Source organism: Patescibacteria group bacterium (genome assembly GCA_040390045.1).
Taxonomy (GTDB): domain Bacteria; phylum Patescibacteriota; class Minisyncoccia; order Phycocordibacterales; family SIBU01; genus SIBU01.
This window is the reverse complement of sequence record JAZJZC010000004.1, coordinates 1-57,224: the sequence shown is the minus strand read 5'-3', so window position 1 is coordinate 57,224 and position 57,224 is coordinate 1. Positions and strand designations below refer to the sequence as shown.

The window sequence follows — 57,224 nt, the reverse complement described above, 5'->3', positions numbered from 1 at the left end:
AGATTTTATCAAAAGATCTCGTGCCACAGAACGCTGGCTTACATCCCCCCTTTCCAATATTAATTGCACAAAATACTGATATCGATCAAAATTCTCTGGGCCCATTACTTTTTTTTCTATACTTTCCATATGATCCATCAATCCAGCAATTGCCATATATGGCTGATTATCATGACCATGTTCAGCTACATGAGAGTAAGAAATTAAAACTCTCAGTTCGTCAATATCATGTCGTTTCAATGCCATCTCAATCTGCGGTCGAAGCTGCTCAAATAGCTCCAAACCAAGAGTTACAAAACCGCTCATATCCTGTTCATCTGAAGCATTCTCTTCTGCGCTTAGAAATCGATCTATAATAGACATTGCCCGAGGTGCATTTAGGCCTGGCAGCGCATCGACGATTAGGGATTTTTCACTTCGTAATTTTTCTAACCGCACGGCTAGCTCCTCATTACTAAGTCCATTGTTGGAAGAGGTTGCCTCGACCAGTGATTTATAAAAATTGAAGAATTGATCCGATCTTTCAACAGAAGGTTGATATTCATAGGGGTTCGGTGACATTGTAATTTACTAAAGAGAGTTAAAATACGCCTGCGCCTGCTCTGCCGTTCTCGCGCAAAAATTGCCGATAATTTCACTGTGTGCATACACCTTCATCAAAACAAGAGAAAAACCGAACCCAACCGCAAAACTAATGATTGCCACTGAAACCGCCTTTTCATTTTTTTTTAAAAAATCTTTCATCATATTTCATTACATAGTCACGGGACACAGGAAATTACTCTCATCTTGGGCTTCCTTAATCGAAGCCTCACTCAAGCCAGCAGACAAAAGCGCTTCTCGTCCATCTCGAACATTTCTGCACAGGACAATCCCCTTCTCCATCAAACTTTTTTTCTGTCCGCTTGAAAGCGTCGTCAAACAAGTGATCGGATGCAAGCCGTGATCCTCAATCATATCGTGTAGATTTCCAGCGGTAGGATAATTCCAACCGATCAACTTAACTCCAGCACACTCACAATATTGAATCGCCTTTTCGGTAAAATTAGTATTGGTTATCAAAATGCCTTCGTCGAGTTGACGTTTTTTGCCATACAAAAACTCCATACCCTTCAAATCCTCATATCGAGCCTTAACATACAGCGCCACTTTTAGATCCGATTTCAACCCAATTTCATTATGAAATTTGGCTTCGGCCATAATTAATTTATTTTCATTCCACGCTACCACATCAACCTCATGACTGACACAATGTCCATCCACCATTTGATCGGTGAGCGTTTCGAAGCCCTGCGCCTTGTAGACTTCAGAAATAAATTTTTCAAATGGAAAACCAGATGGGCCGAGTTCGGCAATTGCTCTCTTTAATGAGTAACGCGCAACGACGGGACGCTCTAATTTGTGGAGTAATTCAAAAGCATGCTGATAAATAGCCGAGGTGCTCATGCCATCTTCAATTTCTTTGGAAATGTGATGAACAATTTTATCGGTAACCTCAGTTGACGCGCCAGCCTTTCGAAGCGAAGCTTCGAGTTTGGAATTTTGAAAAGGTTCCTTACTACCGTTGGTTTTTACGATGAAAATTTGTTCGGGACTCATGGCAAAGATTATATCACACGGACCACAGACCACGGAACATGCCCGCCCGAACGCACCTGAATCCGTTCGGGCGGGCGGGGAACATGTAGCACGTAACATAAAACGCGAAGCAAAAGAAAACCGCGAGCTGGTGCATGCGGTCGAACGTAAAAAACAAAAGAAAGAGTTGGTCGCCGTGCAGGGCTTGCTCCCAAACGAGGAGAATTGGGAGAGCTCTCCCGCACGGCGTTCGCGCAAAGGAAATAAAGAGTAACCTTCGGCGAAAGATGTACAAAGAACAAAGTGATTAGCACCGTGCAGGTTTGAACCCACATGCGTAGGCCAGGTGTGACCTGCACGGTGCTGGGTGCGACTCACATGAGTCCTCACCCAAAACGAGGTGGGCGCAATTGTTTTCCTCGAAAAAATTTGTGATTGGGCGTCGTGCGAGGTTATTTTTACCACCGCAGTTTGGAGGCTCGCCTCGCACGACGCCGGTTGCCCAGGCAACCATCACCCACTCCATGCGGGGGAATCACCTACCCCGCGAAATCAAAAAACTTAAAGGCATAGCGCCGCTCAGGGAAACACCCAGAAAGACATAAGGGATGGGCCTGAGCGGCGCCCCAACACTCGTTGGTCATGCATGCCCGCATGAAATTTAATACTCTCTTATTGTGAGAACTTTTGCAAGTCCAGCAGTGGAAAACCTGGAATACACCTAATTTAGCAAATAACTCCCCCACCGAGGCAAATTTCGCCGTCATATATAACTATAGACTGGCCGGGAGCCCCGCCACTTTGCGAAGACGCAAAGTGAATCATGAATCTTGAATCATGAATCTTGAATCTAACCTCCTGCAATGGTTGACGATAGCGGATTCGTGCTAAATATTTTTTACCGATCGTTGGCGCTTCTCCCAACCAATTTGTATCTCGAATTTCAAATACTTTTTTTGAACCAATAGTCATTTCACTTTTAGGATTGTTCGAAACAATAATCGTATTCTTTTTAATGTCCTTACTCACCACATAATATGGAAGCTTGTTTTCAGCGTTCGTTCCGTCCGCCGCGGCGGATTCCACATTCACCGTGAACCCGTGTCGTTCTCCAAGTGTGAGAAAAACTGCACCAGAGTGTGTCCCGATAATTTCTCCGCTTTCATTTAAGACTTTTCCTTTTTTTTCTGAAATATATCTTTTCAAAAAATCTTTCATATCGATCTTGCCCAGGAAGCAAAGTCCTTGGCTGTCTTTTTTGTCAGCAGTAATTAAACCGAATTTTTTCGCTAATCGACGAACCTCTGGTTTTTCCAATCCACCGACTGGAAATAAAATGTGCGACAACTGCTCCTTGCGAATTTGCCAGAGGAAGTAGGACTGGTCTTTGTTGGCATCACACGCAACATGAAGCATGGAGCCTGGAGCATAAGAGCCGGTCTTTTTCTTCTGTCTTCTATCCCCTGTCTTATGTTCTGTGTTCCATGTTCCATGTTCCATGACCCGCGCATAGTGGCCTGTTGCGACGTAGTCTGCGCCAGAACTTCGCGCGAATTCATAAAACCCCCCAAACTTTACATAGCGATTGCACATCACATCCGGATTCGGTGTGTTGCCTTTTTTATATTCCGCAATCATGTAGTCAACCACTTCTTTTTTGTATTCCTTCTCCAAATTTAATTCAACAAATGGAATGCCGAGCTTGGCACAGACACGCATAGCATCGAGTCGGTCTTCTTTCCAGGTGCATAGAATCCAATCCGGTTGCCAAACACGGATAAAAACTCCGGTCACATCAAACCCATCTTTTTTTAGCAGTGCCGCAGAAACGGACGAATCCACTCCGCCGGAAAGCCCGACGAAAACCCGTCCGAAGGTTTTAGGGTTTAGGGTATAGGGTTTAGAATTTAGAACTTGACTTGTCATGACACCGAATGTAGCATCTTTTTTAGAAACGCTCAAATGTGAATGATGAGTTTGTGAAAAACAAAAAACCAAGGACGCTCGGTGATTTGCAAATGGTCTGCAAACACATTGTTCCGGATGGGGCATATCCGTCACGAATTGACAAGACAACAAAGACTGAAAACTTCGGCTTAACAGTACAGTGTAGGGTTTGGTATTGCCCACACTGTGAGATGCGCATAAAAAGTGATTGGTATGTCGTATAGTAGTCGCCACCATTTATCACCAACCGAGCCTTTCCGCTCGGTTTTTTCTTTTCCTTTTAAAATTAAAATTTGTACGATATATCGTACAAATTTTCCTCATTCATAATTCCTAATTCTTAATTCTAAAGAACGCTAATTTAAAAAACGTTCTTTATTGAGCAAATGCTCCTCGTAGGTTTTTGCGTAATGCATGTTGCCGCGCACATCAGACAAGTAATAAAAGTAAGAAGTTTTTTGCGGCGTCACAGCATCGATAATAGCCTCGAGTCCGGGATTTCCAATCGGACCTGGGGGCAAACCTTTGTATTTGTAGGTATTGTATGGAGAATCGAATTTTAAATCAGCAGTCGTCAATTGAAATGTATTTTTACCAATGATGTATTGGAATGGTGCGTCAACCTGGAGCAGCATACCAAGACTCAATCTTTTCCACAGAATGCCAGAAATAATTTGCCGCGTTTCTTTAGTACGGGCTTCGGCTTCTAAAATCGAGGCCATGATCACCACATCTTTAACTGGCTTCTTAAATTTCTTAATCAAGTCATCTACGGTTTTAATTTTGCTATCAAAATTTTCTTTAAGCACGTCGATAACGTCCAATGGCTTGGCATTCGGTAAAAATAAATAGGTGTCAGGAAAAAGATAGCCTTCCAATGGTTTGCCGAGCCTAATAAATGCTTCGGAATCAAAATCAATAAGCTTGTCAGACAAAATCACGGACATCTGCGAAACGGTGACACCTTCGGGAAATAAAACTTTTACTGGTGTCAATTGATAATCACCTTTCGTTAATCGCGAAATGACCGTAAACAAATTTGCTGGATTCTTAAATAGATAATCTCCCGAGTGAACCCCTTTCTCCCCCGCCTTTGCAATTACTCCTGTGCGAAAGGCAAATGCAGACTTCACAACCTTCTGACTATAGAGAGACTGGGCAATTTCATTGAGGCTAGCATTTTCCTTCACATTCACGATTGCAGGTGTCACGAAATTTGTCGGTGATTGTATATACAAAAAATAAACAGAAGTCACAAAAAGCAGCACGGCCAAAATTGCCAAAAACCAAACGTTGCGATTTTGACGTCTCTGCTCAAGCCTCGTCTCAAGAAGTTGGCGAATATTTTGAAAGTCGAGTTCCATGAAAATTGAAACTGATTAAATCGGCAAGTTGCCAGGCGGTTCGACACGTTTGGAAGCTAGGCGCACAAAACCCGGAGTGCCAGCGACGCTTCCAGGAAAATGAAAAATCGTTGCCAGCTCCTCGGTGTTGAGAATAATCGGCGACTGTTCGAAATGTTTAAACGGCGGCTGGAAAAATGATCGCAATTTAATGGCTTCTAACATTTCATGTTCAGCGCGCGTTCGGCGAATGCGGCGAAAATCTTGCCAGGGAAAATCAAAGTCGGTAAACCAACCTAATTTAAAACCGTTGACATCATCATTTGAACTGTACTGCCGGAAACTACCGATGAGTCCCGTAATGTTGATCGGATTAAACGATTCTTTTTTAGAAATATAAATTCCTCTGATGCAAGCCTCAAACGCGTACTTCGAAACGCTTCGCTCAAGCGCAGCGATTGTATTCTGCTGACCTTTCGTTGGGTTAGGCATTCCGGGAAATTCACTGCCCTTGGTTTTTGTTATTGATTCTTTTCTGATTTTTTCAATTTCGTGCTTGACATGATGTTTCCAATCGGGCTTCGTAAACAGAAGAGCGTCATTTCTGAGATTTTGTTTTCGATGTGCCTGAATAATAATTTGGATCCATGTCTGCTCGCCCTTTCGCAGTGACCCGAGATATTCCAAAACCGAGGTCATGGGGTCAATTTTGAATTCTTCTTTTGGATCTTTATCGAGCCCGTAGTCAACGTAAGTCTTGATTGGATAAATACTTTCCTTGGTAAATTTAAAATAGGTTGCCCACATCGGCAAATTGATATGATCAGGATACGCCCAGGCCATGTAGTCCTCAGCTTCGTGAATTTCGATGGCCGGATATTGCGCGTACAGTTGTGCCTCGATCAAATTACGAAATTTTTTGTGTGACCAAATGAAAAATTTTACCTGACCCTCGATTGACGCAAGCTCAAGCGAAAACCAGGGGCGAACTTTCCCCTTCCAGTACAACTCGGAAAAAGTGGCAGAGCCCGTTTGGTACAGCGAAGTGAAAAAAATCTCCATTGCGAGCGGCGATTTCAAAGTTTCCTTTGGAATTTTAATTTCCAAAAGTATCGAGCCGGAAGCTTTTACAAAATCGGCGCGAATATAGCGCATCCAGTACTTAAAAAAAAGCACACCAAACAAAATCGGCGACCAAAGCGGAGCGTACACGTAGGCCGCATGTAAAACCGGGTAAAAAGGTCGCAGGTCAACCTGCGAAAACATCCTGAAACCCACAAAAAGAGTCACGAGAAGAGCGATTACGCCAAGAGCGAAAAGCCAAATACTATAAAAAAGATCGACGAGCGAGAAAAAAGCGTTCTTAATCATCGCTACATGATACCGTAGTCGAATAAATTATTCTAGGGATAAACTTTTCAACGTTTGTACATTTTAAAATTAAAAATTCGCAAAAAATGCGTCACAACACAACAAAAACTCTTGTGTCAAGCGATGAGACGTACTAGAATTCAATCATCATGATCGAAGAGAACGAAAAAACTTTTGAAAAAGTTCCTGAAAATAAAATTTCTTCTCAATCTTCTCCTGCGCACGAAAATATTTCCGGCAAACCAAAAGAATCTTGGCTCGATGTCGTAAAATTTGCAGTTTTGACCGCGCTCATCATTCTTCCAATTAGATTTTTTGTTGCTCAACCGTTTTTGGTGTCAGGACCCTCGATGGATCCGACCTTTTTGAACAATCAATACTTGATTGCTGATGAGATTAGTTACCATTTTCAGAAACCAAAACGCGGCGAGGTGATTATTTTCAGTCAACCCCAAGAAAAAAAATATTTGATCAAAAGAATTATCGGCTTGCCGGGAGAAACGATCACAATGGAGGGCACGACGATCACGATACAAAACACCGAGCACCCGAACGGCTTCACTTTAGACCAAACTTCGATACTAAACAATAAACCTGAAGTTAAAAAAACCTACGTGCTTGATGACACTCATTATTTTGTACTAGGAGACAACCGACCAGTCAGTTACGACTCACGTGGCTGGGGTCCACTTGATGAGAAAAATATTGTTGGCCGTCCGATTCTCCGACTCTACCCATTCAACATGATTTCAATTTTCCCTGGCGATCTTGCTGACACAATAGAAAGTCATTAGGTACCTTTCTGAGAATAATTTTTACAAATCGTATGGCAACAAAAGAAAAGGTAAAAATGAAAAATAAAAAAGTTGATCCCTGTTTGTTCAAAAACTTGGACTTGCCAGCTGAAGTAGCGCTCTACTATGGCTTTACTATTCTCGATGTCCCTCAAATAAAAAAGGAAGATGTAAAAAAAGCCAAAAGTTTTCAGGACTCTGAATCGAAAAACAAAGACGTCCCCGATGTACCAACCAAAACCAGCCTTCTAGAACGAGTAGCACTTCTGCGACTTTACGGCGAGAAAAATTTTCAAAATTTGCCACAGCCTTTGATGCTCTATTTCGGAAAACCAATTTTGCCAGAAGGCATCAAAAAAAGTAGCGCGAAAGAACGAGTTGTTTCACTTGAAATTATGGGTACAGCAAAAAGTATTGCGGAAGCCATACTCATAAAAACGACGATGGAAATTCTCAAAGAAGAGGGGTACGAAAATTTGTCCATCCAGATCAATAGTATGGGAGAAAAAGATACCGTGGCACGATTTGCGCGAGAACTAACTGCCTACTACCGAAAAAATATTGACGAACTCCCTGCCCACTGTCGCCAGCTGATGAAAAAAGATATCTTTGATCTTCTTTCGTGCAAAAATGAAAAGTGCAGAATCCTAAAAGAAAGTTCTCCAAAGATAATGAACTTCTTGTCCGAGCCGAGCCGCGTACATTTTAAGGAAGTTTTGGAATATTTGGAAATGCTCGACATACCCTACGAGATAAATCACTTTTTGGTTGGTAATCGCTCCTTCGCGTCACAAACTCTTTTTGAAATTCACGATGCGGAAAGTAAAGAAGTTTGTGTACCGCTTGCCGTTGGTGTGCGCTACGCCAGTATCGCCAAGAAAATCGGTATGAAGCGCGATGTCCCAGGCGTTGGCGTTCGACTGACATTTAAAGAGAAAAACGTCCAGAAAAATTTGAAATTCCTGCGACCAAAAATTTATTTTATTCAACTTGGATTTGAAGCCAAATTAAAAAGTCTCAAAATTATCGAAATCCTCCGGCAAGCCAAAATTCCAATGCATCATGGCATTTCGCGTGATAAACTTGTCTCGCAATTGAGTTCCGCCGAAAATATGAGAATTCCCTACACTCTTATTATGGGACAAAAGGAGGCGCTTGAGGACACGGTGATTGTGCGCTGTATGACCGACCGCTCACAGGAGAGCATTAAAATCGAACATCTGCCGAAGTACCTGAAGAAGCTGTAAGCTTACAGCTTTCAGCTGATAGCTTTAGGAAAAAACAAAAAGCGGTCAGTACGGGTTAATTAACCATTGCGTTTTTGAGATTCCTCTGGTAGACTACTGCAATCCTAATTTGGATTTTGTCTACAAACTATCTACTAATTACTAATCTACTATTTCATGGCCACCAACGTTGAAGTCACAAAAACCGGAACAGAAAACAGTATGGGTGTTCTCAGACGCTTTACTAAGCGCGTCCAGGGCTCAGGCGTACTTCCTCGTGTTCGTTCTCTTCGATACAAAAACCGCAATCAATCTGTCGGAACTCGAAAGAAAATGACCTTAAAAAAACTGGTGCGACGTAAAGAGGTTGATCTCCTTATTAAACTCGGAAAAATGCAGGAAAAGACCAGATAGTATGTAGATAGTATGGTAGTGGGTAGATAGGAAAATACCCCTTGAGCCCTAGTGAAAAACCAAGACATTTCAATTACAAACATGACAAGAGGCAAGCTTCCGCGCTTGCCTTTTGCGTCTATGAAAAATACCGTTCTTGGCGAAACATACGATTTAAGTATCGTATTTGTAACCCGAGCTGAAATCCGAAAGTTAAATCGCATCTATCGTTCAATCGATAAAGCCACGGACATCTTGAGCTTCCCTCTTTCAAAAAGTTCAGGAGAAATTTTTATCAATCTCGATGAATCAAAAATTGAAGCCAAAAAATTCGACCGAGAATTCGAAAATTTTCTGGGATTTCTTCTTATCCACGGTTTAGTTCATTTGAAAGGAATGGATCATGGTAGTAGAATGGAAGCATTAGAACGAAAGTACCGCGCCGAGTTTGGTATCTAATCGATACGAAAAAAATTACGAAAATACGAAGAGTTACGAAAACTTTTTTCTAATGTGGGTCTTTTCGTATAATTTCGTATATTCGTTTTCATTCGTATTTTCGTATAATCCTAAATGAGCAGAAACATATCAGTCGGCATAGATATCGGTTCTTACCAAATCAAAGTGGTTGTTGCTGAAACCGTGCATGAAAAAGATTTGGATAAAAAATTACCGAAAATAATCGGTGTTGGATATTCTGAATCTCGCGGACTACGCCAAGGTTATATTTTAAATCAAGAAGAGGCTGTAAAAAGTTTACGTTCCGCCTTAAATCAGGCTGAAAAAGCTTCGGGTGTAAAAATTACTCGCGCCATCATTTCAATTGGTGGCATGGGACTCTCAGGCATCACGACCACAGGGACCGTCATCATTTCAAGAGCCGATAGCGAAATTACGGATTTGGATATTAAAAAATCAATTGAAGTAAGCCAAGCGGAAATTCCTGTGGCTTTTTCTTTGAACCGTAGAATCATTCACACGATTCCAATTCAATTTAAAGTTGATGGAAAACAGGTGTATGGCAAACCGGCCGGCATGAAGGGCACCAAGCTTGAGGCCAAAGTTTTTTTCATTACTTTTTTGGAACATCATTTTAACGATTTGATCGAAACTATCGGTGAAGTTGGAGTCGAGGCGATTGATGTTGTGGCGGCTCCGATTGCGGCATCCCTCGTCACGCTTTCAAAAACTCAAAAAATGGCAGGGTGTGTGCTTGCCAACATTGGCTCTGAAACTGTCTCGATTGCCGTGTTTGAAAATAATTTTCCAATTTCTATTGAAGTCTTCCCGCTCGGCGGCAATGATGTGACCAATGACATTGCACTCGGCCTGCGAATTCCAATCGAGGAAGCGGAGGATATTAAACGCGGAGCGATTGTAGGAGTTTCCTATCCTAAGAAAAAACTTGATGAAATAATTGCAGCGCGACTTTCAGATATTTTTGATTTGATTGAAGCACACTTGAAAAAAATCGGCCGCAACGGACTTTTGCCAGCTGGTATTATTATCACTGGTGGCAGTTCGGGCATTGAAACAATAGAAGACTTAGCAAAAGCGGCGCTTAAGGTACCGTCGCGAATTGCGAGCATCAATCTTGGCGATGGCAATAAAGGCCAAGTCAAAGACTCATCGTGGTCAGTGGCGTTTGGATTGTGCCTCTTAGGATTAAATGAAGGCGACTCTGAACTCAGTGGAATTAAAATTGCGAGAAAAGCTAGGAAGGATATTGTGGGGTGGCTCAAACAATTCCTACCTTAAATTTTTCAAATTTAAGGTAGGAATTGTAGATTCAAGAATCAAGAATCAAGAATGATGTTGGCCCCCAAATTTTGCCGCAAAATTTGGGGGCTTTAATATTAAAAAACTACGACCGATTTGTCGTAGTTTGGAGTAAAAACTTCTTTAGCGAGTAGCTCGATGCCTCCGTGTGACAACTCTCAACGGAGATCGATGCAGAGCCGGCAGCATTGATGGAGTAATCAACACCCAATCACCGCTACTCGTGATGCAGCTTTCCAAAGTCACCTCGTCGGTGCCGATCACAGGCTGAAGCACCACATCATCACCGGTAGCCAATTTCGCTCTTTTCTGGTTGAACGTAAAAATTTTCGTTCCGAATGTGAGCGTGATTGAACCCGTTTTCGATGAGAGCGGCTCGATCACTGATTCCGCGGGAGTAAACGAGTTTCCGTTCGCAAGAACGATTGAGAGATAGCAATTAGAGGTCATCTAGCTTTCTTGTTGATTGTGAAATTGACTCTAAATCAACAATAATACATAAATCTGGAATAGTCAACTTTTGATTTTTGAATCCAAATTTTAGAAACAAAAAACCCACCGTCGCTTGAAGCAACGGTGGGCTAGAAACCTAGCTAAGCTGAGATACAGATTGGGTCTCATGCCATTTTGACGAGCCGCCTACGCTCCTAAGATCATTTAGAATGTCTAGGGCCTCAGCCGGATTCTCTGGAACCAAAACAACCTCAAACATCTCGGATCCGCACTCCCAGGTTGCACGTTGACGTTTGAAACCCCACTTGAAACCGTTAATTTCGTAGCAGAGAACACAATCTTTGTCTTCTGGGATTTCAACCGCCACTTCACAGTAACGGAAGACGACAAAGCGATTGTTCTCGCGGAGACCCCCGGGGACCGCGAGGCTGAGCCTCACCGGCATTTTTCTAATTCCTATCGATGCCATAATTTTCCTTTGGAACTCGCAGAAAATCACTTTTCAGCTTGATTTTGCTTGCTATCTTATAATACACATGCCTTCTATAGTCAATGCTTGTATTTATTTAAACCTTTCTGCTATGATGGAGAAACTAAAAGCTCAAAACGAAAAACTAAAATTTTCTTTGACTTTTTAACAACCTTCCTGTATTTTGAATTTTAAGATTTTAACTTTAATTTTTATCCCATGCCCCAAATTGCACCAGAAGTTGAAACATTCGCTCGAATAAAAGTTTTAGGTATTGGTGGTTCCGGAAAAAATGCCATCAACCACATGATTAACTCCAAAGTTAAAGGAGTTGAATTTATTGCGGTCAACACCGATGCGCAGGATTTGCACAACACCCTCGCCAAGAAAAAAATTCACATTGGTAAAAATCTCACTCGTGGATTGGGTACTGGTATGAACGCCGAACTCGGTAAACGCGCAGTTGAAGAAACCAAGGAGGAAATCCAGGAAGCGATCAAGGGTGCTGACATGGTTTTCATCGCCGGAGGAATGGGAGGAGGCACGTGCACTGGCGCATCCCCTGTCGTAGCTAAAACCGCAAAAGAAATTGGCGCGCTCACTGTCGCTGTTGTTACTAAACCATTTTTCTTTGAGGGTTCACAGAGAATGCGACTTGCCGAACAAGGTCTTGAAGAATTGAAAAAATCAGTCGACGCTATCATCATCATTCCAAACGACCGACTTCTTTCAACCATCAGCAAGGAAACCACTGCCCGCGCCGCGTTTGCGATGTGTGATGAGATTTTGAAACAAGCAGTTGAGGGTATTTCTGACCTCATCACCACTCCTGGAGTTATCAACATCGACTTCGCTGATATTCGATCGATCATGGAAAATGCTGGATCAGCGCTCATGGGCATCGGTACCGCATCTGGAGAAAAACGCGCAGAAGAAGCTGCCAAAAATGCAATCAACTCTCCCCTACTTGAACTTTCAATCCACGGCGCCAAAGGAGTTCTCTTCTCGATTGCAGGAGGTGATGACCTTACCATGTTTGAAATTCAGGATGCTGCTAAGGTTATTACGGAATCAATCGATCCAAACGCAAAGGTTATCTTCGGAACCGTTCGTGATGAAAAAATCAAGAAAGGTGAAATCAAAATTACGGTTATCGCTTCAGGATTTCCAGAGACCGTTGCCAAGCGAAGCCTCTTTGGAACTGACACATCTTCTCCCGCTGAGGAAAAGAAGGGTAAAATTTACAATCCAATGACCGCTCCGATTACTCCAAAAGAAATTGCGCCGAAAGTTGAAGAAAAGAAAGTGGTTGATGACAACGATGATGATTGGGGTGCGGTGCCGGCTTTTCTTCGCAGAGCCAAAAAGTGATTCAAGATTTTGGACCTGCCTGCCGGTAGGCAGGTTCACGATTCAAGAACTGCCCAGTTTCGCTTTGCGAAACTGGGCAGTTTGCTGTTACAATATGTGCCCTGCTATAATTCATTTAAATATTTTATTCTTTAATCTTAAATCATGAATCTTGAATCTACCCAATATGACTTGGCTATCATCGGTGGCGGGCCCGCGGCTGTCGCCGCGGGTGTCTACGCTTCACGCAAACGCCTGAAGACTCTTTTTGTTGCTAAAGAATTTGGCGGCCAAAGCTCTGTCTCAAGTGATATTCAAAACTGGATCGGCACGCCTTCAATCAGTGGTACCAAACTCGCTGAAACCCTCAAGGAACATCTCAAAGCCTACGCGGGGGATGTCGTCGACATTCACGAAGGGAAATTTGTAAATAGCATTGAAAAATCCCCCACCGGTTTTAATATAAAACTCGAAGATGAATCTTTTGAGGCCAAAACTGTTTTGATTTCTACTGGAAGCCGTCGCCGCCAACTCGAAGTTCCAGGCGCGGCCAAATTTGAACACAAGGGTGTTGTCTATTGCGCTTCATGCGACGGTCCCCTTTTTGCTGACATGGATGTCGTGGTGATTGGAGGAGGCAACGCTGGGTTTGAAACGGCCGCCCAACTTTTGGCGTACGCTAAGAGTGTGGTTTTGCTACAACGCTCCAAAGAATACCGAGCTGATCCTGTGACTGTTAAAAAAGTTCTTTCCCATCCAAAAATGCGCGGAGTTGTTGATACGGAAATTCTGGAAGTGAAGGGTGATAAATTTGTTGAAGCGATCGTGTATAAAGAAAGAGAAACAGGAAAAATTGTTGAATTGCCCGCGCAAGGTATTTTCGTTGAAGTGGGTTCTGTGCCATCGACTGATTTGGTTGCAAACCTTGTCGAACGAGATGCAATAGGACAAATCGTGGTTGACCCTAGAAACCAAAGAACCTCTGTCAGTGGTATATGGAGTGCTGGGGATTGTACGAATGGACTCTATCACCAAAACAACATCGCCGCGGGTGATGCCGTCAAAGCTCTTGAGGATATTTACATGTATTTGCACACGCAGTAGAAAGATTCAAGAATCAGAAAATTAACTCTGAACTTGCACAAACCATAAACCCTGTTAGACTAACTTGTAGCAGTACAAGACACTAAAAACGCAGAAATGGCAATGTTTTTTCATTGTCAGGAAAGGAAACTATGGGTAGCACTAAGAGTCCGTTGCACGAGGCAATTGGGGAACTTCAGACCACAAAAAAGGGCGTTCCTTTTGGAAAAGGGGCTATGGTCAGGTTCTTCGCCAAAAACGGCAGCCAGCTGACCGTTCACTCGATCACCACACCCCGCGACCTGCTAGCAAATACCGGCGCGCACCGCGTGCTGGTTCTTTGTCCGCTGCAAAAAAGGGCTGGACGACGGCAACTCGAGATCAACACTAAGCGCTTGAAAAATGTGGCCGGCGCGGTGTTTCTCTCCAACGCCTATAAGTACGGCACTGTCTACCATCGCAACGTGGCGCCGCTCCGGTTGAAATTGGATAGCGACCCCGAGAGCCACTGCACCCGTATTGTCGCCCAAAAATCCGGGCGTTACGTGTGGTTCGCCGAAACCTTGTAATCTCTGTCCCCAACCTCTGCTTAGGCGGAGGTTTTTTATTGTAACTGCGGAGAACACCCGTCCGTCTGTGGCGGGGATGAATCCGCAACGCACGCATGAATCGGCGGAGCCGACACATCTACAACAAAGTTTGCCCCGGTTCCTCGCCTATTACCCGACGAGGTAGTCCGAGACGGGATAGGACGAGGACAAACTTTATTTCTGATTTTGTGGGCGGTAGAAGTAAAGGATTCGCCCGCGACTCAAAGCTCGCCGTCGCTCACTTTGGTCTGGACACCAGCTCACCTGTTTTTTCTGCTGAAAAAACATGGTTCCGCTGTTCGAATCCTCACGGAGGCAAAACAATTTGCCTCCTTACCGCCCACATTTCGTGGACTCAATGTGGGCGGTAGAGGATTCGAACCTCTGACCCTCTCAACGTCAATGAGATGCTCTACCAACTGAGCTAACCGCCCAAAATATTAACGTTACAAAAACCACCCCGCCTCTTATTACTCCAACAATCTACACCAAGTTAGAATCTATATCAAATCAATGACACCTTGGAAAAAATCCCGATCGCGAGCGTGCGTCAATAGTTTTAGAGCTTGAAGCTTTGTAACCCAGCGAGCCTCAGGGTTATGACTATCAACTGGCTGTAATTTTTCTTTAGTTGAAGTAAATAAAAAAATGTGAATTTTCTTTAATTCGTTTTTATCTTCAGTTCCGCCTGGACCATTTTTATATCGTTCATACGTTCCCAAATCGCGAACAAGCGTTGGATCAGTAATCCCCGTCTCTTCATAGATTTCGCGAATGGCCGCCGCCAAATCAGTTTCTCCTTGATCAATTTTACCTTTGGGTAATGACCACGAAACGCCTCGATTACTGACAATAGCAACGTCACCATTTTTATTTACCACAATTCCACCCGCTGTCTCAGTGACTTTCATTGCTGACAATTATAGTACAACGGCAAAGTAGTACAAGGTTAAACGATGTAACCACCACTCACTTGGTTATTGGAATAAAAAAACCGCCGTATGATCAATTGATCACATGGCGGCATGGGGAGTGCACAGAAATTGGGGCAGTCAGGAAATGAACCGAGCTATCGCATTTGCCAATCTGTCCTGGGCCCGATCCCAAAAGACGTACAAAGGCCAGCCCAATGTAATCAGCACCCCGAAAACGAGACTGACGCAGACCGCGACCACTGACCATGTCAGGTGAGCTCGGTCTACCGGCTGATTGAGCTCAAACTGAACTTCAGGCAACGCATTGAGATGGAAGTACGTGGCCCAAAGGATGAAAGAAGAGATCGCCCAGGTAAAGATTTTTATCATAGTAGTCACTGCTTGATATTCTGGTCTGTGACTACAATACAACATTAAATACAGAAGTCAATATTCCCGTAATGATTCGATAGCTTGGATGGACTTTAGAGATGGGGTCTGCCACGATTTCTTCTTTACTTTCACGAACTCGAAACACCAAGGTCTTGCGGATTGAACTGATTGGGTTTGAAGCACGTTTAGATTATACGAGGTTTCTTAGGTTGAGGCTTTGGTTTATGCAAACCTCTCCCTGTCCAATCCACATAGTGAAATCGATCATTACCAAATATTAATTCCGACATTCGGTTATAAATATCTTCGAGTTCCGCTACCTCTATCTTTTCTCGCTTAACGGCTAAATTTAATTTTTCAGTTAAGCCATCTAGTTCTTCGATAATTGGTCTTGTTTTATCATTATACGCGCCAGGAAAACGAGAAGCAGGGTTTTCTTGTGAATATTTTAAAATCTCTAATTCATGAAATTTTTTTGTTGCTTCCTGAGAACTTTCGTCAAAAGAGGCTATACGCATCTCGAGAATGAGAAGATTGTTTGCATAGTCATGAGTTAAGCCAGAACTGGTATTAAACGGGTTGTGAGGTATTTCTGCTGGCTGTTGTTTTTCAAAATCGTTGGGCATTTTTGTGATTAAGTTAAAACTAATTAGAAACCGCTTTTGTGACCTTAACTGGGAGCCGCGAGTACGCTTTCGGTCACAGATAATTTCTTCGCCCTCGCTCAGAAATTTCCGCGACCCCGACTCGCGGTTCGACTCTGCTGAGTCTCATTCCGCTCCGTCCTTCGACTCCCCGCAGTGTCTACAAAAATAAAATCCGTCATTGCTTCGCAACGCCCTCATTATTTTTGTGACTCTACGGGGAGTCGAACCCCGATTCCAGCCTTGAAAAGGCCGTGTCCTAACCATTAGACGATAGAGCCAAGAACATGAACCATAAACATAAAACATGGAACATATTAAAGACGAGGAAATAATAACATTTTTTGTAAAATTAGCAAAAAGTGTTAGCATTATCCACACAATCCACGGAGGAGTGGCAGAGCGGTTGAATGTACCGGTTTCGAAAACCGGCAGGGGCGAAAGCTCCTCGGGAGTTCGAATCTCCCCTCCTCCGCAATGAGCTGTAAGGACTTCTAAACGAAGTCCGAGCAGTTCATCATTGCGAGCAAGGAGGGGGATTCGAAAGCCGGAGCGCGACGGCGCGAGGCGGGGTCGCAAGATTTTCTAGCAAGAAAATACTTGTGACCTAATCTCACCCCCTCCTCCGCCTTTATAAAATGGACTACAAAATTATTATTAGCTTGGTCGCAGTCACGCTTGTCTTTGTCGGATACGCTCCGTATATTCGTGACACTGTAAAAGGAAAAACGGTCCCGCATATTTTCTCCTGGCTCGTGTGGACTCTCGCTGTTACTATTTCTTGGGCTCTGCAAATTAGCGGTGGTGCTGGAGTTGGAGCGTGGACAACTGGTGTCACCGCGACTATTTGTTTTATAGTTCTTCTACTTTCTATACGAAATGGAAATAAAGAGATTACCAAACTAGATTTGGCTTTTCTCTTTCTCGCTCTTACTTCTTTGGCTCTTTGGATTTTTGCAAAACAACCGGTATTGTCCGTTATCCTTATCGTTTCAACCGATGTTTTTGGTTTTTTCCCAACCATACGAAAATCCTGGAAGGAACCTCACTCTGAAACCTTATTTATGTATCAGATAACTACTATTCGCCACGGCTTGAGTATTTTTGCATTGCAGCAATTTAATATTCTCACACTGCTGTATCCAATTACTTGGGTACTTGCCAACCTAGCCTTTAGCGTGATGCTTATGATTCGACGAGCAATGTTGAAAAAAGATGTTGAGAAAAATTGACGCAAGCCTCGCATGATGTTATTGTCCGCCGAGAAAAAGTATTGACCTTGAGGCGTCTCAAGGGTTTGAAACTTAATAGTAAGGAGTCAAAATGGAAGCAATTTGTTCAGTTTGCAACAAGAAGAAAAAAGGTAGCAAAAAAAGAGAAACCGGCAACTTCATCTGTGTTGCTTGCCGTTCGAAAGAATACTATCGTACTCGCGCGCACAAAGAAAACTGCTCAAGATGTGGCAATCTTCGCTTCGTGACTCAACACATTGAAGGTACAGGGCCAATTTGTGCAAGCTGTTACTATAAGGATCCCGTCAATTATGAGACCTGCTCGAAATGCATGCTAGTCAGACGTGTCAATCGACGTACAGAAGATGGTGCCGCGATTTGTGGTACATGCTACCTGAAACATCCACCCAACCCCAGACTCTGCTCCTGTTGCTGTGAGGTTTGGATCTCAAAAGCGGCATCGAGAGGTGATAAACCTATCTGTAATTACTGTAGACGCAAAACACGCACACTTGGTCGTTTACAACCCGAGCTGTGTTCGAATTGCGGCGAAATCAAAATCGCTGTAGCTCGAACGGACGAGGGAAGCCCGATCTGCCGGGATTGCACGGCAATACTTATAATCGGTGAATGTTTTAATTGCGAGGACAAGGCGATCCTTGGAGTAACCGGGGTGTGCAAAACATGCGAAGAAACTGCTACTATTGTAACCACTACTTTTTGCTAGTGGTTTTTTCTTGCAAATAATTGAAAGTGAATTTGAGGCGTGCTACGATTGAAACTTATTTTCAACATCATGTTAAACAACAAACAAATCCAAACATGGTCGAGCTTTCAGTAAAACTGCATTTGTTTTTTACTAACCCCTTCTCCTCCCTATAACCTAACCCCTTCCCCATGCTTCAACTCACCGAACAATCATTCAAAAAAATAATAATCGCACTCACCATCTATCTTACTTCCCTCTTCGCCGCCAATACTTTGGGGCTCAAAATTATGCCATTTCTTTTTGGTTCGCATTTATCGGTAGCTGTATTTTCCTTCCCTGTTGTCTTTCTGATGACCGACGTCATTGGTGAAGTGTACGGAAAGAAAATCGCTAAATTTTTCGTCCTCGCGGGATTTGTGAGCACTGCGCTATTTATTATCTACTCTTTTATTTCTCTCGCCATGCCCTGGTCAAGCGAGGGCTTGTGGGCCAAAGAGGGTTATAACCTGATGTTCGGTCTTTCCGCGAGAATCAGTATCGCGTCACTTGTGGCATTCTTAATCGCTGAATATCAAGACGTCTTGTCATTTTTCTTCTTCCAAGAAAAGTTTGGCGTCAAATCTTTTTGGCTTCGTTCGTTTCTTTCAAATCTCTGGTCACAACTGCTCGACTCAGCTATCTTCATGGTCATCGCCTTCGCGGGAGTCTATTCAACCAAAACACTCATTAGCATCATTCTTTCCTGGTGGTTGTACAAAGTTGCCATGGGAGCTTTGTATTCTCCACTTTCCTACATTGGAATTCGTTTACTGAAAGAAAAAACAATCGACGCAGAAAAACATGATAGTCAAAGCAATTAAAACAAAAGTTTTTAGTGAGGGTGATGACCTCTTCAACTTTGTCACTCAAAATATCAAACATGTTCCGGAAAAATCTGTCATTGTCGTTACTTCAAAAATTGTGGCGTTAGCTGAGCGTCGCACGACGACGCTAAAAAACTCAACGGCGAAAGAAAAATTAATTCGTTCTGAAAGTAGCATTGCGGTCAAAACTAAACATGTTTGGCTGACACTCAAGGATGGAATCCTCATGGCCAACGCGGGAATTGATGAATCAAATGCAAGGGGCAAACTTATTCTTCTACCAAAAAATAGTTTCAAGTCTGCAGATGCGCTCCGTCTGAAATTACGGAAACAATACAAAGTCAAAAATCTTGGTGTTCTAATCACCGATAGTCATACGCAGCCTTTGCGCGCGGGGGTGGTTGGAATTGCCCTCGGGTACGCAGGTTTTCACGGAACTAAAGACTACCGAGGCAAGTCAGACATCTTCGGCCGAAAATTTATTTTTTCTCAAACCAACGTGGCTGACAGTTTAGCTACTGCGGCAGTATTTTTGATGGGTGAAGGCGCAGAGCAACAACCACTTGCAGTCATTACAGGCGCATCAATTGATTTTTGCGAAAAAGTTAATCCAAAAGAACTACAAATTCCACCGAAAGATGATATGTACGGACCGCTGTTTAAAAACTTTCAAAATAGCTAAAAACTGCTATTGTGTGGTCTATGATAATTTTAGGTATTGAAACCTCTTGCGACGACCCTAGTACTAGAGAAATCAGAATTTCTCAGTACGGGGCGAGAAGTGCTGGCATAACGTTTATCGTGCCTAATAAATTTTTATGATTATCCTTGGTATTGAAACCAGCTGTGACGAAACCGCACTGAGCATTATTGATGTTACGGAAAATGAACAAGGCACCCAAATTAAAATTTTGGCTAATGCAGTGCTGTCACAAATTGCCATCCACACTCAGTATGGTGGTGTTTTCCCGATGGTTGCGAAACGAGAGCACGGAAAAAACCTGACTCCGTTACTAAAAAAAGTTTTGGAAGAATCGGGTTTTTCTGATTCAGGAGAAACAAACTCAAAACTAGATTCACTTGCAACTGTTTTAGATCGCGAACCGGAATTATTAAAACAACTTTTAGATTTTCTTCCAACAGCCAAAAAACCAGCAATTGATTTGATTGCTGTTACGTACGGCCCGGGACTTGAACCAGCGCTTTGGGTAGGAGTAAATTTTGCTAAAGCGCTTTCTGTGGCGTGGGATATTCCTGTGGTTGCCACGAATCATATGGAGGGGCACATCTTGATTTCTTTGCAGCAAAGAAATCAAGATGTGCAAGCTAACAGCTATCAGCTTAAAGCTTTAAGCTTGCCCGCGCTTGCCTTGCTTATAAGCGGAGGACACACGGAATTAGTTTTAGTAAGGGATTGGCTGAATTACGAAATCGTTGGCCGAACACGCGACGACGCTATCGGTGAAGCCTTTGATAAAGTGGCTCGAATTTTAGGACTTCCCTATCCGGGCGGGCCACAGATTTCCGCTTTGGCAGAAAAAGCTAGAAGCCAACAGCTGACAGCTGACAGCTTCTCTCTTCCGAGACCAATGTTGAAAAGCGACAACCTAGATTTTTCCTTTTCGGGATTAAAAACCGCTGTTTTGTACTTAACTCAAAAATTACCTCAGCCACTTTCTGAGGATAATAAAATGGCCATTGCCAGGGAATTTGAAGATGCGGCGACAGAAGTGGTTATTGAAAAAGTCAGAAAAGCTATCGATCTGTATGGCATTGAAACCTTGATTTTGGGCGGCGGCGTTGTGGCAAACAAAAATATCCGCTCCTCTTTTCAAAAATTAACCATTGAAAAAAATGTTACGCTTCACCTACCCGAAATTTCTCACTCAACCGACAACGCTTTGATGATCGCTATCGCGGGATATTTTAATCGAACAAAGTCGGTCACTGAAACTACAGGACTTTTGGATATTAAGGCAAATGGAAATTTAAGCTTTCCTTCAACGCCAACAGTTTAAGTAAAATGAACTTTTTTGTAACGCCATGTCGCAATAACTCGAATAAAAATTCGAAAAACTATAAAAGTGGAAATTAAAACCAAAGAAGATAATTCGGTGAAAGTTGTAAGTGCAATTAAAGTTACCGCCACAAAACTTTCCACAAGGTTGAAGGTCAACCAACTATCAATAAATGATTTGTCTGTACCTGTAGGATGATATTCATACTTAGAACTTAAAAGCCAGAAGAAATCGAGAACTCGAAACACTACGAACGACGCGAAAAAATGAACCGGGGTTAATTGGGTTGCGTAGATGTACAAAAACAAAGAAAACATGATGGCAACATCAAGCATGACATCAATTTCTCGTTTGGGTGGAAACTTTTTAAGCGAAGGGCCGTAGTCAATCCAGTAATCAACGACGTCCAAATATACGAACACAAACGCCAAAAATTGCCAGGGCTCTTTAAGCGACGGCCACCATTGAAAGCCGAGTCCCAAAACAATACCAATCATAATGTCCAAAAATTTGAGGCTGAAGCTCTTCATGAGAATAATTATAGCGGATAACCGGACGTGTCGCCACTCAAAAAAAGTCAGGCTTAGCTTCTTTTTCTATGACGATTCTTATCGGAATATTTTAGTGAGGGTGGTTCTCTGAACGAGTTAGCGTAGCAATCGTAAAAAATCAGAAAATTTTAGGAAAATGAAATTGTTTGAACCCAGAGCTTCGAGGGGTGAGTTTTTCATTTTCCGTTAAGAAATTTTCTTGATTTTTGAGAGTGCGGAGCGCTTTAGTGAAGAGAACTACCCGAACGACTCCATTTTTGGTATGATTTCCCCATGTCCATTCCCGAAAAATTCCTAAAACCCTACAACCCACTTGAAGTGGAATCTCGTACCTATAAAACCTGGGAGGATAGTGGTTTTTTTAATCCTGACAATCTCCCAAAAGCTAACAGCTCTAAGCTCTCAGCTAAAAGCTTTACCATCATCATGCCGCCAGCCAACGCCAACGGTAACCTCCATGCCGGCCATGCTCTCGTAATGACCATCGAGGACATTATGACACGATATAAAAGAATGTCAGGGTACAAAGCGCTTTGGCTTCCCGGACTTGATCATGCCGGTTTTGAAACACAAGTTGTGTATGAAAAACAACTTGAAAAAGAAGGCAGATCGCGTTTCGGCATGGATCCGGCTGAGTTGTACAAAGAAATCTTGGCTTTCACCGTCGAGAATTCAAAAAATATAAAATCACAAATACGAAGCATGGGTGCATCGTGTGATTGGTCACGAGAAAAATTTACCCTTGATCCCGATGTAATCAAAACTGTTCACCAAACTTTTAAGAAAATGTACGACGATGGTTTGATTTATCGTGGAGAACGAATCGTAAACTGGTGTTCCAAACATGCAACTTCCCTCTCCGATGTAGAGACAGAAAACAAAGAACGAAAAGATCCATTTTATTATTTTCAATACGGGCCTTTCGTGATTGGTACCACTCGTCCCGAAACAAAATTTGGAGATAAGTATGTTGTGATGCATCCCGATGATGCGCGATATGCCAAGTATTCGCATGGCCAAACTTTTGAACTTGAGTGGATCAACGGCCCAATTACTGCTACGGTTATCAAAGACAAAGCCATAGACATGGAAATGGGTTCTGGCGTCATGACTATCACACCATGGCACACCGCCATCGACTTTGAAATTGCTGAACGACATAATCTTCCGAAGGAACAAGTCATTGATTTGCGTGGAAAACTTTTGCCAATCGCGGGAGAATTTGCTGGAATGAAAATTGCCGAAGCTCGTCCAAAAATTGTTGAAAAGTTAAAATCAAAGGGGCTTTTGGTAAAGGTAGATGAAAATTATGTACACAATGTGCCCGTGTGCTACAAATGTGAGACAGCCATTGAGCCACAGATTTCACCTCAGTGGTTTGTTAAAATGAAACCGCTTGCACAAAAAGCGGCCGAAGCAGTTGAAGCGAAAAAAATTACCTTTGTCCCTGACAATTACCGAAAAATTTTCCTGTACTGGATGAACAACACCATTGACTGGAATATCTCCCGCCAAATTGTTTGGGGTATTAAAATCCCAGCCAAAATTTGTACCAACTGTGGACACGGCATGGCTGATTTGGATAATTCGATACAAAAATGTACAAAGTGCGCCGGCTCTGTGCGAGAGGACACTGACACTTTTGATACTTGGTTTTCTTCAGGACAGTGGCCACTCGTTACTCTTGGATTTCCTGATGGTAAAGATTTTAAAAAGTTTTATCCGACAGATGTTATGGAGAGCGGATCCGATCTTATTTTTAAATGGATACCAAGAATGGTTATTTTTGGTTTATATCTCGCGAACGAGCTACCCTTTCACACCGTGTATCTGCACGGCCTGGTCAACGATGCTAAGGGTCAGAAGATGAGCAAGAGCAAGGGAAATGTTATCAACCCCTTGGGCTTAATCGAAAAATTTGGTACTGACGCGCTACGCATCGGTCTCGTTGCCGGAAATACCCCAGGGACTTCCCTTTCGCTTTCTGAAGATAAAATTCGCGGCTACAAAAATTTCTCCAATAAAATTTGGAACATGGCTCGTTTTATATTGGAAAATACCCAGGGAGTTACTTATGAGACCAGTTTTGAAAAATATTCACCTAAAGACGCAGAATTAAGAAAAATCCGCCACGAATTGATCGTGGATATAACCAAAGACATGGATGAATTCCGTTTCTACTTGGCTGTGGAAAAGTTATACCACTATATTTGGCACGAGTTTGCTGATAAAATTATAGAGGAGAGTAAGGAAATTTTGCTGAACGATTCTCCGGAAGAAAAAATGTCTCGGCAACAATTCCTGCTCCACACCCTCAAAAAAACTTTGATCGTACTGCATCCCTTCATGCCGTTTGTGACTGAAGAAATTTGGAAGGATATGCCGCTCGGAAAGAAAAATCTGCTTATTGTCGAGCAATGGCCAGCCACAAACAGTAACTAGTATGTAGTAATTAGTCGGTAGACAAAATTTAAATATGCTTTCTCTACCATACTACCTACCACCATCTAATTTACTTCTCTCACCATGATCCCTACACCACAAACAATCTTCTTCGCTCTTTCGGGAGGATTTCTCCCAGCATTACTATGGCTGTGGTTTTGGCTTCACGAAGACAGAGCACACCCTGAGCCCAGAGGTATGATTATTGGCACGTTTCTTGCCGGAATGGTTGCGGTACCACTTGTATTGCCACTTGAGCAAATTATTGAATCCCACTTTGCATCGCAGGTTTTTTTGATGGTATTTTTATGGGCGACGATTGAAGAAACTTTTAAATGGGGTGCCGCCTACTTTTCTGCTTTGGAAACAAAAGAATATGATGAACCTGTTGATGCCATCATATATATGGTCACCGCCGCGCTTGGTTTTGCCGCCATGGAAAATACTTTATTTTTGATATCGGCAATCACAGATGGAGGCATGGGCTCAAGTTTCGTCACAGGAAATTTACGATTCATCGGCGCCTCACTACTGCACGTCCTCGCTTCTGGAATATTAGGATTTTTTATTGCTGAAACATTTAAAAAAAGTCTTCTCAACAAGCAACTCTGCTTCTTCGCCGGACTCGCAATTGCTGTCCTATTGCACACCACTTTCAATCTCTATATAATGAAAAGTCAGGGTACCAGCATTTTCGCGATATTCGCATTGGTTTGGGTTGCCATACTTTTCCTGATAGCGGGATTTGAGAAGGTTAAACAAATTAAGAAACGCTAGCGGATCAAAATTTTAAAATAAAAAAGTTACAAATAATCGCACGTTATTGTTATTATGCCAAAAGAAAAAAAATCATTTTTTGAAAGACTTACGGGTTCAATGCACATGGATGACCGGGAAGAAGCTGTCGAAATCACCCCAACCCACCAAAAAATAAAAAAACCTGAGAAAGAAATGTGGCTTGAAGATGAGCAAGAAGAAGGACAACTGACCGTCGACGTCTATCAAGGACCTGACGATATTATTATCAAGGCTATGGTGGCTGGCGTAAAACCGGAAGATCTCGATATTTCAATCAACCGCGACATGGTTTCAATAAAGGGAACGCGTGAGGAGTCGAGAGAAGTCAAGGAAGATGATTATTTTACCAAAGAGCTCTATTGGGGTTCATTTTCGAGAACCATTCTTTTGCCACAGGAAATTGATGTAGAAACTTCAGAGGCCAGCGAAAAACATGGATTACTTTTCATTCGATTGCCTAAAATCGACAAGGGACGAAAAACTAAACTCAAAGTAAAATCTAATTAAAAGCTTAAAGCTGTAAGCTGATAGCTTCAAGCTTTATGGATAAAAAACAGAGACTGCAGGAGCTGGAAAAAGAATTAGTCATTGCTGATTTGCTGTTGAAAAAAACTGCCAATCTGGTATTTGGCGAAGGCAACATTGATTGCCAGGTAATGTTTATCGGCGAAGCTCCGGGATTTACTGAGGACCAGCTTAAAAGGCCCTTTGTGGGGCGCTCAGGCAAGCTTCTCGATGACATGTTGGGAAGTATCAAGTGGAAGCGATCCGACGTCTATATCACCAATATTGTGAAAAGGCGGCCTCCAGAAAATCGTGACCCGCTTCCCGAGGAAATCGAGGCGTACAAGCCGTTTTTGGCCAAACAAATCGAAATTATCAATCCGAAAGTAATCGCCACACTCGGACGATTTTCGATGAATTATTTTTTGCCGTTGGCTAAAATCACACGAGATCACGGTAAAATATTTGAGGTTGAAAATAAAAAAATTTATCCGCTTTTTCATCCTGCGGCAGCGCTTCGAGCAGCAGGGGTTATGGACGACTTGAAAGCTGATTTTAAGAAATTGCCTTCGCTGCTTGGAAACGAGGTGAGCATAGATGCGGCGGCCGGAACGGCCGCCGCCAAAAATGAAACTTCTTCCTCTGCTATTAAAAAATCCGGAAAACCGGATCAGGCGAAACTATTTTAAAATGTATAGGGACGGCAAGACTTGTCTTGCCGTCCCTTCGATTCGAGTTGGGATGCAGATATGCTCCCTTCACCTGGGGCTGACTCGAAAGCCCAGAAGTTTCCTTCTCTATTGTTTGCCTTTTTTACGAGGAGCGTTAATCCTCAAAGGTAGCGTGGCATAGCATCCTTCGGTAGGGTACAACAGCATATTCCTAACGCCAAAGAGCCAAAGCAGTAAGCAACAGGCATGACATCTACTTAATTCATTTAAGGCGTGAACGCAATCCCGAAGAAGACTCTGGGAATTAACCCATGTCGACCGCCCGCGGGGCTTTTTACGCTTTATTTAATTTAATCATAATATAAAACTGAGTAAGAACACCTCCTTTCCAGACACTGGGGTCTTGATGAATTGTAGCTGAACAATCAAGGAAATACTACTTGGGCGGGACAGATTCGGGCGCGACTCAAGGTTCGTCGTCACTCACCCCGGTCTGCCCACCAGCTCGCCAGTTTCTTCTGGTGAGAAAATAGGAACAGATTCGGCCGCGAATAAATTTTTTTCGCCAAAAAAATTTTTCTGGCCACCGCCTCACGGCCTCGCCTGCTGGCTCGGCATCGTTCCGGCGTTCGAATCTGGACTCACGAGAAATTATTCTCGTGCTTCCCAAGCCAATTCGCTCCGCTCATTTGTGCTTGGGACCAGATTCGAACTGGTGACCCTTCCCTCTTCAGGGGAATGCTCTACCAACTGAGCTACCCAAGCATCACTAAAAAATTAAAACTAGTTAGAAAAACTTTTGAAAAAATTCTCCACAGAGGAAATCTGATCTCCAACCGTAGAAACCTTTTCAACCTTTCCGCTGACGTTTTTGTAGGCATTAAATACCCCTTGAACGTACGGTTGAATATAAATATATGTTCCAAATGATATCGCCAAAATGACTACCCAGTAAAAGATCTTAATCGCTGTGCCCCAGCGATTACTCCGTCGAATTCCCCTGAGAATTTGGTTATTCTCTTCGCTTAATACAGCTACCCGCTCTAAAAGCTTTTTTTCTTCTGGCGTCACTTCGAAAGTATAGCAAAACTTCTCAAAAAGGGAAATTGCTGTAACAAAGAAGGTCCCTTCCCTGTTTACATGCATAGACAATGGTGCTAGTTTTACGACAGATACACACCGCATCAATCGCTTGATCGTTTCAAAAAGGAACCTGTTATGAAGAAATTAGAAAGAGCTTGGCTCATCGCCTTTTGGGTATTTGTTGCCCTCCCCTTAATCTTTTCGGGTGGGCTAGGTTGGTACAGCTTCACCGTCGGCGGCAAGGGTATTATTCGGGGAAAATTTTGGCTGCCTGCACATTGCCAAATATTTACAGATTCTCGCGAGTTTGATAAGAGCTTGCCGGCAGACGGATATCACGTGGAGATGCCGCCTGAGACCTACAAGGATGCTTTGGTCAACGAGTTCCATCTCATCAGCATTGGGCAAAAACATATCCGCCATGCCTCAATCCACGGCAAAATTATTCTGCATGCCTACGAAGCCGGCGAGAGTTACCGTATGAGACTTACGGACAATCTTATACGTCCCCGTATCCTTGAATCTGTATATCTCGGAAACGGAGAAGTGGAGTGGAAAATTGAACGGGATTGGTGGAATATCCTTGAGGCTTGTTTCTTTGGTGCTCTGTCTGGGGTAGGTGTGGATGCACTTTTAATCCTCCTCCTTTCTGTAAGTCACACGTTCTTCAATTAATTGATTTTTTCAAAAGCCCAAAACGCGCACCATATGCGCGTTTTTATTTTTTATTTTGGTGCCACCGGCAGGAATCGAACCTGCATCTAGACGTTAGGAGTGTCTTGTTCTATCCATTGAACTACGGCAGCAATAAATTCTCTTTCATCAAGGCTATCATACTCATTATCAATTTGAAATATAATTTACCCTTTTGGACGCGCACACGACACATACCGTACTTTAGTTTTCCTTTCTTTTTACCAAACAAAACATTAACAGACAAAATCTCATCAGGAGAAATTCCCACGACACCAGCCCAAAATCTTATCGCCTCCTTTTTATTGACATCATCATAAATTCTAATTGATACCTTGAGTTGATCCTTAGTAACTCCAATATCCCTTAAACAACTAACGAACAACCTGATCAAATCTGGATCACTATTGATTAAATTGAGTTCGGATTTATTGCCCTCTCCCCAGTACAAACAGGCAAGAATAATAAGCCTCTCTTTTTTTCCAATTGGAAAAATCAAATTCTTAGCTTTTACCTTCGCTTCTTGCCATTCACTTAATGAACGAAACTTGCTACCTCCACGTCTCACTTTCCAAAATTCTTCTTTTTCAGGTAAAACAGAGACGTTCTTCATGTATTTAAACACAGTCCCGTAAGCACGTTTAACAACAGCTTGAATTTCCGAGAGTGTGTGACCATTTTTTCTTAAGTCAACAATCTGATCGATTTCAATTTTTGATAAGGAGGGTTTTCCCATCAAATAATTATAACTGATAGCAACCTACCGTTCAATAACGTTATTCGAGTTCAATTCTTTGGCTTTACCGCCTTCGATCGAATGTCGTTATAATTTTCTGTAAAAGGTTTTTTAAAAATAGTGATCCAAAAATAATTGATTGAATAGTGCCATGCACTCCTAAGCATCCCCTCTTTTTTTAGACGCCTTCCGGAAGAATAGATTGGTAATGCAAAATCGAATTTTACCTCCCCCACTTTCTGAATTCGTCTGGCAATATCCGTATCCTCTCCATAAAAAATAATTCTGGTATCAAACCCTCCGATTTTCTCTAAAGCCCTGCGGCGTAAAATAAAATTACCACCTTGGAGCATTGCTCCAATATGAAAAATCTTGTGATTTATAACATGACTAATATATCCTAAATAATAAAATGTGCGCACTAAAAGATTGTACGCCCTTGATAAATCATAATAAATATATGGGCCGCTGAGAGCGACCAACCTTTCGCTTTTAGAAAACTCCTTTAAAACTTTGTTCACCCAACCGGGTGTTAATCGTGTGTCAGCATCAATGTTAGCGATTAAATCCCCTGTAGATGCCAAAAAACCAGCCTGCCGGGCATTAACTAAGCCTTTCTTCCCTTCGTCAACCACCACCACCCGCTTAAAAGAGAGCGCGATCTCCTTCGTTTTATCGGTACTCGCATTATTTACAACAATAATTTCAACTTCACCCAAAAGATATTCTGTTTGCAGTAAGACAGACTCGAGACACGGGCGAATTAAAGATTCCTCATTGTACGCAGGTATAACAAAACTTAATTTCATATTATTTTACAAGAAGTTTCCGCATACTAATATTTTGTTTAAATATTTCAATGATTGAGGCAGTACGAAGCACATTCCACCAAATTTTGGCAATCACACGCGCGCCTTTAAGTATACCTTTTTTACGATAATGAGGCTGGTTTTCAACATTTGGCCATTGCACGACCGCCAGACGCAATTGATTGCGAATGATGACATTTTTATTTAAAAACACCTCAAGTCCATAGCCCGGCAATTGCGCCATCTCATCCAAAAAAGATGCCGCGTGTTTTTTAGGAAAAATTCTCTCGCCAGATAAATAATCAATATCCTTAAAAGGAAAAAGTGGCCAGGCATTTTTTCTGAAACTGATAGTAACGTCGGCTCTGTTGTTACTGATGGGTGTAATGAGATCAGTGATGTTGCCTTGATTGAGGTACAGCAAGTCCGCATCAAGTAGCAAAATATAATCGCCAGTTGATTTTTGTATGCCATCAGAGACAGTTTTACTTTTTCCTTCGTTGACTAGATGCTCCACCAGTCGGACTGTCGAAAAATTTTTAACAATTTCTTTCGTATTGTCACCTGACATATCATCGACAACGATCACTTCGTGAATCACCGTGCCGATAAGTGGGACCAGAATCCGAAGAACACGTGTGATATTTTTCTCTTCATTATAGGCCGGAATGATGCAAGAAATTTTTAGCATTTAAATTTTATAATGTAATTGTGCGGATAGGGAGAATCGAAACTTACAGTTTCAGTACCCGCGATTGGATTTTTTCTACGTTCAGAAACTAGAAAAAATGCTCAATCGGGCTTCAATTCCCGCACACGTATAAAACATCTGTCGATGTTTTATACGTGTGCGGGTAGCGAGAATTGAACTCGCGTCTCATGCTTGGGAAGCACGCATATTGCCACTATACTATACCCGCTTGAATTAAATAATCTCTTATTTGTTGTTTCAGAAATCTCTTTCCTTCTGTTGTTTTAAGATACCGCTCTCGACGTCGAGCATCGCTTTCAAGAAGATACGCCTCTCCGACAGGGTCAAGTCATAAGATGACTTGAAACTCCGCGCCTCTTGCTTGGGAAGTTTACCCCGTCGAATGACGGGGTACGCATTCTACCACTAAACCATATCCGCAAAACATAGTTATGTTATCTCTTCATAAAAAAATCAATAATTTTTTGGAAAAAACCTTTTTTAACAATAAGCGTAGCCTGATTACTCGATGGATTTTCTACGATTACCACCTCTTTCTCCCCTTGCCTAGCCATTTGATACCGATCTCGAATTTCACCCTCAATGCCAGACTCGCTTGAAAGTTTTGCAGTCGCCACTGAAAGCTCGGCCTGACGACCCTCAAGTTTAGCTAAACGTTCTTGAGACGTTTGCAACTCGACCACAGAATCTCGATCCTTAAGGTAAATATTCCATGTTGCGCGAGCTGAAAAAAAAGCGATCAGGGCAAGCGGAACCAAAAGTATTGGCGATGACAATATTTTACGGAATTTCCTTTTGTGTTCAAATTCGCGCATTAAAATAGTATATAGTAAATAGTTGGTAGTTGGTAGACCCGAGTAACCGCCTAGCTCTCGTTTTTGTTGCAAAATCGGTATAAAAATAATAAGATAGAGTGATCTTATCTTTATCTACCGACCAATTTACTAATTACTAATCTACTACTATCATGCTATTCAACAAAAAACACCAGAAAAAAATCCAGATCATTTGGAGCATACTCTGTATCCTTATTATTTTAAGTATGGTGCTTCTCTATTTACCTGGACTGTATAGTTAGGTCAATACGAAATTACGAATTGGGTACGAAAATACGAAATCATACAAAAACCTCAAGGACTACTGAGTTTTTTGTATGATTTCGTATACCATCTTCTTTTTTCGTATTTTCGTATGGATGGTTTACTCGCTTCGCATCATCTTGATAAACACCTCCTGAGGAATGTTGACGTTGCCTCGACCCCGTTCGAGCATTTTCTTTTTGCCTTTTTTCTGTTTTTCGCGAAGTTTCATTTTTCGAGTAATGTCGCCTCCGTACATATGCTGGGTGACATCTTTCTTCATAGCAGAAATTGTGCGCGATGACATAATCCTACCCAAAGCTCTTCCCTGAATTTTGGTGACAAACATTTGGTGCGGTAAAATGCCGTACAATTTTTCAACCGCCGCTTCCGCTTCTTCCTCCGCGCGTTTTCTCGATACCACGCGAGAAAAGGCCGGCACCACTTCATCTGCCACCAACAAATCTAGCTTCACCACATCCGCCTCTCGAATATCACCAATCTTGTAGGAAAGAGAAGCAAATCCTGAAGAAACACTTTTCAACTCATCGAAGAAATTTCTCATCAGTTCTCGCAACGGCATTTCAAGCGTGACGGAGGAGCGATTGTCACCAAAAGTTTCTGACTCGCCCACAATCGCTTCATGCTTAAAAAGCAATTGCATAATCGGGCCAAGAAAATCCGAAGGGGTAATGATTTTGATTACCACCCATGGTTCAAAAATTTTATCAATCTCACCATACTCGGGTAAAAGTGTTGGCGAATGAACAACCAAACGTTTCCCTCGTGTATCAATTACTTCGTAAGTAATGCTTGGTGTGGTCACAATAAGTTTAAGTGGAAATTCGCGACGAAGGCGTTCAGTAATAATTTCCAGATGAAGCATTCCCAAAAATCCACACCTAAAACCTCGACCCAAAAGACCTGAAGACTCTTCTTCGTGGGTAAATGAGGAATCAGAAAGACGTAATCGCCCAAGAGCTTGTCTGAGCAAATTAAAATCGTCCTGACTTTCTGGATAAATTGACGCCCATACCACAGGTCTCGGACTCATGTAGCCGGCAAGCTCGGGAAGTGGTTTGTTCAAAACGGTCACCGTATCTCCAACCGACGCAATCCCGGGTTCTTTGATGCCAGTGACAATATAGCCGATCTCGCCCGCGTTTAAACTCTCCGCGGCAGTTGGAGCCGGCGCAAAAACACCCACTTCAATCGGCGTAAATTCCTTACCCGCAATTTTAAAAATTAATTTTTCGCCTTTGCGCGCCGTACCATCAAAAATTCTCAGGTAGACAATCACCCCTGTGTGGTTGGAATATTGAAAATCAAAAATCAATCCGCGGAAACTGCCACTGTTCGCAATTTCTTCATGCGGTGGTGGAATCCGACGAACAATTTCTTCCAAGAGTTTTGGCACACCCTGGCCGGTTCGTCCGGAAACTTCAAGCACATCACTTTCATCACACTCGAGCAGTTTGGCCACCTCCGATTTTATTTCAGCAGTTCTAGCGAGTGGCGAATCCACTTTATTAACCGCGGGGATAATCACAAGCCCAGCCTCACGCGCCATGTTGAGTACCGAAAGAGTCTGCGCTTGAATTCCCTGCGTTGCGTCAATAAGCAGGATTGCACCTTCAACCGCGCGGAGTGCACGAGAAACTTCATAGGAAAAATCAATATGGCCGGGAGTGTCGATAAGATTAAGTGTGTAATCGGTTGACTGCTGTTTGTAACCCATTCTAACGGGGGTCATTTTGATTGTAATCCCCCGCTCTCGTTCAAGTTCCATCGAGTCGAGCACCTGATCCTGCATTTTTCGTTTTTCGATAGTACCCGTCAATTCCAAAAGCCGATCAGCCAAGGTACTTTTACCGTGGTCAATGTGAGCGATAATTGAAAAATTTCGGATATTTTTTAGGTCCATGAACGTTATACTAGCAGAAATAAGGCCTAATCACCAACTTAAAATTTTGACAGAAATTGAACCGTAGTGTAAAAATGTACACAGAATACAGAAACGTTAGAAAAGAAGAAACATGAAAAACATCGAGAACCGGGACTTTACACCGCGTGCCCAACAGGCTATTGCAAACGCTTCAAAGGAGGCTCGTCGGCTCGGGCACAACTTTGTTGGTGGCGGGCATATCCTACTTGGGATTATCAAGCTTGGCCCAGAGTCCACTGCTGCCAGAGTGTTAGCCTCTTCAGGAATAACTCAAACCGTTGTGAGCAAAATTGAGTCAGCCTTGAGTGAGTCTCTCTTTTCAGAAAAGTTAAATTCTGACCACGATATACCGCTGACACCGCGGGTCTATAGAATTTTAAGCTTTGCAAAACAGGAGGCTGACCGACTCGGCGCATCTTTCGCCGGGACGGAACATTTACTCCTAGGACTTTTGGGCGAGCGCGAAAATCAAGCAGCGGAGGCACTTTGTCCGTTCTACCCGACACTTGAGGATCTGCGCCGACAGGTCATCGCATGCTCAACCATTTAGTAAGGCGCGCGGACAAATGCGAGTAAGAGCGAAGTTTTCTTCGCTCTTTTTTAATACTATAACAGAGCGTCCACTGGATCCGCACCAATAACTTTAGTTTTCCAAATTCTATGATGGAAGGCCTTCCATATTTCTCGAATTTCTTGATTTTTCATAAGAACCAAAACTAAAATACCCGCGGCAATACCAAGAACCCCCGAACAAAAGCCTTGAAGAAATACACCAAGAACAGTATTGATATTGAAAATATTGTCGAAGATATCGAGAAATAAATACGCGACGTACCCCATGATAACCGATGAGGAAAAACTGGCGAAAAGTGTTTTGAATACCGGTCGCGTAAAACTTGGAAATTCTCGCTGGAAAGCGATCCAGTGCACGAGCGCATTGATCGTTGTACCCACAGAGTAGGCCAAAGGAAGCACCAACACAATACTGCCAGGCAAACTGTCGACCTTAAATAAATTTTCAAGAAAAAACCTGAATGTGTCGAAGGTCTTGAAAAGGTAAATAAAAATATATCCCAAAAAAATTAAAAAAACTGAAGTGACCACATTAATTATCAAAGGCTTCTTGGTTTTTCCTAATGCATAATATCCACGAACAAAAAGAAGCAATAGACTTTGAGGGACAACTGAAAGAATAAAAATTGCCAGACATGCGGCGGTCAGTCGCGTGTCAGACCAGCTAAAGTTTCCTGCGCCGAGAATGGTACGGACGATTTGCGCGCGAAGAACCACAAACAGCGCCATCATTGGAATTGACCAAAAAAGAATATGGCGCGTGGAAATAATCATCTGTTCCAAAAAAGTATCGCGCAATCCCTGTGAAATATAGCGAGAAAGCGCGGGAAAAGCGGCGGAGGCGTAACTGGCACCAACGATTGAAAGCGGCACCGATTGCAAGTTCCAGGAAAAATTAAAAACGGCGATGGAACCAACACTCATGAGAGACGCCATGCTCACTAGAAAAAAGGTGGCAATCTGGTTGGCGGAGAGCGCCAACGTCCTCGGTAAGGAAAGAATAACCAACTTTCGCACTGTTCGCCATTCAAGTGGCAGGCGTAATCTAGGAAAAAGTTTTCGTTCCAAAATAAAAGGTACTTGCACAAGACAATGGAGTCCAGCTCCAAGCACCACTCCGAAGGCCAAACCCGATATACCAAAGAGAGGATAGAAAAAAAGCGCGCCAATGATAATACCAAGATTATAAAGAAGTGGACTCAGCGCGTAAATAAAAAAACGATTGTACATCTGGGTAATACTGGCCAGAAAATTTGAGATACCAAGGAGGATCGGGGAAAGTAACATAATGCGAGCCAACATCACAAGTTGGGCTTTTACCACTGGGCTATAAAACCCTGGGAAAGCAAATGGCGTCAAAAATGGAATACAAATGTAAGCCAAAAAACTAATGACTACAATGGCAGCAAAAAAAATCGAAAAGCTGGCGTCAACAAATCGCTTGCCTGTCGCCTCCCCTTCCTTAAACTTTTCTATAAAGAACGGCAGGAGAATTGAAATCGAAACCACAGAAGCAATAGAAACAAAAATAAGATCGGGAATGCGAAATGCGGCGTAATAAATATCGAGTGTGCGACTGGCTCCAAAAGTGTAGGCAAAAATTCGATCTCGCAGAAGGGCAAGTAATTGCGATGCGATTGCGGCTACGCCTAAAAGATAAGCGGCCTCATGGAGTCCGCTTATCTCACGATGTAACATATTGAGCACTCTCTTGACCATAATAGCTAGTTAGCTGCTTCGTCAGCCGGAGCTTTTTCAGTGACTGGAAGTGTCGATCGTTTTTCAGGCTTACTGTCTATCGGTGGCGTGGCGTTGGCAAAGGGATCTTTTCCGGCGCTGAGATTTTTAAGAATCAGATCGATCTCTTTGTTATCAGGGTTAGTAATCTTCAAGGCTTTAAACTGAGCGATGGCTTCCGGGACTTTGTCCAAATGATAGTAACTCAAGCCCAAGAAGTACTGAGCGTTGGCGTAATTGGAATTGATTGCAATCGCCTGTTCAAGAGCTGTGGCTGCTCCTGCGTAATCCTTGACGTTGTAGCGTAAAAATCCTAACTGGAAGAGTAACCCACTATCACTCGGTGAAAGATATGATGCGGCTTGTACTGAAGTGATGGCATTTTTTATATCACCTTCGGAAACTTGGATTTGAGCAAGTAGGAAAATAGCTTCGGTGTAATTATTTTTTTGCTTAAGAGCTTCGGCGATGTAATCCTTTGCTCCTTTATTATTGGCATGAACAACTTCCAATTGAGCCAAGAACAAATTGATCGAAGGATTTTTTGGATTAAGCACGAGCGCTTGCTTGTATGCGGCCTGAGCATTTTCATAAGCTCCAGCAATTTTCAGCGGAACAACCGTTTCGTAGACTTTTCCAAGTGTGATGATGTTTTGATAATCGCTTGGATCAATCTTGATCGCTTGTTGAGCGTTGTTCAAAGCGTTAGTCAAATACCCCTGAAACTTTGTCTGCAAAACATCAGTCGAAACAGCACTAACATCCTGAGAAAGCAAGGTAGACATTCGAGCAATATCAATTTGAGCAAGGGTTCTATAGTAGAGCGCCAAGCCGTCGACTGATGCTGCCTTTTGTAGATAGACTTCCGCCTTATCGAGATCTCCTTGAGAGTTAAAGGCAACAATACTTTTTTGATAATTAAGAGTTGCAATAGTCTTTTCAAGAAGAGCGTACGAGAATGTAATAGTGCAAACCAAAAGAATGATAAGAAGAAGAACAGAAATGAAACCTTTCTTTGGATCTTCAGTGAATGACAAAACCTTCGGCTTCATTAATCCGCTCTGATAGAGGGAAGAAACGAAAAGTCCGGTAAAGAAAAACGTGAGCGCCACGATCGAGAGGCCTGGAACATAAAAGATGTTGATAATCCACAAAAACAAAGACACTAAGAAGGAAGATACGGAGAGGTAGCGAGATATCTTGTTACTACTCGTAGAAAAAAGAGCGCGAAAACCCCAGTAGAGAAATACTCCAAAAAACAAGAGCCAAGAAATACTGCCGAGGATTCCGGTGGAAATCATCATGGTTGGCACAAGACCTACAGCATAATCAAAATCGGTATTCCAGAAAATTGATGAATTGATGCCGTCAGGTTTAAAGCTTGCCCAATCTTTTGAAAATTTGTTGGGACCGGAGCCAAGCAATGGATTGACCGCGAGAGCGCTTTTTGAAACTGAATAGGTAGCGGCCCACGATGGTCGAACCTCAAACTGACTGATGTTGAAGAAGTTTGAAATTTTTTCGCTAATGAATGTATGCGAAACTCCTGTGGCCGGATCAACCCGTGTAAGCAAGGAGTCGCCAATGAACACTAGAGAGATGATCAAAACAACCAGAGAAGCGTTTGGTATTCTTTTAACTTTTGAAGTTTTTTCAGAAGTGTCCGCCAAAATCGAGCCACCTTCCTTTTTCTCAAATGAAATAACATACACCAAGAAACTAAGACTGAAGACCGCCAAAATGTACCAGACGACATTGAGGTTGATAACCGCCAAAAAGAAGAGTGAACTAGTCAGCACGATATAGGCAAATACTCTGAAAATCTTGCTGAGAGAGATGAGTTCGAGGGTGATGAGTGCTAGGACTGAGGCGGTTCCAAAAAAGATACCGAGATCATTCCACTTACCAAGGGTGCTTGTAATGACATCATTAAATACTCCGAACGACAAGAAACTTGGTCCAAAAATTAATCTCAAAAGTTCAAAAACAGCAATAACGAGAAACGATCCGAGAAAAAGTGAATAGGCATAAAAAATATTCTCTTTTTTCCGAAGATAAATTGAGACTAACAGGAAGAGCAGAAACAAAACTGCAAGCGATGCAACAGTGCCGAGTTCAAATGACTGGCCAGCCAATGACCAACCAATTGAACCTGAAAAAAAAGCGGAAATGGTTGACACCAAGAGGACTAAGGCAGCTCCAAGAGTAATGAGATTTGCTGGAAAAATAAATGTACCATCTTTTAATCTGGAAAGAATCCAACATACAAACGCGACGGCAATTACAATTGAAAATACCAGCATCTTGGCAAACTGAAACGGAAGAACATTAGTCGACATAAAAAATAGAGGAACGAGGAGTGGCAGGATAAACACTAGCGAGAAAGAAATTTTTTCCAAAAATCCATACGAGGATTTTGAAGACTCAATTTCTTTTTCTTCTGTATCAATAGCTTCATTCTGCATAGGAATTTAATAATTATGGCGAATAAATTGTTCCTTCTAATTATAGTAAACTGAGACCTCAATATCAATGGCGCTGTTAACAAACTCTGGTGAATTTTTAAGGTAGCTATCCCCTATTGATTTAATCATTTGATGTGGTATAATTTTCGAGCTTTGTGTTGGATAGTTGCGCCAATTTTGCCCACCGGAGGTGGTTGCAAAATTGAGCGTCCTGAGATTTGCTCTCCTATGCAAATCGAAGGGCAGCCCAATTTTGTAAAATCAGAGTTTATGAAAAACGATCTCTAGTGGGCAAAATTGGCGAGGAAAGTCCGAACACTCCCCGCGCATCTCACTTTCGTTCGATGCAGTTACAAGTTCATAAAGTTATAAAGTTTTAAAGTAAGAATTCCTCTTCACTTTATAAACTTGAAACTTTCAACTTGATGAACTCCGCACCGAGTGGAAGCGAGGTGCGTGGGAGAATGGTAGCGTCCCGATGTCCGCTTTGCGGATTCGGGATCCCGATCCGAAAGGCATCGGGAGGTAACGCCCGCCGTCCCCGCCCGAACGACTGACTCGTTCAGTCGGGCAGGCGCAAGGATAGAGGTGCGAACAGAGACGCTCCGACGCGAAAGCCTTGGAGCGCCCCGATTTACGTCGGGGCGAGTTCCGTAGTAATACGAGAAGTGCAACGACAAAATCCTTACCTGGGTGCAAGGCCGTGCGCCAATTTTTCCTGCCATAGGCAGCTGAAAAATTGAGCGTCCCGAGTAATCGAGGGGTCAAGACCCTTCGCTCGCCTTAATTAGGGCGAATCTCAGGACGCTCAATTTTGCGCCACCTGTGGTGGGCAAAATTGGCGAGTGCCGCTTGAGCCACACAGCAATGTGCGGCCCAGATAAATAACTATCCATTCGCGCAAGCGAAGGACAGAATTCGGCTTATAGACACAAAGCACATGAAAGCCGCCGCCCTCACGGGCGGCGGCTTTCTCTTTACAATAAATTGACATTTTGTAATTTATAATTTATAATGCGCCGAGAATAGTTTACCTGACTGTTCGGAAACATGAAAAATTCTTGTAGCTGTTTGCAAGAATGGGCTTCTCGCTCCATGATCCCGTTAAAAGGCACTCGGAACATTTACATCGATGAAAACTCTTAGTTCACTCGTGGCCATCATTTTCATGACCATTGCCTCGGTGCTTTTCGCCCAGGAATCCCCCGCCGTTCAACCCCAAACCCTCATCACCAACGCGCCGACATTCACCCAGTTCATCTCAGGTAAACTGGGGGTAGCAGACATTTTGGTAATGGTGTGGTCACTTGAGATCACGGACTATCACCTTGTTGCTTCGTTTGCGAATACAAACACTAGCCCAGTTGAACTGCGGATAGATACCGTAGACAAAGCAGAGGGTAAAGCAACTATTTGGCATTGGTCGCTTGCCGAATCCAAAAAGGGACTTCAAAATGGAGAAGAACCGTGGCTCGTGTTGGCGCAACAGTACCGCGAGTTCTACCAGAAAATCGCCTTGGTCAATGGGAACTTTGCCTACTGTTTCCGTGATCCATTTGAATGCCTTGGAAAAATGCTCCGAGCTTCCTCAGATCAAAACGGAGGGGAGTACATTTTTCGAACTGGCAAATGGTTGAAGTCGATCCCGGTTCGAAATTGGGTGGGACATGAACCGGTAGTGGGTCAACTTTTCACTCTGGCGTCAGACGGCGACAGACAGGAGGAGATCTACTTCGCTGTTTCGCGCGACGCTCGAGGCCAAGTGCTCGTGCCACTCGACACCACCGAAAAAATCGCTGATGCCAAGAGGGATTTGGCACAGGCGAAGGCTGACGCTAGGCTAACGCCAAGCGAAAAACTTTCGAAGTCGATCGAAGATGTGAGGAAGGTCACAGAGGCCATCACTCCGAAAAATAAGTAACTCAAAACCTCGCGTCCGCGCGAGGTTTTTTTCTTTTTAATATTGTTCTGCGCGCCCCGAAAAAAAATTGACATACTATTATATATAATTCATAATACGCTCGGAATTGTTTGCCTGACTGTTCGGGATAACGAAATGTTCTTGCACGAGCGTGCACGAATGGGCTTCCGCCCCATAATCTTGTATATCACGGCATACAGTAAAAGTTGACATATGAAAAAATTACTTAGCCGTCTGTTTGTCGCAGTTGTTCTTTTTCTTGCAGCCCTCGTCACGAACGCAAAGGAGCCCTCCGTGTATTGGCTCAGAACCACCCCACCGATCTACAGTAAATTCGAGACTAGGGCAACTGGTGTGACCTCCGTTGAACGCATGTGGTTAATCGGAACTGACACCTGTTTACTCCGCGCAGATTTCACTGGCGACGATATCCTGTTTGCAGATTTAAAGACAGGTGTGGGGAACACACCTGATCAACTGGATGAAATCTGGAGTTGGCGTGGGGAACGCTCCGGCAACAAATACACTGATTCCGAATGGATAAAACTTGCTCGCGAAATTCGCTCAGGCTACAAGGTCATTGGGGTTATCAACAAGGAAACGGCGTATTTTTTTACTGACCACTATCAGTACGTGGGTAGAGTTCGTCGAAACATTACCAATTCGACCAGCGATGAATATGTATTTATGGTAAGCAAATGCCTCTCACTTGTGCCTGTTCAAAATTGGGTTGGGGCTGAACCAGTTAATGATCCAAAATTGAAACTGGCCTCCGATGGTGACAAAAAACAGGAAATGTTCTTCTTCGTTCACCTCCAATCAGATGGGACTGTTTTGGCCCCGCTTGAAACACTCGAAGGCGTGCAGAAGAGAAAACTTCAGTTACATCAAGCGGCGATAGGCGAAAATTTGACGACGAACGCACCCGCCAGACCAACTGAGGGCTTGCAGAGTCTCTCCTCCTCGCCTCGTCAAAAATCACCCTGATTTTTGACGAGCTTTACTTCGCCCATGCCTCGCGTCCGCGCGAGGTTTTTCTTTTTTAATATTTTTCCGACCGACAAAAGAATCCCCCGCGCCTGTGGCGCGGGGGATTCTTTTTTTAACTTTCCCAAATTTAGTACAGCTTAGGAAAAAATTTGAATCTGGATGCAATTCGAGGCGCGAGCGATTTTGCGACTAAAACATATTCATATATGTTGCAGAAGCAAAATCGTGAAGCAACGAAGAAGGGCGCCAGATTCAAATGTTTTACACCACTTCGCAAACCCCGGCGACACACGCCATCTCCTTCCTCACTTCAGTCTCATCCTGCTTTTCGTACGTAATAATTTTTGAAAAGTCTATGTGCGCAATTCGCTTGGACATTTCCAAGTAGGTCTTCTCATCAATCTTTTCGTACGGAGCGAGCTGGTACACATGATTATCTCTCGGCAAGAATGAAAGTCCTCCAATGATATCCCAGTGTTCATACAACCAGTTGGCTACAGAAATCCATTCATCTTCCCCCACTGAAACGGTCACCGATGGATTGTGCTCAGTAAAATTTTCTTTCAAAAGTTTCCAGTGCTCAAGTTGTTTCAATGCTGAAATATCATCTTTGTAAATTGAACCTCCTGGAGCCTTAACTGGAAATTCCAAAACATAGGTCGTGGCAGAATCCATTGGCTGTCCAACCTCTGGATGATACGGCACACCCTGATCGCGCAACATTTTAAACAACGCGTCGGTGGCGGAAATTCGAATGCGTCGAATATAAAACGGAGCATGTCGTGGGTGCATTCCAGAAGAACAGTCTACTGTTTGTGACAATGTTCCAGAAGGTTTAACACAGGTGATGCAGGTTGAAGCGCTGATGCCGAGTTTCTTGGCGAAGATCTGATTGATCTTGATAGCTTCATCTTTCATTTTTTGCAAAACTTTTGCATCTCGAACTGCAGGACAATCCCACTGACCAGTAATGGAAACTCCGAGCAATCGTTCTTCTTCACAATGTTCTTTCCATTCTTTTGAAAGATATGGGAAATTGGTTAGTGATGATTGGTAGGTTCCCAAGATAGTGGCCAGGCGAACTTTTCGAAGTAAACTTTTTTCATCATCCTCCTTTCGCGCCACAACTTCTGAAAGATTACAAAATTGCTTTGATTGCAAAATAATTTCTCCGCATGGATTGGTTCCGATTGATCCAATAATATTTTTTCCACTAGCGTCAAAATAACCCTTCAAAACTTTCAATCGGCGTTCTGGCAAAGTTTTAGCAAGTGAACCGCGATTAAATATTCCGCGCTCGCCTGATCCACTGTTCATGAGGGCTACCCACTCATTCATGAAATCAGCAGTTGAAGGCTTATTAATATAGACAGCAGAATTGTTGGCGAGACTGCGCTGTGGTTCATTAAGATAGAACTGGCCTTTTTTTGAATCGCGAATTTCGAGATCATCAAGATCAGAAAGACTGATCATGGCGCTTCTTCGGACTCCGCCTGAAACAACGCAATCCCCGATCATACAAATAATATCGTGTACATCGAGATTTGAAAGTCGCTTGCCCTGCCTCTTCAACATTTTCTCTCGAGCGAAACTGAGAAGGCGTCGCAACGGTTCTGGTCCACTTGATTTACCTCCCATAGTTTTAAGTCGAGCTCCAGCCGGTCGCAATTGAGAATAATCAAAATCAACATCAGTGCCATTTACCCACGCGTTGGTTCCTAAAATAAATGCATCGCACCAACCTTCCTTGCTGTCATCTATCGTGTGCGTTGGTAATTTTTTTCCAGTCTGCAATTTTATTTGTGGAAATTTTTGAACGTTCTGACTTTCTACTGCCCAGCCGGCTCCGGTACCACACATCGAGACATACATAATTTCTGCGATGTCGCGAAAATTTTCTGGAGCAATAAATGAACAGTTGTACGCGCAGACATTAGTCTTGCGTGCCGCGTCTCCAGCAAATTGCAAAAGCCGCATGCTTGGCATCGCTTCTTGTTTCAAAATTCCTTCACGAATTTCTGAATACTCAGCATCTTTTAATTTCTTACCGACATTTTCTTTCATGAAAGAAATATAACGGTCGACAGTTTCGATCCAAGTCTCCCTTCTTCCTTCCCCATCCATCCATCGTGAGTACGTACGATAGTAGACAAATTCACCGAGCGGATTTCTGAAATATTTCTTGCTGTCCGTCGCCATTTTTTTAACTTTCTCTGGAACGTGCAATCCTTTTTCACGAAGTTTGGATCGTTTTTCACGATACAAAATGTAACTCTTGGCGGTTTTAACGTATTCGCTCAAAATTAATTCTTTCTCAACCGAATCCTGAATACCTTCGACGGTTGGAACAAAATTTTTATGTTTCCGGACGATACGAACAAGATCCGCCAAAACTTTATTGGCTACAAGTCGCGCTTCTTGCTCAGAACCTTCGCCGGTGCTGATCATCGCCTTGTTGATGGCAGTGACGACGCGCTCAAATTCAAACGGAACGATCGATCCGTCTCTTTTCTGGACATTTTTAACCAAAACTTCTACTTTGACTGGGGTTTTCTTGCTGGATGCCATACTGCTTTTTAATAAATAAGTTTTTATAATTTTTTTAGAAATTTTACGGTTGGATGCAATTCGAGGCGCGAACAATTTTGCAACTAAAATGTATTCGTATACATTGCAGGAGTAAAATTGTGAAGCAACGAAGAAATGCGCCAACTGTGAAATTTCTATCTGACTTTTATTTCTATATTCTACTACTTATAACCAAAAGAAAAAACAGTGGACAAGTGTTTAAATCAAACTGGAGTATAAAATTTAAAAACTGTAAACGTGCCTCTCAAATTCCTTTGACAAAGCTCGTTACTTTGCAACTTCTTTTGAAAAATAAATTTCACTACCAATTTTTAAATTATTTTTTTCAAAAAAACCGGCATTTGTCTCCAAAACGTAGCGCGCAGGCAATTTCGGTGTATAGATTTTGGGATATGTGGAAGTTGCAACATTTTTTTCGACGCTCACCACTTTTTTTTCATCATTAAACCACAAAATATCAATCGGAAAATGCATGTCCTTCATCCAAATACTTGGGTATGCTAAATCTTTAAATATAAAAAGCATTCCTTGGTCGTCGGCTAAAAAGTCACGTCCACCCAAACCCTTTATTTGAAGGGCTGGGATGTCGGCTATCATTACCGTAAGATGAGAATGTCCTATATCAAGCTCTACAGAGTTTTTAACGTCTCCTTCACCAGCTAGCTCCGAAAGGCCAATGTCCTTTTGATTGACTTTCCAAAAAACTATAAAGGACAAAAGGAGGATTGCGGTCACAGCGAGTACGAAAAATTGACTCTTTTTAGTGACCATATTTTTGGTTAGTTAATTCTTTCAAAAGTTGATTGACAATAACTTCGGGACTGAAATGTTCTCGGGAATACGCTACTCCTTGGGAACCGAGTTTTTCACAAAGCCTTGGGTTTGAAAGAAGTTTTGCCAAAATCTCTGAAAGAGCTTTTACATCGGCGCGCGGTGATTTACTTTCGCTGTCTTGGCCAACTAAAAACCCGGTCTTTCCATCCTTGATGGTTTCTTGAGCCGCAGTGGCCGCAATAGTAATAACGGGCTTTCCGCACATCTGGGCTTCTACAAGCGGTAAACCAAATCCTTCACTCCGCGATGGCGCAACATAGATATCACAAAGATTCATAAGGCCGAGCATGAACTCGTCCGAAAACTCTCCAACAATATACTTAAGCCTATCTCGAATACCTAACTTTTCCGCTAGCGCGAGCTCGAGAATTGAACGACCGAAGCTGAATTCTGAGGGCCAAGTTTTTAATATATAAATCCAAGGAACAGACCTATCGAGCCTTCCAAGAGCGGCTATTACCTCGAGCGCCCCTTTACTCGTTGCATCTCCGCCTGTGGTAAAAAGAATGGGAATACCCTTTTCTTTTATTTTTTCAAGATCAAAAGTCTGTGGTAACACTATTTCTGAATGGGTAATTGAAATCCGCTTTATAAATGGCAACAAATCCTCATCTAGTATTGGTTTCCAAAAACCATCGTTGACGGCCTCTGGAACAACCTTCACGATATCCTTCTTGATTCCGCCTTGCACAAAAACACTCTTACAATATTCGCTGGTCGTCAAAATGAGATCGAGCTCATTATACTCATTAACAAATGTATCAAATGCATCATCGGAAACTATCCAAGGAACGGCGCGGATACCGAGAAATCGAGGCTTTTCAACGAAATCTTTATATGAATGCCACGAACCAATACCGAGTATGCAATCCGGGTTGTACTCCCTAATTTCTTTTTCTGGAAATTCGTCAACAATTCGAATAATTTTATGATCAATGTTCACGATACGTAAGCCTTTTGACAGCGCTTCCGCCTGATTGATAAAACTAAACCCGTCTCGGGCAACTAGTAGAATAATTTTCATATATTTCATCAAGTATACCAAAACTACATTGAATGGAACATTGTCCTGCGGGCAAGATTCGTAACTTTGCCCTTAGTTTCAAAACCCTTTATACTAGATACCTATGTTCGGACTCCAAAAAAACAGTCGCCAGTGGATTGTCTATGTTTCTACCTTCCCTCCCAGAGAGTGCGGGATCGCCACTTTCACTCAGGACCTGATGAATACCTTTGACGAACTCTACATGCCTCGAGAGGAGTCAAAAGTGGTAGCAATCAATCTCGATAGTCGGTCAAAACATCGGTATGACTTGGACCGAGTAATTTATCAAATCACTCAGCCTGATAAGAAAAGCTATCTGGGCGCCGCTCGATATTTAAATAGTCTGGAAAATGTTTCGGTTGTAAATATTCAACACGAATTCGGTATTTTTGGCGGAGAATACGGTTCGTATATTTTGGATTTCATGAACGAACTCCGCAAACCAATTGTGCTTACCTTGCACACAGTTCTTCCTGGACCAAATCCAATTCTAAAAAAAACCGTAGAGGAACTTGGCATGAAAGCCAACACCATTATTGTTATGACAGAAACCTCGAAAAAAATATTGGCTACTGACTATACAATTGATGCTTCTAAAATAAAAATAATTCCTCACGGCATCCACCCAAAGCCATTTTCCGACGGCAAAAAAGCCAAAGCGAAGTTGGGGCTTTCAGGAAAAATGGTCCTTTCAACTTTTGGACTTTTGAGCAAGGGAAAAGGCATTGAATATGGCATTGAATCTTTACCTGAGGTGGTCAAACGTTTTCCAAATGTTGAATACCACGTCATTGGCGCGACCCACCCCGTCATTTTGGCGCGAGAAGGTGAAAGCTACAGAAAATCACTGATCAAAAAAGTTGAACAACTTGGGTTGCGAAAACATGTCATTTTTCATAATAAATATTTTGATTTACCTGACTTATTAAATTTTTTGGAGGCCACCGATATTTATCTGGCGCTTTCTCTTGAACCAAATCAGGCGGTTTCAGGAACATTTTCCTATGCACTCGGTGCTGGCCGGCCAGTCATTGCCACTCGATTTGCCCAAGCCAAAGAAGACATCACTGAAGAAACCGGATTGCTTGTTGATTTTAAAAATCCTGAGGATATTAAAAACGCGCTTTTAAAAATGCTAAAAGATCCTACGCGTCAAAAGGAGATGGGAAAACGCGCCTACTTCAGAACCAGAAGCAAGACGTGGCACAACTGCGCCCTGCTGTACATGAAAGAATATATTACGCTCGCACCGTCCCTCTCAAACATCGAAACCAATCTGCCAAAAATAAAACTCGATCACATATTTGAATTGACAGACAAATTTGGAATGATTCAGTTTACGAACCTAACCACGCCAGATCCGTCCTCCGGATACACACTCGACGACAACGCCCGAGCTTTGATTGCCGTCATAAAGTACTGCGAGGAGCGGAGGGATAAATCGGTACTTGAGTTGGCAAAAATTTATTTAAATTTTATAGATTACGTCGCAGAAGCTTTTGGGGATTTTTCCAATTATGTAAATTACGACCGAACGATTCCATCTGAGAAAAACAGGATTGATAGTCTAGAAGATGCTCGAGCCCGCGCGCTCGAATCGCTTGCTATTGCCGCAAGTTCAAATGTTATGTCGAAGCAGTTACGAACTCAGGCGTATTCGTTGTACGATCTCAGCGCAAATTCTTTTTTTCCTGAACACCCTCGGTCTATGGCGTTTTTTCTTAAATCTCTTACCGCATGGATTACCATCGACCCTTCTGTCGAAATTAAAACTAAAATTGTCGGTTACGCAGACAAGCTAGTCGAGCTCTATGAAAAAAATTCAACGCACAACTGGCAGTGGTTTGGTGACTCGTTGACCTACTCAAACGGGCTCTTGCCCGAGGCTCTTGCCTTGGCATTCCGCGAAACTGGTAATGAAAAATATTTGTCAGTGGCCAAGACTAGTTTGGAATTTTTGATCTTATACAGTTTCCAAGGTGATATCTGCGTTCCAATTGGACAGAAGGGCTGGTTTCAAAAAGGTGGCGAAAAACAACTTCACGATCAACAGCCGGAAGAAGTAGCCACGCTCGTCCAAACACTCAAAACCATGTACGAAATTACGGGTGAAGAACGCTATCAACACTTGATGATGTTGGCCTTTGGCTGGTTTACCGGCAACAACCTATTACGACAAGTAGTCTACGATTATGATTCTGGTGGTTGTTACGACGGAGTTGGTAAAGACTACGTCAACCTAAACCAAGGAGCGGAATCGACCGTTATGTATCTTTTAGCACGATTGGCGGTTGAAAAAAGTTCGACTGTGCATAAAAAAGCCAAGTCATGGTTTGAGCGATTAACAAACTGATCGGTAAAATTAGGTTCGGTTATAAACAGGTCTCGCATATAAATAGTGATATAATAATTGGTAACAAATACAAACGTATGGGTGGTACTTCTATGGATAACTCTATATATACTGAAAAGCGGCCATGGGGATCGTTTACCCGATTTACCAAAAATGAACCGGTGACAGTTAAAATTATTACGGTCAATGCTGGACAGGCGTTTAGTTTGCAATCACACGAACATCGAGATGAGTTTTGGAAAATTATTTCTGGGGAAGGAACAATTACTGTGGGTGGCACAAAAACAGCCGTCGCGCCTGGACTTGAATACAGCGTTCTGCGAGGAACAAAACATCACATCGAAGCCAGCTCAAGTCCCGTAGTTTTTTTAGAAATTTCGCGCGGTGAATTTGACGAAGCAGATATCGTTCGTTTTGAGGATAAGTATGGACGGGCCTAGGCATTTTCGATTACAAATCGATTTTTTATAATTCATGCCGTTATCTTTTCTTTTTACAGATCTAATTTTAATTATTTCCATTTTGATTCTGGCTTTTGTATTGTCCAGACGCCTCGTTCGAAAAGCCAAAAAATCTCAGGCAGAATCTGAAAAACACTCACTCGCGCGGCACACCAAAAATCCACTGCTCTCACCAAAAGAAGAACACTGGTGGCAAGCGACGGGAACATTTAATCCGGCCGCCATTGCCGATGAGCATGGAAAAATTCACTTGCTCTATCGCGCCACGGGCTCTGATGGCATTTCGCGATTTGGATATTCCGCTAGCAAAGATGGTATTGAATTTAATGACTTTGTTCCCTATCCGGTCTTTGCCCTCGACACGCCGAGAAGCAATGTTCCTCGAAAACTTCAACGATATGATTTCGGACTCTATCCTTCTGGTGGAAGCTGGGGCGGAGCTGAGGATCCCCGCATTGTTAAAATTGACGACAGGCTTTACGTCACTTTTAACGCCTTCGATGGTTGGGATTTTATTCGCATCGCCGCTGTTTCGATAAAAGAAAAAGATTTTTTTGAGAAGAAATGGAATTGGAGTAAACCCTTGTTCATTTCTCCGAAGGGAGAGATCCACAAAAATTGGGTGCTCTTTCCTAAAAAAATTAATGGGAAATTTGCCATTTTGCACAGCGTTTCGCCGAATGTACAAATTGATTATGTCGACCGACTCGAAGATCTCACAACTGGCCGAAACGTGATAAAAAGTCGTTTTGCGCAAGAACCAAGAGCTAAGGGATGGGATACAATGAGACGCGGAGTGGGACCGCCACCTTTGCTAACAGAAAAAGGCTGGCTTGTGCTCTATCATGCGATTGATAAAAAAGATCCGGATCGCTACAAACTTGGAGCTCTACTTTTAGATTTGAATAATCCGCAAAACGTTTTGGCTAAAGCAAAAAATCCTCTGCTTGTTCCCGATGAATGGTATGAGAATGATTGGAAGCCGGGAGTAATTTACGCCTGCGGAGCGGTTATTAAAAACGACACACTCTTCGTATACTACGGCGGAGGTGATAAACACGTCTGCATGGCAAGCGCGCCACTTTCGAAAATTTTTAGTCAGCTTGAACGGGTATAAATATAAAGACTGTCCTTCAATACGAAAGACGGACTAACGAAAATACGAAAATATACAAAAATTGTAGTGCCACCGCAAAAGTTTTCGTATAATTTCGTATATTCGTATATATAATTCGTATTTTCGTATCGAAATTAAAATTTATAATATGATACAATTTAGCGACAAAATATATGTTTGTAATTGAACGCGATAAACACAATCCAATCCTCTCCCCCGAAGTTCACCACGAATGGGAATCCGCTGGCAGTTTTAATTGGTGTCCAATTCCTCCAGTTGGAAAATCTCCCGTAACAGCCGCTGTGTATCGCGCGCAATCTGAATCGAAACTGCAAGACGGAGTGAGACGTTCAGTGTCGACGATCGGGCTGGCGCAAAGTTCTGACGGTCAGCATTTCGACAATCGTCAAGAATTCATCACTCCCGAACATGAGTGGGAAAAATTCGGTTGTGAAGATGCTCGAGTAACTACCTTCAACAAAATTCACTATATTTTTTATACCGCACTTTCAATGTACCCCGTTCAAAAAGACGGTATTCGTATTGCTCTCGCCAAAGTCAACGAGAAAATGGAAATTATGGAGAAACATTCCATTACTCCCTTTAACGCCAAAGCCATGGCGCTGTTTCCAAAAAAGATTGGTGGTAAATTCGCAGCACTCCTTACCATTCGCACCGACGAACCGCCGTCTGAAATCTGCTACGTTGAATTCGAAAAAGAATCTGACATGTGGAATCCCGAGTTTTGGGAGAAATGGAAAAGAGATATTTCTCTTCATACCCTAAACGTTCGTCGCGGAAATAACGAACAAGTGGAACTCGGCGCGCCGCCCATTCTGACGTCGCTCGGCTGGCTTGTGGTGTACTCTCATATTCAAAATTATTTTCAAGGTGACCGAAGTTTTGGTGTGGAAGCCCTACTTTTGGACAAAAACAATCCGCGTCTTATCATTGGCAGAACCAAGGGTTCATTTTTGGTGCCTGAAGAATATTACGAACGCGTCGGGCAAGTGCCAAACATTATTTTCCCAACCGGCGCCATAATTTCCGACGAAAATTTAGAAATCTATTACGGTGCGGCTGATACTCACTCCTGCATCGCCCGCGTCAACTTAAAAAAATTCCTCGCCTCAATGGTAGAGAAAAAGCCACTTTTTGTTCGCGGACCAAATAATCCGATCATCAGTCCCCGCCCCGATAAAGCCTTTGAAACTCGTGGTACATTTAATCCGGCCTCAGTAGAAATTGACGGTAAAATTTATATTTTTTATCGCGCAGTTTCGAGCGACAACATTTCAACTTTCGGCCTCGCCACGTCGCTTGATGGTTTTTCAATTGACGAACGATCAGAAAAACCTATTTATACTCCGCGTGTTGATTTTGAAAGTAAGGGTTGTGAAGACCCACGCGCCACACTCATCAAAGATCGTGTTCATGTTTTCTACACCGCGTACGATGGCAACACGCCTCGCGTTGCCGGTACATCTATCTCGGTCAAAGATTTGCAAAACGGCGAGTGGAATTGGTCAACGCCAAGTCTCATCACCTTTGCTTCCGTGGGCAACAAAGATGCCTGTATTCTCCCGAAAAAAATAAATGGCAAGTACATGATTATTCACCGTATTGATGATTTGATCTGCGCCGACTTTGTCGATTCTCTCGATTGGAAAAATGAACCAGTACGTACCTGTATTCCACTCCTCCACCCTCGTCGCGGCATGTGGGATGGCGGCAGAATTGGCCTGGCCTGTCCACCAGTTGAAACTAAAAAAGGTTGGTTATTCTTTTATCACGGTGTCTCAAACACCACACATTACCGAGTCGGAGTAGCTCTTCTAGATAAAAATGATCCGACAGTGGTGCTCGCCCGTTCCGTCTTTCCGATTTTTGAACCAGTTGAAGATTATGAATGGAAAGGTATCGTGCCCGGCGTAGTTTTCCCCTGTGGAGTGATTGAGCGCGGTGATACGTTATTTTTCTACTACGGTGCGGCAGATTTAGTTGTCGGCGTAGCAACCGCTAAAACTTCTGAGCTTTTGAAAATGCTTGAGACTCCTGATCAAAAGTGAGATTCTTGCTACTTTGAATTACGAAACCCTCTCACGTGTCATCCCCGCGAAAGCGGGGATCTAGGACTGAAGGGAGAAATCTGGATTCCCGCTTTCGCGGGAAGGACAGAGAAGGGTTGATTGAGGGGTTTTGTAATTCACAGTTCCTAACTTCCTAGACACTAAGTGTCTAGGAATTGATATTCATCCATTTTCTAACAAACCGATGAAGATTCGGGTCTAATTTTTTGAGTGGCGTTTGTACTATTTCGTCATAACTAAACCACTTATACCCATTAAATTCTCGTGGATCATATTGGAGAGTTTGAGTTGAATCTGCTTCAAGAACATACCACAAACTAACATCTGTGTGTCCCGCAGTTAGCCCGACAGTGACAGTTTGAGTCAAAAAGAAAACGTCCACGACCAAAAATTTAGCTTCGATATTAAGCTCCTCGATAATTTCTCTTTGAACGGTCACTCTCGGATGCTCATTCAATTCCACATGTCCACCGGCCGGAAGCCACAGTTGCGCTTTAATATGATCGACTAAAAAGTATTTTTTGCTTTTTAGGATCAACCAAAACAAAATAAGAAACTAAATGTTTCGCCGGAATATCGGGTTTTTGTATCCGAAATATTTCAGCGCCACTCTGTATCCACGAAATTGCATCAGCAATATGCACGCGTTCAATTTCATCGTACGGCTTAATTTTTCGCACAATCTCTAAAATTTCATTTCTGATATTTTGGCTCATGTTTTAAATTAAATTTGGAAACTTAGTTTCCAAATTTACTGGAATAGCAACACCTTGAAAATTATAAATCAAAAGTTTAAAGCCCTCGCGTGGGTGCTCAATTTTCTTAATATCAAAACCGGCTCCTCTAATCAATTTCTCAAGTTGTCGATCGTAGTGACAATTGCCCGTAAAATATTTAGTAAAAAATGTTGAGGCAGTTTGAATCATTCGAATTAAAAAATTAGGTGAAGCTCCGTGATCAACAAAAATAAAACTACCGCTGGGGCGAAGTACGCGTTTGATTTCACTCAACACCTTTCTAGGATCTGAAACACTACAAAGTGTCCATGTTGATACTACTGTATCGACAGAGTGATCCGGCAGTGGAATATGTTCCGCTCCTGTATTTAAAAATTCAATAGGAAATGACGTTGAACCAAGACGGGTTTTGGCAATCTCGATAAGTTCTTTCGAAGGTTCGAGGGCAAATAATTTTGAAATATTTTTATACAATGCAAAATTGTAGCCCGGCCCCACACCAATTTCTAAAACCGCGCCTTTTACTTTCTCTAAAACTACACGGCGGATCTTTTCCAAATCATCTCCGCCCATTTCAAAATTGAGCAAACGAGGAACAATATTTTTTTGGTACCAACTAGTCATAAATTATTTAATTGGCTTGCTACCCAAATCCTGAAAAAATCTTAACAAATATCCATCGGGGTCCTGCACTAAAAATTGTTTATTACCAAGTTCCCGATCATTCATCCGATACCATTTTTCTTCCATTTCAAAGAAAATTGGCCAACCAGCATTTTTGAAGTTTTGATACAACACTTGAACATCTGGTACTTCTATCTGAAAATGCATGCCACGACCGAGTGGCCTTTCTAAATTCCCCACTTTCCATGTGCGACTTTTTGGAGTTAGGGCTTCGATCATAATGCGAGCTCCGTTTATACCGAGCATAGCAAAATTTTCTTCCGGTCGATCGTACAGCACCTCAAATCCTACAAGTTTGGTGTAAAAATCCAAACTGGCATTAAAATCAAAAACTTTAAGCTCAGGAGTTAGAATTGTTTTTTCGGTCATAATTTAAATCCAGACACTTTTCGCAAATTACCACTGTCGATTTGCAAAAGCGTAGATAACAAGTAAGGCGGTAGCACCGATTACCCACCAAAGGCCGTATTGTTCCAGGCTAGTAAGATGCGGCGTATTTTGAGGGAAAAGTGCTTTAACTTCGTCGTATGTGACCTCTCGGTCTTCCGAACGATTTTCTCCAATCACGTACCAATGTATCGCCCACGCAAGAGCCACGAAATTTAGCGAAAAATAAGACCATGTCGCAACGAGTTCTTTACCCTCGCCAATTGGCCATCTCCTGGATTTCTTTCCCCAACCAAATATACCAAAAAACATAGTGGTGATTTAAAATTACTAATTAATCTAACCATTTTAACACACCCTTATCGAAAAGAATGGGGTCAATTTATACCTACAACTAATATCGTTAACCCTCTCAGGTTTGTACAATTTTTGGTATCTTTTCAAAGTTGAATAACCTGCCTAAAAAATACTTTTTTCGAGAATTGATTCAATCTCTTCAATTGCTGGTGCTGGAAGATCTGCTTTCAATGTATAGTTCACAATATTTTTCCATGATACAGTAGTCGCTACACTGGCCTCGCTTTCTTCTATTATAATCTCGCAATCTTTTCCATCCCAGACAAGCCTGATAAAGCGAGAATCATTTTTATAGACAATATACCAACTTCCAAAAGCCTCGGGGTAATTTCTCTCTTCAACCAACTCATACCCCCTCCTGGCCATGTAGCCAGAGAACCCAGATTTTATATTATTCAGCTTGCCTTCCATATTTACCATTCTAACTTAAAGTGATCCTTTTAGGTACTCAAGTCACACTCTTATCAAAACTCTATTGCGGAGGGTAGGAGATTCGCCCGCACCTCTCGTTCGCTCGTCAGCGAACTCGGGCTGGGCACCAGCTCACAAAATTTTCTGCTAAAAATTTTACTCTGCTGTTCGAATCCCTCCCTCTCCACGCAATGATGAACCGCGCGAAAGTCGTTTAGACTTTCGCGCGGTTCATTGCGGAGAGAGAGGGATTCGAACCCTCGATGCCCTTTCGGACATACCACCTTTCCAGGGTGGCCCATTCGACCGCTCTGGCATCTCTCCATGTAAACAAGAGACTATTACTGTAGTCTTAAATCCTTAATCTTTCAACTAAATTGATCTGTGAACGAAAAGGCTGAGAAGCGCGAAAAGAACTCCGAGATAGAGTGTGCCTTGTGCGAGAAGAAGCCAGAATGCTCCGCCGAAAAGAACGAAACAAAAAAGAAAAATAATTCCGAAGCACTGCAGAACCATTTTTATCTTTCCGGTAATTTTTGCCGGAAGAGCTTTACCTCGATAGCGAAAATACGCTGAGGCCAAAATAAATATTTCCAGTGCCACAATAACAAACGTCAGATGCCACGAGAGATATTTTGAAATTAAAACCACCGCCACGCTTCCCACCAATAATTTATCGGCCAAAGGATCAGCTAGAATTCCCCATCGAGTAATTTGCCCTTCGGTTCGCGCCAGTGCTCCATCAACTGCGTCCGACAAAGCGGAAAACAAAAATAGAACAAACGCCCAAAGATTTTGCTCTGTAAGCAACAAGGCCAAAATAAACGGCACACTAACAAATCGAAAAACGGTAATTTGGTTGGGGGTTACCGATTTCGGAATTAATCCCAAAAATAAAAACTTAATCACTTTATCAATCGGCGTAACCCGCGCCAAATCTTTCATGCGCATTTCCGCCAACTGTAAAACTTTTTGTTTAAATTTCGGCATATTTATTCTTCCCCTCTGATTCTTTAATCTTAAATCGTGAATCTTGAATCTACTTTTCCTACCAGCTTCCACTAGAACCACCTCCACCACTTCCCCCGCCACCAAACCCTCCAAATGAAGAACCTCCGCCACCTCCACCAATTCTTCCACCTCCAATCCACCATGGTGGGCGGATACCGCGACTAGTACTTTTAGTATAGGTTCGAGAAACCAAAAAATCAAACAACAGACCGATTGGGATAAGGAAAATGGTCGCGATCAAACCAAGATACAAAAAACCGTAAATAAATCCAAGTACTACGCCAATAACCCCTCCGACAAGTCCCCCAGCCCACCATGACTTAGAACGACTGAGAATACTGCCCAACCAAATCGGTACAAAAAAGATAAAGAAAAAAATATTTGAGAAGTCGAAACCCTCACCAGATTGTTCTGAGATAGGTTCGATCTCAATCCCCGCACCCGAAGCGTAATCGGGAGCGACTGCGGCAATAATTTGATCGACAGCAGTTTGGATGCCACCATCATAGTCGTTGTTACGAAATGCTGGCGTCATGATGTTCCTGATGATTGAACTGGCTTCTCCGTCCGTCAGATCACCTTCAAGCCCGTAACCAACTTCAATACGAATTTTGTGTTCCTCTGCCGCCACAAGAACTAGAATACCGTTGTCTTTCCCCTTTTCACCAATTCCCCATTCCTTAAAAAGCGCCACGGCAAAATCCTCAACAGTTTCATCCCCAAGATTTTTAACAGTTACTACTGCGATTTCATCTCCCGTGGTTTTTTCAAACGCGGTCAACTTGGATTCAAGCGTGGCGTGCGCCTGCTGACTCAAAAGATTTGCAAAGTCATTCACGAAACCTGTCGGGCTACCGGGACTTTGGTATGCGAAAGCCACCAATGGAAAAACCAACGAGAGAGAGAAAACTTTTTTAAAGGCGGAGATCATTAAATTTAACTTCGACTTAATCAATATCTTTGCTTAGAACTCGCAGGTTTGGATGCAATTCTAACCCAGTAGGTGATTCTGGTGAATCAGGCGCGAAGCAACGAACCTGCCTGCCGGTAGGCAGGGAAGAGCGCCAAACCTGCGAGTTATAATTAACTTTAGAACTTTACAAACTTACCTTGGGTGCAACCTCAGAGCCTGTGGCAGCTTGGAAATACGCTCGATCCTTAAACCCAGCAATCGAAGCAATGATTGAGGACGGGAAACGGCTAGTCAAAAGATTGTAACTCTGAACTTGTTCGTTGAAACGTTTTCGTTCAACACTGACGCGATTTTCGGTACCAGCCAATTCCGCCATAAGATTTTGTACCGCCTCAGAAGATTTCAATTCTGGATAATTTTCAACAACTACCAAAAGCCTTGAGAGCGCGCTTTCTACTTCTGTCGCAGCTGAAGCTTTTGCATCAACATTTTGTGCGCCGCTGTAATGAGCTCGAGCATCAGCAAGAGCGGTGAAAACTGTTTGTTCTTGCTTGAAAATTCCTGAAACTGTGGCAACGAGGTTTGGAATTAAATCAAAACGTCGTTGATACTGAGTTTCCACCTGTGCCCACTGTCCGTCAACGGCTACGTTGGCAGAAACTAAACTGTTGTAGGTCATCCAACCATAGAGTAAAACCACAACTATAATCGCACCGATAATGTATACAGATTTTTTCATGTAATTTATTTAATTTAGAGAATAATAAGACGATTATAACATTCTTTCGGTCTATTGAAACACTGCAAATTGTTTTACTCCGTTGGCGTCGTCGTCCCATTTCCCAAATCAGGATCAGAAACAATCACTGCTCTCGTGGAAGTAGCAGAGTTGCCTGCTTGGTCGGTGGCGGTGTAGATAACAGAGTAGGAACCAGCAAGAGCGGTATTAATGTTGTCTGTAGTGTGAATACCGAGGTTATGGTTTACATTATCGTCTACGGTAGCGCCGAGATCTATGTAACTTGAGCCGGTGGTGATTTCAGCTGGGTTGGGGCCGGTGATGGTGATAGTTGGAGGTTCGGTATCGCTTGGTGTTTCAGTGGCGAGAGTGGAGGAAGCTGTGAATCCGGTTGGGTTGATGAGAGAGTCGCAAGTTCCCTGTTGCTTATTAAATTCTCCATTAAGAATGGTCACACAATACATTGAACCTGTTACTGAATCTTTCATCTCAAGACCTTTCGAAACTGAAGCAGTTTCAGTTTCCACCCTCCCAAACTTTCCTGTGGCAGCAGAAACAGAATCGAGCACTAGATTTTTAACACTGGTCAAGCCTTGAGAAATGAGATTTTCCACTTTCAAGTTCAACTCCTGCACCGC

59 protein-coding genes and 7 tRNA genes (1 of these 66 running past the window's edge) are annotated in these 57,224 nt (G+C 42.7%); 27 read left to right on the top strand and 39 right to left on the bottom strand.

Features of this window, described 5'->3' with window-relative positions:
• The 3 genes in view from V4467_03945 to V4467_03935 are tightly spaced (at most 9 nt apart) and all read right to left on the bottom strand, a layout consistent with a single transcriptional unit that may run on beyond the window.
• Positions 1-561, bottom strand: the 5' portion of a protein-coding gene (locus tag V4467_03945) for a hypothetical protein (protein MES2088111.1). Its footprint begins 957 nt before the window's first position; the window shows 561 of its 1,518 coding nt (coding positions 1-561); its start codon is at positions 559-561; the stop codon falls past the left edge of the window.
• Between the two features lie 9 nt (positions 562-570).
• Entirely contained in the window at positions 571-744 is a 174-nt protein-coding gene (locus tag V4467_03940; protein ID MES2088110.1) for a hypothetical protein, read from the bottom strand.
• Between the two features lie 9 nt (positions 745-753).
• Positions 754-1,599, bottom strand: coding sequence for an ATP cone domain-containing protein (locus tag V4467_03935; protein MES2088109.1), 846 nt, complete (start codon positions 1,597-1,599; stop codon positions 754-756).
• On the opposite strand from V4467_03935, the gene V4467_03930 reads away from it, so the two are divergent.
• Entirely contained in the window at positions 1,598-1,852 is a 255-nt protein-coding gene (locus V4467_03930) for a hypothetical protein (GenBank protein ID MES2088108.1), read from the top strand. The genes V4467_03935 and V4467_03930 overlap by 2 nt on opposite strands.
• A 452-nt stretch (positions 1,853-2,304) precedes the next feature.
• On the opposite strand, the gene mnmA is transcribed toward V4467_03930, so the two are convergent.
• From mnmA to V4467_03915, 3 genes are all read right to left on the bottom strand, one after another.
• Complete coding sequence (gene mnmA / locus V4467_03925) at positions 2,305-3,504, bottom strand: tRNA 2-thiouridine(34) synthase MnmA (GenBank protein MES2088107.1); 1,200 nt, start codon at positions 3,502-3,504, stop codon at positions 2,305-2,307.
• Positions 3,505-3,881: 377 nt separating this feature from the next.
• Positions 3,882-4,889 carry an endolytic transglycosylase MltG gene (gene mltG / locus V4467_03920; protein ID MES2088106.1) on the bottom strand — a complete coding sequence of 336 codons (1,008 nt, stop codon included), beginning with the start codon at positions 4,887-4,889 and terminating at the stop codon, positions 3,882-3,884.
• Positions 4,890-4,904: 15 nt separating this feature from the next.
• Positions 4,905-6,239, bottom strand: coding sequence for a hypothetical protein (locus V4467_03915; GenBank protein MES2088105.1), 1,335 nt, complete (start codon positions 6,237-6,239; stop codon positions 4,905-4,907).
• Between the two features lie 149 nt (positions 6,240-6,388).
• Between V4467_03915 and lepB the strand changes: the two genes are divergently transcribed.
• The 5 genes from lepB (at position 6,389) to ftsA (ending at position 10,410) form a co-directional block, all read left to right on the top strand.
• A complete protein-coding gene (gene lepB / locus V4467_03910; GenBank protein ID MES2088104.1) occupies positions 6,389-7,033 on the top strand; it encodes a signal peptidase I in 645 nt (214 codons plus the stop codon).
• Positions 7,034-7,065: 32 nt separating this feature from the next.
• Positions 7,066-8,280 (top strand): His/Gly/Thr/Pro-type tRNA ligase C-terminal domain-containing protein, encoded by a 1,215-nt coding sequence (locus V4467_03905; GenBank protein ID MES2088103.1) that lies wholly within the window; start codon positions 7,066-7,068, stop codon positions 8,278-8,280.
• A 156-nt stretch (positions 8,281-8,436) separates the two neighbouring features.
• Positions 8,437-8,673 (top strand): hypothetical protein, encoded by a 237-nt coding sequence (locus tag V4467_03900; GenBank protein MES2088102.1) that lies wholly within the window; start codon positions 8,437-8,439, stop codon positions 8,671-8,673.
• Between the two features lie 120 nt (positions 8,674-8,793).
• Positions 8,794-9,111, top strand: coding sequence for an rRNA maturation RNase YbeY (gene ybeY, locus V4467_03895; protein MES2088101.1), 318 nt, complete (start codon positions 8,794-8,796; stop codon positions 9,109-9,111).
• Between the two features lie 114 nt (positions 9,112-9,225).
• The gene (gene ftsA / locus V4467_03890; protein ID MES2088100.1) at positions 9,226-10,410 is read left to right on the top strand and encodes a cell division protein FtsA; all 1,185 of its coding nucleotides are present in this window, start codon (positions 9,226-9,228) and stop codon (positions 10,408-10,410) included.
• Positions 10,411-10,554: 144 nt separating this feature from the next.
• Here the strand turns inward: ftsA and V4467_03885 are convergent, their stop codons facing one another.
• A complete protein-coding gene (locus V4467_03885) occupies positions 10,555-10,881 on the bottom strand; it encodes a hypothetical protein (protein MES2088099.1) in 327 nt (108 codons plus the stop codon).
• Positions 10,882-11,020: 139 nt separating this feature from the next.
• A complete protein-coding gene (locus tag V4467_03880) occupies positions 11,021-11,353 on the bottom strand; it encodes a hypothetical protein (GenBank protein MES2088098.1) in 333 nt (110 codons plus the stop codon).
• Positions 11,354-11,572: 219 nt separating this feature from the next.
• Between V4467_03880 and ftsZ the strand changes: the two genes are divergently transcribed.
• The 3 genes from ftsZ (at position 11,573) to V4467_03865 (ending at position 14,355) form a co-directional block, all read left to right on the top strand.
• Positions 11,573-12,724 carry a cell division protein FtsZ gene (gene ftsZ, locus V4467_03875; protein MES2088097.1) on the top strand — a complete coding sequence of 384 codons (1,152 nt, stop codon included), beginning with the start codon at positions 11,573-11,575 and terminating at the stop codon, positions 12,722-12,724.
• Positions 12,725-12,868: 144 nt separating this feature from the next.
• The gene (locus tag V4467_03870) at positions 12,869-13,807 is read left to right on the top strand and encodes an FAD-dependent oxidoreductase (protein MES2088096.1); all 939 of its coding nucleotides are present in this window, start codon (positions 12,869-12,871) and stop codon (positions 13,805-13,807) included.
• Between the two features lie 215 nt (positions 13,808-14,022).
• A complete protein-coding gene (locus tag V4467_03865; GenBank protein MES2088095.1) occupies positions 14,023-14,355 on the top strand; it encodes a hypothetical protein in 333 nt (110 codons plus the stop codon).
• Between the two features lie 382 nt (positions 14,356-14,737).
• On the opposite strand, the gene V4467_03860 is transcribed toward V4467_03865, so the two are convergent.
• From V4467_03860 to V4467_03840, 5 genes are all read right to left on the bottom strand, one after another.
• Positions 14,738-14,810: transfer RNA gene (locus V4467_03860), tRNA-Val, on the bottom strand.
• A gap of 66 nt (positions 14,811-14,876) precedes the next feature.
• Positions 14,877-15,287: an NUDIX domain-containing protein gene (locus tag V4467_03855; GenBank protein ID MES2088094.1), complete on the bottom strand. Its 411-nt coding sequence runs from the start codon at positions 15,285-15,287 to the stop codon at positions 14,877-14,879.
• A 141-nt stretch (positions 15,288-15,428) separates the two neighbouring features.
• Positions 15,429-15,680, bottom strand: a complete 252-nt coding sequence (locus tag V4467_03850) for a hypothetical protein (GenBank protein ID MES2088093.1) — start codon at positions 15,678-15,680, stop codon at positions 15,429-15,431.
• Positions 15,681-15,868: 188 nt separating this feature from the next.
• Positions 15,869-16,309 carry a hypothetical protein gene (locus V4467_03845; protein ID MES2088092.1) on the bottom strand — a complete coding sequence of 147 codons (441 nt, stop codon included), beginning with the start codon at positions 16,307-16,309 and terminating at the stop codon, positions 15,869-15,871.
• Between the two features lie 227 nt (positions 16,310-16,536).
• Positions 16,537-16,608 (bottom strand) — tRNA-Glu (locus V4467_03840).
• 107 nt (positions 16,609-16,715) lie between these two features.
• Here V4467_03840 and V4467_03835 point away from each other — a divergent pair.
• The 6 genes from V4467_03835 (at position 16,716) to V4467_03810 (ending at position 21,149) form a co-directional block, all read left to right on the top strand.
• Positions 16,716-16,802: transfer RNA gene (locus V4467_03835), tRNA-Ser, on the top strand.
• Positions 16,803-16,965: 163 nt separating this feature from the next.
• Positions 16,966-17,559, top strand: a complete 594-nt coding sequence (locus V4467_03830; protein ID MES2088091.1) for a hypothetical protein — start codon at positions 16,966-16,968, stop codon at positions 17,557-17,559.
• Positions 17,556-17,807, top strand: coding sequence for a hypothetical protein (locus tag V4467_03825; protein MES2088090.1), 252 nt, complete (start codon positions 17,556-17,558; stop codon positions 17,805-17,807). Before V4467_03830 ends, V4467_03825 begins: the two co-directional genes overlap by 4 nt.
• Positions 17,808-18,456: 649 nt before the next feature.
• A complete protein-coding gene (locus tag V4467_03820; protein MES2088089.1) occupies positions 18,457-19,128 on the top strand; it encodes a queuosine precursor transporter in 672 nt (223 codons plus the stop codon).
• Positions 19,109-19,813, top strand: coding sequence for a coenzyme F420-0:L-glutamate ligase (locus V4467_03815; protein MES2088088.1), 705 nt, complete (start codon positions 19,109-19,111; stop codon positions 19,811-19,813). Before V4467_03820 ends, V4467_03815 begins: the two co-directional genes overlap by 20 nt.
• Before the next feature lie 136 nt (positions 19,814-19,949).
• Complete coding sequence (locus V4467_03810) at positions 19,950-21,149, top strand: tRNA (adenosine(37)-N6)-threonylcarbamoyltransferase complex transferase subunit TsaD (protein MES2088087.1); 1,200 nt, start codon at positions 19,950-19,952, stop codon at positions 21,147-21,149.
• On the opposite strand, the gene V4467_03805 is transcribed toward V4467_03810, so the two are convergent.
• Entirely contained in the window at positions 21,146-21,679 is a 534-nt protein-coding gene (locus V4467_03805) for a hypothetical protein (GenBank protein MES2088086.1), read from the bottom strand. The genes V4467_03810 and V4467_03805 overlap by 4 nt on opposite strands.
• A 294-nt stretch (positions 21,680-21,973) precedes the next feature.
• Between V4467_03805 and V4467_03800 the strand changes: the two genes are divergently transcribed.
• The 4 genes from V4467_03800 to V4467_03785 all read left to right on the top strand — a co-directional run bounded on the left by V4467_03800 (position 21,974) and on the right by V4467_03785 (position 26,133).
• Positions 21,974-24,142 (top strand): valine--tRNA ligase, encoded by a 2,169-nt coding sequence (locus V4467_03800; protein ID MES2088085.1) that lies wholly within the window; start codon positions 21,974-21,976, stop codon positions 24,140-24,142.
• 84 nt (positions 24,143-24,226) lie between these two features.
• Positions 24,227-24,919 carry a PrsW family glutamic-type intramembrane protease gene (locus V4467_03795; protein ID MES2088084.1) on the top strand — a complete coding sequence of 231 codons (693 nt, stop codon included), beginning with the start codon at positions 24,227-24,229 and terminating at the stop codon, positions 24,917-24,919.
• A 54-nt stretch (positions 24,920-24,973) separates the two neighbouring features.
• The gene (locus V4467_03790; protein ID MES2088083.1) at positions 24,974-25,447 is read left to right on the top strand and encodes an Hsp20/alpha crystallin family protein; all 474 of its coding nucleotides are present in this window, start codon (positions 24,974-24,976) and stop codon (positions 25,445-25,447) included.
• Positions 25,448-25,482: 35 nt separating this feature from the next.
• The gene (locus V4467_03785; GenBank protein MES2088082.1) at positions 25,483-26,133 is read left to right on the top strand and encodes a uracil-DNA glycosylase; all 651 of its coding nucleotides are present in this window, start codon (positions 25,483-25,485) and stop codon (positions 26,131-26,133) included.
• 674 nt (positions 26,134-26,807) lie between these two features.
• Here the strand turns inward: V4467_03785 and V4467_03780 are convergent.
• Positions 26,808-26,880: transfer RNA gene (locus V4467_03780), tRNA-Phe, on the bottom strand.
• Between the two features lie 18 nt (positions 26,881-26,898).
• Positions 26,899-27,186, bottom strand: a complete 288-nt coding sequence (locus tag V4467_03775) for a hypothetical protein (protein ID MES2088081.1) — start codon at positions 27,184-27,186, stop codon at positions 26,899-26,901.
• Positions 27,187-27,333: 147 nt separating this feature from the next.
• Here V4467_03775 and V4467_03770 point away from each other — a divergent pair, with 147 nt between their 5' ends.
• Entirely contained in the window at positions 27,334-27,873 is a 540-nt protein-coding gene (locus tag V4467_03770) for a hypothetical protein (protein ID MES2088080.1), read from the top strand.
• Positions 27,874-27,929: 56 nt separating this feature from the next.
• Here the strand turns inward: V4467_03770 and V4467_03765 are convergent.
• The 7 genes from V4467_03765 to lepA form a co-directional block, all read right to left on the bottom strand.
• Positions 27,930-28,004 (bottom strand) — tRNA-Arg (locus tag V4467_03765).
• Positions 27,995-28,627, bottom strand: a complete 633-nt coding sequence (locus V4467_03760) for a hypothetical protein (protein MES2088079.1) — start codon at positions 28,625-28,627, stop codon at positions 27,995-27,997. The genes V4467_03765 and V4467_03760 overlap by 10 nt, the downstream gene beginning before the upstream one ends.
• Positions 28,628-28,677: 50 nt before the next feature.
• Positions 28,678-29,436, bottom strand: coding sequence for a glycosyltransferase family 2 protein (locus tag V4467_03755; protein MES2088078.1), 759 nt, complete (start codon positions 29,434-29,436; stop codon positions 28,678-28,680).
• Between the two features lies 1 nt (position 29,437).
• The gene (locus tag V4467_03750) at positions 29,438-30,127 is read right to left on the bottom strand and encodes a glycosyltransferase (GenBank protein ID MES2088077.1); all 690 of its coding nucleotides are present in this window, start codon (positions 30,125-30,127) and stop codon (positions 29,438-29,440) included.
• 158 nt (positions 30,128-30,285) lie between these two features.
• Positions 30,286-30,356: transfer RNA gene (locus tag V4467_03745), tRNA-Gly, on the bottom strand.
• 226 nt (positions 30,357-30,582) lie between these two features.
• Entirely contained in the window at positions 30,583-30,924 is a 342-nt protein-coding gene (locus V4467_03740; GenBank protein ID MES2088076.1) for a hypothetical protein, read from the bottom strand.
• Positions 30,925-31,348: 424 nt separating this feature from the next.
• A complete protein-coding gene (gene lepA, locus V4467_03735) occupies positions 31,349-33,151 on the bottom strand; it encodes a translation elongation factor 4 (GenBank protein ID MES2088075.1) in 1,803 nt (600 codons plus the stop codon).
• Between the two features lie 112 nt (positions 33,152-33,263).
• On the opposite strand from lepA, the gene V4467_03730 reads away from it, so the two are divergent.
• A complete protein-coding gene (locus V4467_03730; protein ID MES2088074.1) occupies positions 33,264-33,722 on the top strand; it encodes a Clp protease N-terminal domain-containing protein in 459 nt (152 codons plus the stop codon).
• 56 nt (positions 33,723-33,778) lie between these two features.
• On the opposite strand, the gene V4467_03725 is transcribed toward V4467_03730, so the two are convergent.
• Both V4467_03725 and V4467_03720 read right to left on the bottom strand, forming a co-directional pair.
• Positions 33,779-35,443 carry a lipid II flippase MurJ gene (locus tag V4467_03725; protein ID MES2088073.1) on the bottom strand — a complete coding sequence of 555 codons (1,665 nt, stop codon included), beginning with the start codon at positions 35,441-35,443 and terminating at the stop codon, positions 33,779-33,781.
• A 26-nt stretch (positions 35,444-35,469) separates the two neighbouring features.
• The gene (locus tag V4467_03720; GenBank protein MES2088072.1) at positions 35,470-37,947 is read right to left on the bottom strand and encodes a tetratricopeptide repeat protein; all 2,478 of its coding nucleotides are present in this window, start codon (positions 37,945-37,947) and stop codon (positions 35,470-35,472) included.
• A gap of 1,132 nt (positions 37,948-39,079) precedes the next feature.
• Here V4467_03720 and V4467_03715 point away from each other — a divergent pair.
• Together V4467_03715 and V4467_03710 are read left to right on the top strand one after the other, a co-directional pair.
• Positions 39,080-39,868: a hypothetical protein gene (locus V4467_03715; protein MES2088071.1), complete on the top strand. Its 789-nt coding sequence runs from the start codon at positions 39,080-39,082 to the stop codon at positions 39,866-39,868.
• A 213-nt stretch (positions 39,869-40,081) separates the two neighbouring features.
• Positions 40,082-40,855 carry a hypothetical protein gene (locus V4467_03710; protein ID MES2088070.1) on the top strand — a complete coding sequence of 258 codons (774 nt, stop codon included), beginning with the start codon at positions 40,082-40,084 and terminating at the stop codon, positions 40,853-40,855.
• 264 nt (positions 40,856-41,119) lie between these two features.
• On the opposite strand, the gene V4467_03705 is transcribed toward V4467_03710, so the two are convergent.
• The 3 genes from V4467_03705 to V4467_03695 all read right to left on the bottom strand — a co-directional run bounded on the left by V4467_03705 (position 41,120) and on the right by V4467_03695 (position 45,305).
• Positions 41,120-43,426, bottom strand: a complete 2,307-nt coding sequence (locus V4467_03705) for an ATP cone domain-containing protein (protein MES2088069.1) — start codon at positions 43,424-43,426, stop codon at positions 41,120-41,122.
• Between the two features lie 288 nt (positions 43,427-43,714).
• Complete coding sequence (locus V4467_03700; protein MES2088068.1) at positions 43,715-44,218, bottom strand: DUF192 domain-containing protein; 504 nt, start codon at positions 44,216-44,218, stop codon at positions 43,715-43,717.
• Positions 44,208-45,305, bottom strand: coding sequence for a glycosyltransferase family 4 protein (locus tag V4467_03695; GenBank protein ID MES2088067.1), 1,098 nt, complete (start codon positions 45,303-45,305; stop codon positions 44,208-44,210). The genes V4467_03700 and V4467_03695 overlap by 11 nt, the downstream gene beginning before the upstream one ends.
• A gap of 103 nt (positions 45,306-45,408) precedes the next feature.
• Between V4467_03695 and V4467_03690 the strand changes: the two genes are divergently transcribed.
• The 4 genes from V4467_03690 (at position 45,409) to V4467_03675 (ending at position 51,326) form a co-directional block, all read left to right on the top strand.
• Complete coding sequence (locus V4467_03690) at positions 45,409-47,679, top strand: glycosyltransferase (GenBank protein MES2088066.1); 2,271 nt, start codon at positions 45,409-45,411, stop codon at positions 47,677-47,679.
• Positions 47,680-47,771: 92 nt separating this feature from the next.
• On the top strand, positions 47,772-48,119 hold the full coding sequence (locus V4467_03685) for a phosphomannose isomerase type II C-terminal cupin domain (GenBank protein MES2088065.1): 348 nt from the start codon (positions 47,772-47,774) through the stop codon (positions 48,117-48,119).
• Between the two features lie 34 nt (positions 48,120-48,153).
• A complete protein-coding gene (locus V4467_03680; GenBank protein MES2088064.1) occupies positions 48,154-49,257 on the top strand; it encodes a hypothetical protein in 1,104 nt (367 codons plus the stop codon).
• 173 nt (positions 49,258-49,430) lie between these two features.
• A complete protein-coding gene (locus V4467_03675; protein MES2088063.1) occupies positions 49,431-51,326 on the top strand; it encodes a hypothetical protein in 1,896 nt (631 codons plus the stop codon).
• A 169-nt stretch (positions 51,327-51,495) separates the two neighbouring features.
• On the opposite strand, the gene V4467_03670 is transcribed toward V4467_03675, so the two are convergent.
• From V4467_03670 to V4467_03620, 11 genes are all read right to left on the bottom strand, one after another.
• Positions 51,496-51,810, bottom strand: coding sequence for an NUDIX hydrolase (locus V4467_03670; protein MES2088062.1), 315 nt, complete (start codon positions 51,808-51,810; stop codon positions 51,496-51,498).
• Between the two features lie 31 nt (positions 51,811-51,841).
• On the bottom strand, positions 51,842-52,063 hold the full coding sequence (locus V4467_03665; GenBank protein ID MES2088061.1) for a hypothetical protein: 222 nt from the start codon (positions 52,061-52,063) through the stop codon (positions 51,842-51,844).
• Between the two features lie 3 nt (positions 52,064-52,066).
• Positions 52,067-52,708, bottom strand: a complete 642-nt coding sequence (locus V4467_03660; GenBank protein ID MES2088060.1) for a methyltransferase domain-containing protein — start codon at positions 52,706-52,708, stop codon at positions 52,067-52,069.
• 3 nt (positions 52,709-52,711) lie between these two features.
• Entirely contained in the window at positions 52,712-53,137 is a 426-nt protein-coding gene (locus V4467_03655; GenBank protein ID MES2088059.1) for a VOC family protein, read from the bottom strand.
• A 27-nt stretch (positions 53,138-53,164) separates the two neighbouring features.
• The gene (locus V4467_03650; protein MES2088058.1) at positions 53,165-53,467 is read right to left on the bottom strand and encodes a hypothetical protein; all 303 of its coding nucleotides are present in this window, start codon (positions 53,465-53,467) and stop codon (positions 53,165-53,167) included.
• A gap of 147 nt (positions 53,468-53,614) precedes the next feature.
• Complete coding sequence (locus tag V4467_03645) at positions 53,615-53,923, bottom strand: hypothetical protein (protein MES2088057.1); 309 nt, start codon at positions 53,921-53,923, stop codon at positions 53,615-53,617.
• A gap of 237 nt (positions 53,924-54,160) precedes the next feature.
• Positions 54,161-54,247 (bottom strand) — tRNA-Ser (locus tag V4467_03640).
• A 48-nt stretch (positions 54,248-54,295) separates the two neighbouring features.
• Entirely contained in the window at positions 54,296-54,913 is a 618-nt protein-coding gene (locus tag V4467_03635; protein MES2088056.1) for a CDP-alcohol phosphatidyltransferase family protein, read from the bottom strand.
• 58 nt (positions 54,914-54,971) lie between these two features.
• Positions 54,972-55,865, bottom strand: a complete 894-nt coding sequence (locus tag V4467_03630) for a TPM domain-containing protein (protein ID MES2088055.1) — start codon at positions 55,863-55,865, stop codon at positions 54,972-54,974.
• A 166-nt stretch (positions 55,866-56,031) separates the two neighbouring features.
• A complete protein-coding gene (locus V4467_03625) occupies positions 56,032-56,586 on the bottom strand; it encodes a LemA family protein (GenBank protein ID MES2088054.1) in 555 nt (184 codons plus the stop codon).
• 74 nt (positions 56,587-56,660) lie between these two features.
• On the bottom strand, positions 56,661-57,224 hold a 564-nt coding region (locus V4467_03620; protein MES2088053.1), incomplete at its 5' end, for an immunoglobulin-like domain-containing protein.

Excerpts from the sequence above, each read along its gene's own strand:
- V4467_03855 (MES2088094.1), bottom strand. The coding sequence starts at position 15,287 with ATGAAAGTCACTGAGACAGCGGGTGGAATTGTGGTAAATAAAAATGGT.
- V4467_03630 (MES2088055.1), bottom strand. The coding sequence starts at position 55,865 with ATGATCTCCGCCTTTAAAAAAGTTTTCTCTCTCTCGTTGGTTTTTCCA.
- V4467_03750 (MES2088077.1), bottom strand. The coding sequence starts at position 30,127 with ATGCTAAAAATTTCTTGCATCATTCCGGCCTATAATGAAGAGAAAAAT.
- V4467_03900 (MES2088102.1), top strand. The coding sequence starts at position 8,437 with ATGGCCACCAACGTTGAAGTCACAAAAACCGGAACAGAAAACAGTATG.
- V4467_03720 (MES2088072.1), bottom strand. The coding sequence starts at position 37,947 with ATGCAGAATGAAGCTATTGATACAGAAGAAAAAGAAATTGAGTCTTCA.
- V4467_03675 (MES2088063.1), top strand. The coding sequence starts at position 49,431 with ATGTTTGTAATTGAACGCGATAAACACAATCCAATCCTCTCCCCCGAA.
- V4467_03870 (MES2088096.1), top strand. The coding sequence starts at position 12,869 with ATGAATCTTGAATCTACCCAATATGACTTGGCTATCATCGGTGGCGGG.
- V4467_03915 (MES2088105.1), bottom strand. The coding sequence starts at position 6,239 with ATGATTAAGAACGCTTTTTTCTCGCTCGTCGATCTTTTTTATAGTATT.
- V4467_03830 (MES2088091.1), top strand. The coding sequence starts at position 16,966 with ATGGACTACAAAATTATTATTAGCTTGGTCGCAGTCACGCTTGTCTTT.
- V4467_03700 (MES2088068.1), bottom strand. The coding sequence starts at position 44,218 with ATGGTCACTAAAAAGAGTCAATTTTTCGTACTCGCTGTGACCGCAATC.
- V4467_03850 (MES2088093.1), bottom strand. The coding sequence starts at position 15,680 with ATGATAAAAATCTTTACCTGGGCGATCTCTTCTTTCATCCTTTGGGCC.
- V4467_03800 (MES2088085.1), top strand. The coding sequence starts at position 21,974 with ATGTCCATTCCCGAAAAATTCCTAAAACCCTACAACCCACTTGAAGTG.
- V4467_03705 (MES2088069.1), bottom strand. The coding sequence starts at position 43,426 with ATGGCATCCAGCAAGAAAACCCCAGTCAAAGTAGAAGTTTTGGTTAAA.
- V4467_03650 (MES2088058.1), bottom strand. The coding sequence starts at position 53,467 with ATGTTTTTTGGTATATTTGGTTGGGGAAAGAAATCCAGGAGATGGCCA.
- V4467_03785 (MES2088082.1), top strand. The coding sequence starts at position 25,483 with ATGGATAAAAAACAGAGACTGCAGGAGCTGGAAAAAGAATTAGTCATT.
- V4467_03815 (MES2088088.1), top strand. The coding sequence starts at position 19,109 with ATGATAGTCAAAGCAATTAAAACAAAAGTTTTTAGTGAGGGTGATGAC.
- V4467_03940 (MES2088110.1), bottom strand. The coding sequence starts at position 744 with ATGAAAGATTTTTTAAAAAAAAATGAAAAGGCGGTTTCAGTGGCAATC.
- V4467_03880 (MES2088098.1), bottom strand. The coding sequence starts at position 11,353 with ATGGCATCGATAGGAATTAGAAAAATGCCGGTGAGGCTCAGCCTCGCG.
- V4467_03685 (MES2088065.1), top strand. The coding sequence starts at position 47,772 with ATGGATAACTCTATATATACTGAAAAGCGGCCATGGGGATCGTTTACC.
- V4467_03725 (MES2088073.1), bottom strand. The coding sequence starts at position 35,443 with ATGTTACATCGTGAGATAAGCGGACTCCATGAGGCCGCTTATCTTTTA.
- V4467_03935 (MES2088109.1), bottom strand. The coding sequence starts at position 1,599 with ATGAGTCCCGAACAAATTTTCATCGTAAAAACCAACGGTAGTAAGGAA.
- V4467_03710 (MES2088070.1), top strand. The coding sequence starts at position 40,082 with ATGAAAAAATTACTTAGCCGTCTGTTTGTCGCAGTTGTTCTTTTTCTT.
- V4467_03790 (MES2088083.1), top strand. The coding sequence starts at position 24,974 with ATGCCAAAAGAAAAAAAATCATTTTTTGAAAGACTTACGGGTTCAATG.
- mnmA (MES2088107.1), bottom strand. The coding sequence starts at position 3,504 with ATGACAAGTCAAGTTCTAAATTCTAAACCCTATACCCTAAACCCTAAA.
- V4467_03885 (MES2088099.1), bottom strand. The coding sequence starts at position 10,881 with ATGACCTCTAATTGCTATCTCTCAATCGTTCTTGCGAACGGAAACTCG.
- V4467_03865 (MES2088095.1), top strand. The coding sequence starts at position 14,023 with ATGGTCAGGTTCTTCGCCAAAAACGGCAGCCAGCTGACCGTTCACTCG.
- V4467_03760 (MES2088079.1), bottom strand. The coding sequence starts at position 28,627 with ATGGGAAAACCCTCCTTATCAAAAATTGAAATCGATCAGATTGTTGAC.
- V4467_03805 (MES2088086.1), bottom strand. The coding sequence starts at position 21,679 with ATGAAGAGCTTCAGCCTCAAATTTTTGGACATTATGATTGGTATTGTT.
- V4467_03730 (MES2088074.1), top strand. The coding sequence starts at position 33,264 with ATGAAAAACATCGAGAACCGGGACTTTACACCGCGTGCCCAACAGGCT.
- V4467_03660 (MES2088060.1), bottom strand. The coding sequence starts at position 52,708 with ATGACTAGTTGGTACCAAAAAAATATTGTTCCTCGTTTGCTCAATTTT.
- V4467_03820 (MES2088089.1), top strand. The coding sequence starts at position 18,457 with ATGCTTCAACTCACCGAACAATCATTCAAAAAAATAATAATCGCACTC.
- V4467_03695 (MES2088067.1), bottom strand. The coding sequence starts at position 45,305 with ATGAAAATTATTCTACTAGTTGCCCGAGACGGGTTTAGTTTTATCAAT.
- ybeY (MES2088101.1), top strand. The coding sequence starts at position 8,794 with ATGAAAAATACCGTTCTTGGCGAAACATACGATTTAAGTATCGTATTT.
- V4467_03625 (MES2088054.1), bottom strand. The coding sequence starts at position 56,586 with ATGAAAAAATCTGTATACATTATCGGTGCGATTATAGTTGTGGTTTTA.
- lepA (MES2088075.1), bottom strand. The coding sequence starts at position 33,151 with ATGGACCTAAAAAATATCCGAAATTTTTCAATTATCGCTCACATTGAC.
- V4467_03930 (MES2088108.1), top strand. The coding sequence starts at position 1,598 with ATGGCAAAGATTATATCACACGGACCACAGACCACGGAACATGCCCGC.
- V4467_03665 (MES2088061.1), bottom strand. The coding sequence starts at position 52,063 with ATGAGCCAAAATATCAGAAATGAAATTTTAGAGATTGTGCGAAAAATT.
- V4467_03645 (MES2088057.1), bottom strand. The coding sequence starts at position 53,923 with ATGGAAGGCAAGCTGAATAATATAAAATCTGGGTTCTCTGGCTACATG.
- ftsZ (MES2088097.1), top strand. The coding sequence starts at position 11,573 with ATGCCCCAAATTGCACCAGAAGTTGAAACATTCGCTCGAATAAAAGTT.
- V4467_03635 (MES2088056.1), bottom strand. The coding sequence starts at position 54,913 with ATGCCGAAATTTAAACAAAAAGTTTTACAGTTGGCGGAAATGCGCATG.
- V4467_03755 (MES2088078.1), bottom strand. The coding sequence starts at position 29,436 with ATGAAATTAAGTTTTGTTATACCTGCGTACAATGAGGAATCTTTAATT.
- lepB (MES2088104.1), top strand. The coding sequence starts at position 6,389 with ATGATCGAAGAGAACGAAAAAACTTTTGAAAAAGTTCCTGAAAATAAA.
- ftsA (MES2088100.1), top strand. The coding sequence starts at position 9,226 with ATGAGCAGAAACATATCAGTCGGCATAGATATCGGTTCTTACCAAATC.
- V4467_03845 (MES2088092.1), bottom strand. The coding sequence starts at position 16,309 with ATGCCCAACGATTTTGAAAAACAACAGCCAGCAGAAATACCTCACAAC.
- V4467_03655 (MES2088059.1), bottom strand. The coding sequence starts at position 53,137 with ATGACCGAAAAAACAATTCTAACTCCTGAGCTTAAAGTTTTTGATTTT.
- V4467_03690 (MES2088066.1), top strand. The coding sequence starts at position 45,409 with ATGTTCGGACTCCAAAAAAACAGTCGCCAGTGGATTGTCTATGTTTCT.
- V4467_03715 (MES2088071.1), top strand. The coding sequence starts at position 39,080 with ATGAAAACTCTTAGTTCACTCGTGGCCATCATTTTCATGACCATTGCC.
- V4467_03795 (MES2088084.1), top strand. The coding sequence starts at position 24,227 with ATGATCCCTACACCACAAACAATCTTCTTCGCTCTTTCGGGAGGATTT.
- V4467_03810 (MES2088087.1), top strand. The coding sequence starts at position 19,950 with ATGATTATCCTTGGTATTGAAACCAGCTGTGACGAAACCGCACTGAGC.
- V4467_03680 (MES2088064.1), top strand. The coding sequence starts at position 48,154 with ATGCCGTTATCTTTTCTTTTTACAGATCTAATTTTAATTATTTCCATT.
- V4467_03905 (MES2088103.1), top strand. The coding sequence starts at position 7,066 with ATGGCAACAAAAGAAAAGGTAAAAATGAAAAATAAAAAAGTTGATCCC.
- V4467_03770 (MES2088080.1), top strand. The coding sequence starts at position 27,334 with ATGAAGAAATTAGAAAGAGCTTGGCTCATCGCCTTTTGGGTATTTGTT.
- mltG (MES2088106.1), bottom strand. The coding sequence starts at position 4,889 with ATGGAACTCGACTTTCAAAATATTCGCCAACTTCTTGAGACGAGGCTT.